Source organism: Neobacillus bataviensis LMG 21833 (assembly GCF_000307875.1).
In the GTDB taxonomy this organism is placed as follows: Bacteria; Bacillota; Bacilli; order Bacillales; family Cytobacillaceae; genus Neobacillus; species Neobacillus bataviensis.
The window spans coordinates 1-57671 of the sequence record NZ_AJLS01000121.1 but is presented as its reverse complement, the minus strand read 5'-3'; the positions used below and the strand labels follow the sequence as shown (position 1 = coordinate 57671).

Genomic DNA, 57671 nt, shown 5'->3' with positions numbered 1-57671 from the left:
AAATATTTAAATAAATAGTATTCACTCAATTTTAACAATTGATATAATTGGTAGAGGCGGGGGATATTACCTATCTATCATTGGTCTATCCCTCTAAAATCTAGAAATCGGAGATGACGATAAATGAACTTAGAAAAGCATTATTTATCTATTTTAGAATCACTCCATGATGCTGTTTTTGTTGTTTCGAAAGATAGTACGATTGTTTATGTTAACCAAGCTTATTCGCGTCACTTCGGAATACCTTCAAATAAAATCATTGGACGCAGGTTAACAGAAATGGAACCAAAAGCAAGAATTTTGGAAGTGCTTCTAAGTGGAAAAGAACTTGTCAATGATTACAGTTATGTACATTCTCTCAGGAAAGATGTCTGTGCAAATCTAACGCCGCTAATGGAAGATGGAGAATTAATTGGTGCTGTGGGTATTATGAAGGATATTAGTGAAGTAATGGCATTACAGGAAGAGTTAAAGCAATATAGAAGTTATTCCAGTAAGCTTGAACGTCAATTATATCAGCAAGAATTTTCTCTTTTAGACAGTAAAAATTTCAAAATGCTGTCTGTTGTGAATCTTGCTCGTAAAGTTGCGGCAACGGAAGCGTCTGTCATAATTTATGGGGAAACCGGTGTTGGGAAAGAACTTATGGCAAAGGCCATTCATGAGGCAAGTTCACGGATGGACAAGCCATTTGTCCCTATTAATATGGCGTCTATCCCTGAAAGCTTATTTGAGAGTGAACTATTTGGACATGAAGAAGGTTCTTTCACCGGTTCAAGGAAAGGTGGGAAAAAGGGAATTTTCGAATTAGCAAATGGAGGTACATTATTCCTGGATGAAATTGGTGAAATGCCTCTCAATCTTCAAGCCAAGATTCTTCGTGTCATACAGGAAAGAACTTTTCAAAGAGTAGGAGGAACAAAATCATATCCGTTAGAAGTACGAATCATAACCGCGACTCACCGAGATCTTTCAGAACAAATTAAACAAGGAAACTTTAGAGAAGATCTCTATTATCGCTTGAATGTCGTCTCGCTTCATATTCCGCCTCTCCGAGAGAGAAAAGAGGATCTTCCTTTTTTAATTAGCACACTTTTGTCGAACTTGAATTCCAAGTATAAAAAATATGGGGTGGTTACCCCGGAAGTGGTTGATATACTTACTCAGCATCAGTGGCCAGGAAACGTTCGAGAACTAGTCAATGCATTAGAACGAATGGTTGCAGTTAGCGACCAAACCTATTTTGTTACGGAAGATATACCAGAATATATCCGGCTAAAGGAGAATTCTTCGGAAAAAGCTATCCCAATCCAACTGGTCAATTCTGGAAATCAAGACCAGAACCTTGATGGTTTGATGGAAAAAACAGAAAGGAATTTAATTGCGGATGCTCTAAGAAAAAGTAAGAATCGAACAGAGGCAATATATAAGCTAGGTATTAGTCGAAAAACATTCTATGAAAAATTACGAAAACATGGCTTACTATAAACCAACATATGAATTCATTTGAAATAACATGTTTAAGTTTAGAAACAACGTGTTTAGGTTTGGAAACAACAATTTGTTTAGATTTGGAAACAACGAAGAATTTCTATCTCATAGAAAAAAGGGTCGTTTTCTATATTTTTGAATTTTGAACGTTGGCATTAATATTGCATGATAAAAAAGTGAAATCATTGGAACCAGATTTGATATTGACTTCCATGACTAATTCAAAAAGGAGTTGATAAAGACTTGAAATGTTTCGACTTAAGTCATAAGGTAGCGTTGACTGGTACTAAAAAAGGGGCTTAGGTATTTTGTACTAAATAAAGATTCACCTCTTAAGTACTGGATTACAAAATTTAGAAAATAATTTATAAAAACTATTGACAGAAAATTATTACTTTTACTATAATTCAGATAATTGGTTAGTCCGACAATCGGACCTAAACATTTGAACCGAAGATACTATAATATGAAATTGGCTTCATTGTAAGATCTGGTTTTATGAAAAAAGGTAGTTCTATTATTTTGTTATTGCAACTTTGTCTGACAATCAGATAAACGGTTTTAGTTGAAATGACCATTAAAATTTGGGGGGAATTAGAATGAATGGTGCAGAACTACTTGTTGAGGCTCTCTATAAAAAGGGAGTGCGGCAAATCTTTTCACTAAATGGTGGACACATTTGTTGGGTGTATAAAGCGTGCGTGGACTATGGTATACGAATTATCGATGTAAGGCATGAGGAAGCTGCAGCTCATATGGCATATGCGTGGGGTCGTGTGACGGGAGAACCGGCTGTGGTTCTGGCAACAGCTGGCCCGGGTGTAACCAATACAACAACGGGTATTGCCACGGCATTTCAAGCTGCAACTCCGGTGGTAGTCATTGGAGGACATGCCCCCCTTCCTCAAATGGGAATGGGAGCCATGCAAGAAATCGATCAAACTGGTATTATGAGGCCCATTACAAAATTCGCAGAAACCATTTTTGAGGCAAGAAAAATACCAATGTGGGTTAATAGGGCGTTTCAAACCGCTGTTAGCGGGAAACCTGGACCTGTTTTTATGGATATACCCACTGGAGTTTTTAAAGCCGAGGCCGACCCAATGTGGTTGGAAGAGGTTAGCGATACCTTTGCACCTGAACCGCCAGGACCCGATTTATCGGTTGTTCAAAATGTAGCATCAGCTTTTAGGACAGCTGAGAGGCCATTGATTATTGCCGGTGGCGGGACATTCTTTTCACGTGCCCATCAATCATTGATAGATTTTGCTGAGAGTCATAATATTCCAGTGTTGACAACCGCTTTGAATAAAGGTCTGTTTCCAGACACACATCCATTACATGTGGGAGCAGCACGTTCACTTGCTATGGCAACGGCTGATTTGGTCATTATACTAGGTGCACGACTTAACTTTATCTTAGGGTATGGTCATGCGCCCCGCTTCTCAAAGGATTCAGTATTTGTTCAAGTAGATATCGACCCAAGCGAAATTGGACGTACCCGTCCGATTCATATCCCTGTCATTAGTGACGTTCGCAAATTTATCGATACACTAGATACGGTATTGCAAGATCAACCAAATCTGTCCGAACACTATGATCCATGGGTAAGAAAATTACAGCAGAAAGATAGTAAGAATAGAGAACGATTAGATCTGCAAGTCTCGGAGATGACATCTTCGCCGATCCACCCGCTTCGACTTTGTTACGAAGTGAAAAAGCATTTAACGGAAGATTCAACGATTGTTCTTGACGGAGGAGATATCCTTTCTTTCGGAAGACTAGCATTCGGACGGGACTTACCCGGACATTATGTAGATCCAGGCGCATTAGGTACGATTGGTATTGGCATTTCTTCAGCCATCGCTGCCAAGCTTGCGCGTCCTTCGTCACCGGTCCTATTGGTAGTGGGAGATGGTTCTATAGGGTTTGGTCTATCGGAGCTAGATACGGCAGTAAGACATCAAATTCCTATCGTCATCATCGTGAGCAACAATGGAGGATGGAATATCGAAAGAAAGGCAATGGAAATAGATTTTGGACCGCAATATACCGTTGGAACCGTCTTAAATCATACACGCTATGATCAAATTATGGAGGCGTTCGGGGGATATGGTGAGCATGTAATAGAGTTATCCCAGTTGCCCGGTGCTCTACAGAGAGCGATGGCGGCCGGACGACCTGCTTTGATTAATGTACTAACATCCGCAGATGTAACCTCTCCTGATTTGGCCAGAGGTCTTGCACAGGTTCCTGAAGATCAACCTATAAATTATAAAGTCGTAAATTCATAAATTCATAATAGTATTGTGGGGCAATTCCTATCAGGGATTCATGTGGATTTTGAACAAAAATAAGAGCCGCTAGTATACTTGGGACGTTCCGGCCCAATCGTTAAATGCGAGAATACAATTCATACCAATAGGAGGAATAGTATGACGAAAATAAGCAGCCAACCTTCATCGAAAACAAGATGGTACCGTATAGGAACACTTTTATTCCTAATCTATATATTTGCCTTTATCGACCGGACGAATATTGGTATGGCAGCGCCGAGTATGACCAAAGAGTTGGGTCTTACGCCTGCTACTATGGGTGTCATTATGTCGGCGTTCTTTTGGGGCTATATCCTTACACAAGTTCCAGGAGGATGGGTCGCTCAGCGGTTTAGTGCGAAGTGGATTATTGTTATTTTATCGATTACCTTTGCCATTTTCAGCGCTTTGACCGGAGTCATGCGAACCGTTTCTAGTTTGGAGGTTATACGGTTTTTATTGGGGTTAGCGGAAGGTTTTATGTGGCCCTCGTTCATGGTTTTGGCAAGCAGGTGGTTTCCTATGCATGAACGTGCGCAAATCACTGGATTAATTTTTATAGGCGTTCCCTTATCTGGTGCTGTTTTGTCTCCACTAGCGGGATGGATGATTCAAACGTGGGATTGGCAAGTCATGTTCTATCTCCAAGCCGTGCCTCCTCTCATCTTAGCAGTACTTGCCATGTTCCTTTTATCCGACGACCCTATGAAGGATAAAAGACTCTCAAAGGATGAACGGGAGTATATAATGAACAACAGGAGTAATCCTTCAACTGATGATCATACCAAAAAACAACCGTTCCTGAAATCAATCCTATCTATCCGTTTGTGGGTTCTTGCCGTAATTTACCTCTTTTGGTTGTGTGGATTATACGCATATGGGTTGTGGCTTCCTACTGCAGTAAAGTCACTAGGCGATCTTTCGACAACAATGGTCGGGGTGTTAAGTGCCATACCGCCACTTCTTGGTGCATGTGCCATGACTCTGAATTCTCGACTATCGGATAAGAAAATGAAACGTGGAAAATACGTGATTTCGTGGGTTGCTCTAGGTGGAATAGCGCTTCTAGTAGGTAATTTTGTTCATGATCCGATTTGGAGTTACCTGCTGCTATGCGTAATCGCGATTGGCGTATATGGACCTTTTGGGGTGTGGTGGGCCTGGTGCTTAGAGCACGTCTCCTCTGAACACGTTGGTACGCATAATGCGGTCATTAATCTTTTTGGAAGTTTCGGTGGAATCATTGGCCCGCCAATGGTAGCCCTAGCTAGTGTCGGTGGAAATGTTGGTTCAGGGTTTTATATACTTGGCATTGCAATGCTTGTTAGCGCTTTATTAGCCTTACTATTAAATATTTCATCAAATAAGGCCCAAACCAAGGAATATGGTTTGGAGAAACCGCCTGCAGTTTAATGGCATGACATCTAAAATAGTGGAGTTAAACCAGTAGAGGCCTATGATTAGGATGGAGGTACAAGATGGAAGTTACGTTAGGAAAATTACTTTCTATGACAGCTGCAAAATATGCAAATAAAACAGCCATCATTTTTGGCGAGACAAGATATACCTACGCCGAGGTCGAAGAAAGAGCCAATCGTTTAGCAAATGCTTTGATCAAAATGGGGGTAAAGAAGGGGGACCGTTGTGCGATTATGTTTTATAATCGCGCAGAATGGCTTGAGGTATACTACGGTTTGGCTAAAGCCGGAATCATAGCGGTTCCACTGAATTTTCGTTTTACTTCCTCCGAAATGAAGTATGTACTTAATAACTCTAAAGCAAAGGTGCTTATTTATGAAGAGTCATTTTCGGAAATTGTCGATGAAATTAAAGAGGATACACCTTCGCTGTTGCACTATATAGGTTTGGGTGGAAAGAAATCGGTCATTCATTATGAAGAGTGTCTAAAGTTTTCATCAACAGAAAAGCCTGAAGTCGATGTTTACGAAAATGATCCTCTTCTAATAGGCTATACATCCGGCACAACGGGGTTTCCAAAGGGAGCTGTCATTTCACACCGGAAGCTGATGACGAATCATCTTGTTTTTTCTAAGGAACTAGGGGGAATCAATTGTACAGATAAAATGCTTCTAATAATGCCAATGTTTCACGCTAATTCCACTTGGTTTCTACAAATGGTGGCCTTGACAGGCGGGACGAGTGTAGCCTTCCCTTCTGTCGGTTTTAATCCTGAAAAATTGTTACGTGTTATTCAAACAGAGAAAATTACATTTACTTCGGTCGTTCCAACGATGCTGACTCAGATATTGAATTTGCCTGACTCGATTAAAAATAAGTATGATGTGTCTTCTCTTCGGCTCCTTTTGTGTAGTTCTGCTCCACTAATGTCAAAAACGAAAGAAGAGACTATGAAACTCTTTGATGGGATTGACTTATATGAATTTTACGGTGGTACCGAAGGCGGGATCATCACCCTATTGCGACCTCAAGATCAAGTGCGAAAAACCCGTTCGGTCGGTCAAGTCGTTATCGGCCAAGAAGTTCGCCTGTTGGATAAGAGTGGAAATGAAGTTCCCAAAGGTGAGATTGGGGAGCTTTATGTTAGAGGGATCTGTGTGGTGTTAGAAGAGTATTGGGAAAACCCGGATGCAACTAGGGAAGCTTATCGAGGAGAATGGTTTACTCTAGGGGATATGGCAAGAATGGATGAGGAAGGGTTTATCTACCTTGAAGACAGAAAAAAAGATATGATTATTAGCGGAGGGGAAAATGTTTATCCATCCGAGGTAGAGAATGTTATTGTAAGGTATCCAAAGGTGGCAGCTGTAGCAGTCATCGGGTTACCAGACGAAAAATGGGGCGAGAGAGTCCACGCCGTTATTGAGTTGAATCCTGGAGAAGTTGCTGTCGAGCAAGAAATTATTGATTTTTGCCGTGATCAATTGGCTGGTTATAAAAGACCTAAGTCGGTGGACTTCGTTGAAAAGCTACCCAAGAATGCCACTGGGAAAATTGTTCGTCGGACAATTAAGGATAGTATTCTAAGTGTGGCTCTTCATTAAAAGAGAAAAACGGTAGGGGCAACGGGGTTCTCTGTAACGAAAAGGTTGGATAAGGAAACGGCATTGTACCGTAAGCCCAAATGATAAAAAATAAGCGCACCTTTCGGGTACGCATTAAAAAAAGTCGTATATTTCGATTTTTTTAAATCGAATATACGACTTTTTTACTTTCTGCTACATGCTACCTGAATCGTTTAGGACCATGGTATAATTTTGTTGTGACATAAGAAAAGCACCTCCATAAATTGATACCTTGATCGTACTAGGAGATGCTGCCTGTTTGTATGTGTTGTTTGCATGGGGTCTTACATTTAACCCCGTTGGATTCTTACTTAGGAGTGGTGAAATGTTTAAGACGGTAAGAAACAAAAAAATATTCCAAGAAATTTTGGATCAAATTAAAGACTTATTATTAAAGAAACAATTAAAGGTTGGTCAGAAAATCCCCTCTGAAATTGAGTTATCTGAATCCTTTGGGATAAGTCGTTCTTCTCTCCGAGAGGCATTAAAGGTACTCAGTGTATTGGGAATTATTGAATCTAAAACAGGAGAAGGGACGATCATTAAACAGGCGGAACCGGAACATCTGAAAAATCTCATGTCATTGGTTGCCGTTTCCAATGGACTTGATACCTTGCAATTATATGAAGTCAGAATTATTCTCGAAATCCATGCCGCCAGTTTGGCTGCCATGAGAAGAACGGATCAAGACCTAGAAGCAATTAAAAGCAATTTGATTAAAATGGATAATTTTGTAGCTGTTGAGCAAGAAGCTGATTTTCTTTTTCATAAATCAATCGTTCAGGCATCGAAAAATGACATGTTAATCATGTTAATGGGTCTGATTTCTGATTTGATTTCTGAACAAATTAAAATATTGCAAATTAGTTTCGCTGCCTCTTATAAGACACAAAAAGTTCAAAGTCAACATTGGGATATATACAGGGCAATTGAATCCGGTAATCCAGTGGAAGCTCAGTCGGCCATGTTGGAACATTTGAGCCTAGGACAGATTCAGTTATTGGAAATTCAATCTGACATATTCAGTGGGATCAAGAGTTAGCACTCTTTAAAGTGAACACTATGATAAATTGATGAATTTTCAGTGTTCTGATAAATTTCAATTTTCGTATATATGTCATAAAGAATGTCTAAACCCTTGGTACATATGGGATTAGACGTTTTTTTATTATATCATAATTAATCATATTAGTATGTTTATATAAATACCTAACAAGTTTAGCCGTAATAATAACATATTCTTCAACAAAAAAAGGATTTTTCAGAGAGAATATGGAAATTAAACATATAGGATTGAGCGGGACGGAGCGGGGGATAAAATGAAACACAGAATATTATTAGTTGAAGACGATGTGGCAATCAGTGAGATGGTTAAAGGCCAATTTACCAAAGAAGGCTTCGAGGTCGTTCCGGCGTTTGACGGGGAAGAGGCGCTGGAGGTGTTTGCGAAAGAAACCTTTGATTTGATTCTCCTTGATTTAATGCTGCCGAAGCTGGATGGAATGGAATTTTTAAAAATAATCCGAGAGAAAAGTATGATACCTGTTCTGATTATGTCTGCAAAGGATGGGGACTTGGATAAAGCTTTAGGTTTGGGGTTTGGTGCTGATGACTATATTGCCAAGCCGTTTTCGATGATTGAACTAACAGCTAGAGTGAAGGCGGCCATCAGAAGGGCAACCCACTATTCACGAACAGAACAAAAGAAGGAGACGAAGGTGCTGACGGTTGGGGAGCTGACACTTGACCTCGATAATTTTTCCTTACAAAAATCCGGAAATGAAATCAAGCTAACTGCTAAGGAGTTTCATATTCTAAAACTATTTATCTCACATCCAAGCCGAGTCTACACCAAGGCGCAAATTTATAGTTTAGTATGGGAAGATGAATATTATGGCGATGAAAATGTGATAAATGTACATATGAGAAGGCTCAGGGAGAAAATCGAAGATGACCCGTCCAAACCGAAGTACATTAAAACATTATGGGGTATTGGCTATAAGCTTGGGGAGTTTTAACGATGTTCATTTTTTTACTTATGATCATAATCGGGCTGGCTGCCCTTAATTTTTTTCAATATAAATGGAGAAAAAATGAAAAGGGTAATTTCACATACATACATAAAAAACTAAAACGGATTATCGACAATCAAACGGATGAAAAGCTGTTAGTCCATACGGATGATGCTAATCTGAAGCAGATATTAATCGAAATCAACCGTCTCTTAGAACATAATCAAAAAATGATGGCGGGCTACAATAAAACGGAGATGTCGATGCGGAAAATGCTCTCTAATATTTCACATGATTTAAAAACGCCGTTGACCGTCGTGCTTGGATATATTGAGATAATGTTGAATGAGCCTAACAGAGCAACCGAAGAAACCGAGGAACTTTTACAAAAAGTGCACGGGAAAACGGTTGAAGTATTAGACCTAATTAAGAAGTTTTTTGATTTAGCGAAGCTGGAGTCTGGTGATAAAAACATTCCTCTTACAAGGATAAATATGAATGAAGTCTGCCAGAGAAATATATTACACTATTATGAGGTGTTGACCACGAAAGGCTTTGATGTCGTGATTGACCTGCCGGAAACCATTCTTTATGCCCTTGGTAATGAGGAGGAACTTGACCGAGTCTTGAATAATCTTATTTCTAATGCCATTCAATATGGTGGAGAAGGGAAAGCACTAGGTCTTACACTTAGAAACGATGAACAGTCAGTTTACTTGGACATCTGGGATAAAGGCAAGGGAATCAGTGAGCTCCACAAGGACTTAGTGTTTGAAAGAATGTACACATTGGAGGATTCGCGAAATAAATCCTATCAGGGCAGCGGGCTCGGACTCACCATTACAAAGCGACTGGTAGAAAAAATGGACGGACAAATTTTTCTAAACAGTAAACCATATGAAAAGACAACTTTTACAGTGCAATTAAAGCGAATTACATATTAAAACAGCTAAGGGAGCCTTTCGCAGGCTACCCTTTCTTCATCTTAAGATTTTCGTAAGATTTGAGTAATAAAAAAGAAAACACTAATGACTAGAATAAGAATTAGTTAAGACGAAGGGGAGCTGAACAAAATGAGCTACATTATTAAAACCAACCAATTGACAAAAACCTATGAGGGCAAGGAAGTTGTTTCAAATGTCAATATGAAGGTAAAAAAGGGCGAGATTTACGGATTTCTTGGACCAAACGGAGCGGGTAAAACAACGATCATGAAGATGCTGACAAATCTGGTGAAGCCAACGAGCGGTGAAATTGAGATCTTTGGTGAAAAGCTGACCAACACCTCTTATGAAGTGTTAAAGCGGATGGGAAGCATTATCGAATATCCTGTTTTCTACGACCGGCTGACGGCCCGCGAAAATCTGGAGCTGCACTGTGAGTATATGGGCTTTTATGACAAAAAGGCGATTGATGCAGCCCTTGATTTAGTAAAATTAAAAGATATTGAAAATAAATCAGTGAAAGATTTCTCACTTGGAATGAAGCAGCGACTCGGAATCGCCCGTGCAATTATTACCAAACCGGAGCTGTTAATCCTAGATGAACCGATTAATGGTCTCGATCCAGTGGGGATCAAAGAACTGCGTGACTTATTCCATATGCTCTGCCGTGAATATGGGATTACGATGCTAATCTCATCCCATATTCTTGGGGAAATGGAGCAAGTTGCTGATACAATTGGCGTGATCAGTGACGGCAAATTAATTAAAGAGGTTTCGATAGAAGAAATCCACGAACAAAATACTGAGTATATCGAACTCGTGGTTAACGATGTGAAAAAGGCATTTTATGTCCTTGATGAAATTCTTCACTTGACAAACTTTAAAGTAATCGGCGAGGCGCGTTTTAGAATCTATGATACAGGAGCGTCACAATCAGAAATATCCAAGGAGTTAATATTAAACGGAGTCATGGTCGAAGAAATCAATAAAAAGAATCATTCACTTGAGGATTACTTCTTAACATTAATCAATGGGGGCGGAATCAGTGCGTAAATTAATCAGTCTTGAAATTAAGAAATTCAAATTATATTCCTACTTAAAAGGGGTATTGATTACCAATTTCGTGATTATGGGCTTCTTATGTTTGATCTATTTCGGTGAAAAAAGTGATGGTAACATTGCCTTCGTAAGCTATGAATCCGCCTTTGCAGATTTCGGCAGCTTAATTCGAGCAGCGTTTACTATTTTTGCATCAGTCCTCATTGCAAGGCTTTTCATTGAAGAGTATAAAAGTAAATCCATCACATTAATGTTCATGTATCCAATTAAACGGAAGAAAATCATGATCGCAAAATTACTAATCGTCGCCGGTTTTACATTTTTAACAATTTTCTTTTCTAATATTTTAGTCGGTAGTGCCTTTTATTTAGCTGATTCCTTTCTACACTTTGTTCCTAAGGCCTTAACAGCTAAAGTGTTAACGGACGGATTGATCGCCATGACCCTTGGAGCCATTGCGTCGGCAGGTATGGCCTTGATTCCACTGTTTTTTGGGATGAGAAAAAAGTCAGTACCAACAACCATCGTATCAGCGATTATCTTGGTGTCACTTACTAGTTCAACAAGCAATGATGTAACAGTTTTCTCATTTATTGCTATTCCCATTTCACTCGCTGTTATTGGTTGCTTAATCGCTTACTTTTCCATTAGGAATATTGAAAAAGTTGATGTCAATTAAAAGGTAATTGGTCTAAATCAATTGAAAATCCTATATTTTATATGGAAGGATGCACATATTCCATTTGAAATAGGGGAGAACAATATGTTTGCTGTTCACTTTTTTGAAAAGAAGAATTTGTTATTAAGTCAGCTTCTGAACCGTGTTCCAACCGAAGGGGAAGATTTAAAAATTAAAGGTCGTAAAGCAAAAGTCACAAGTGTTACTAATGTTGATGAAAAAATTGTTCATGTACAAGTGGTTGTTGAAACCGTTACTAAAAGTAAGTTTGTGGTTGATAATGCAAAAAAGAAAAAGAAATAAAGGAAGCAGTGGATTTCAAGAACGAAGTCCACTGCTTTCTGCATTTAATATCCTTTTGAAAAATCTACAAGATTGATGGATGGAGTTTTTCCAGAAATATAATCCTTTAAGTTCGGAATGAAGATGTTTTCGACAACACGCTTATTATAGAACTCAGTAGAACCTGAAGTGTGCGGGGTAATAATCACGTTTTCCATTTCCCAGAACGGACTCTCCGTATATAACGGCTCTTTTTCAAATACATCCAGACCGGCACCGGCAATGGTTCCCTCCAGTAATGCCTCGACTAACTCCTTCTCCACAACGATTTCTCCACGTCCGATATTAATAAAAAAGGCACTTGTTTTCATTTGCTTGAACTGCTCAGTACCAAATAAATGATGGGTTTCCTTTGTATGTGGTAAGGTTACAACTACATAATCACATTTTGGCAGCAGCAGCTCTAATTGGTCTGGAGTATACATTTCATCCACATTGTCAACAGGCTTCCCAGAGTGCCTGACACCAAGAATATTCATCCCGAAGGCTTTGGCGATTTTCGCTGTTTCTTTACCAATCTCTCCAACGCCAATAATCCCAATGGTTTTCTCATGCAACTCCAACCCCATATGGGCATGATGCCACGTCTTCGCTTGCTGGTTTTTCACATATGTATGGATTTTTCGCGTTAAGCCAAGCATTAAGGCAAAAATGGTTTCGGAAATGGGGTAAGCATGGACACCATTTGCACTAGTTAAAGTAATATTTCTCGATTGTATTGTTTCAAGCGGCAAGGAATCAACACCGGCACTCCAGGTTTGCAGCCATTTTAGCTTTGACTCCTGGCCAAGGCAAAATTCTTCAAGCCCCTTTTTCCAGCCTGCAATAATTTCAGCATCCTTTGCGTGCTTCAGATAGATTTCTTTATCTTTACTTACAATTAGTTCCCAATCGGGGATAACGTTTTTAATTTGTTCGATGTGGCCGTGTTCCAAATTTTGTGTGATTACGATTTTCCTTTTCTTCATCTGAACCCTCCGTTTTAAATGGATAATCTAACTTAATAATACCGTATTAAAGGTAAAATATTCATCACTTTTAAGTGGATAAAGTGAAAGACAGGCCCTACTCTGTAGGCCTGTCCCTTTATCAAGAAACTGAATGTAATCTTACATACTTTCTTTTCTTCTACGCTTAAGTTCCATGACCACTAATCCCGCACCCATTAATCCGAGGCCTAATGCTATATAGTTAAACATGGACGTCGCTGTATCAGGCAATGTGTTTCCGCTCTTAGTGGTAGTAGTCTTAGTTGCACCGCTGTTAGTTGAGATTGGTGTTGGCTGGAAAGTTTTATTATTGTCTGGAACAGGCGTCGTCGGCGTATTTTTATCAGGTGCCGGATTATTACTGCCACTGTCTCCAGGAATTGGGTCAGGATTTCCTTTTACTGGGTCATCTTTTGAAATATTAGTAATCTCGATTATTTGAACTTTTACCCTTTGCTTATTATCCATTATTAATATACTGTATTTCCCATTTTCGGTTGCATCGAACTTGTTATCAATAATCGGGGTACCCGATGTTAAGAAGTCAGTAGCAACCTTTTCCCCTGGAAGCCATAACATTACGGTAACATTTGGTGTATTTGTTTTGACATTTATAGTAACTTTGTCATTTACTTGTTCGGTTGTAGAGGGTGTTAGTTCAACCGACAATGGTTCATCTTTTGGCAGTAATGAATCAACAATTCCTGTTGCTAATCCGGCAAGTGTTTGGTGACCCTTTACAGTTGGATGGATTGGATCAAATGGAAACTGATTCACATATTCACTTTGCTTGCCATTAAAAACTGAATAACTGTCAGCAACAAATATGCCTGGCGCTGCTTTAAATGGAGCAATTACATCTTTGTTAACGCCGGAAACGATATCTTCCCCGATAATATTAAGGAATTTATTAAATGGGATATCACTTTCACCAAATGGATTGTAGAGATTGTAAAGAATGATAGGTGCTGTTGGATTTAATGATCTTATTCTTTTGAAAATTTCTATCAGATTTTCTCCAAGTTGGGATGCTGCAATTAGTGCATTTGGCTTGAGGGTTTCAGGATCAACGGGTGTACCATTTTTTAAAATATCGGAAAGGCCTACTGCTTTCATTAAATCATTGTTCCCAATATTAAGCGTAAAAATAGTAGCAGTTTTAATAGATTCTTCATTCGCCGAATTTTTCACTTGTGCAAGTATATCAGCTGAAGTCCAGCCGCCATTGCTAATATTTGTGACATTAAATCCTCTATCCGCAATTAAAAAAGGAAAAGCGTTCTGTGACACTGGTTGTGTAGGTGAATAATCACCATCGAGATTCCAACCGTGAGTAATCGAATCCCCTAGTGCAACAAGGCTTGGCTTATCACTATCAGTAGCAAATGCCAAAGATGAGAAGCATGTACTTAAAATCAACAAAAGTGCAAATAAAACAGATAAACGTTTGAACTTCAAAATATTTCCCTCCTATTATGTAATTTTCCTACAAATTTTATTATAATACCTTATATTTCGAATATTCAATAAATATCATTCTACAAAATATGCAAAAAGTCCTAAGTGAAAAGACTTATGAAATTTGGTAAAAGGAAATTGGAAAAGTCCACTATTTAAAAATTCTAATTTATCTTTTTTGACTTTTATGATATTATTTAGTGATACGAAATAAGCTAATTACAAACGGATCTTCTGGGTGAAGATTCTTTTTTATTGTTTAATGAGGAGGGGATTATTTGAAAGAGCGTTTGTGGACAAAGTCGTTTATCATGCTCATGGTAGGGAACTTATTTGTGTTTATGTCATTTCAAATGCTTATTCCAACCCTGCCACCATATATAAAATCAATAGGGGCATCAGGTCTAGAAATAGGCTTAGTGACGGCATTGTTTTCGATTGGAGCTGTACTTAGCCGGCCATTTATCGGCTTTATGCTGGAATACAAGCCTAGAAAATCGCTTGTCATAACTGGAGCTGTAATGCTCTTACTGATCACAATCCTATATCCCATCTCACAAGTTGTGGTGATTTTTCTTTTATTCCGCTTCGTACATGGTTTAGTCTGGGGCTGGTCAACCACAGTTAATGGTACGGCTGCAGTTGACGTGATTCCTAATTCCCGGCTCGGGGAAGGAATGGGCTATTTCGGTCTTTCGATTACCATTGGCATGATTATTGCCCCAAGCCTAGGAATCTTTTTATATAAAATTACTTCTTTTACAAATCTCATTTATATCTCGGCAATATTAGGGGTGATTGCGGTTATTTTGCTGGCGCTTGTCCGTTATCAAACTCCTGAAGGTGTATTAAATACACGAAAAGAGGAACTAAAATTCTCTTATATAGGGTCATCTGTAGAAAAATCTAGCTGGTTCCCTGCGTTTATAACGATCATCATTAATCTTGGATATGGGGCTGTTGCGACGTTTATCGTCATCTTTGGGCAGGAGCGGGGAATTGAGCAAATCTTTTTATTCTATATGTTTAATGCGATTATGGCTACATTGGCAAGACCCATCGCAGGAAAATGGTTTGATGAGAAAGGGCCGATAGGACTTGTACTATTCTGTACATCCGCGACATTTATTGGAATATGGGTGCTCTCCTTTGCTCATTCGAGTCTTTTTATTTCCATTGCCGGTGTGTTATTTGGTATTGGCTTTGGCTGCTTAATCCCGACACTGCAATCCTGGGCTTTATTAATGACGCCAACTCATCGGCGCGGTGTAGCCAATGGAATGATCTTCTCATCTATCGATTTGGGGATTGGTTTAAGCGGACTCATTTTTGGGATTCTCGCCCAATTTGTAGATATTGCCTCCATCTTCCGGGTTGCTAGTCTATTTTTAATTGCCGCCATTGTATTAGTTTTATTAATTGAAAGAAAAAAGCGGATTGCTTCAAGGGAAAACATAGTTTCAAAGAAAAAGGTCGGGGCCTCATTTTGATCATGGGGGGCCGGCCTTTTTCACTGTACAATTTTTGAACATTATTATAAAAAACTGTCCAAACCATATACATTGAAAGAAAGATACTGCTTGAATTGCCTAAACCCTCTATTAGGCACTAAATTGGCATAATTCTTGCAAAGTAGTAATTAGGAAATGATGTGAGGAGGATAAAATAATGAAAATACAAGAATGTCTTGCTGTTGTAACTGGCGGTGCATCTGGACTTGGTGAGGCAACAGTTCGCAATATCGTTCAAAACGGGGGAAAAGCCGTCATCTTTGACCAATCAGAAGAAAATGGTGTTCGCCTTCAAAACGAATTAGGGAAGGCTGTTTTATTTATAAAAGCGGATGTAACGAAGGAAGAGGATATTCAAGAAGCGGTTAATAAAGCCGCTGAATTTATGGGTGGAATCAATACCGTTGTGAATTGTGCCGGGATTGGCATCGCTGAGAAAGTCCTTGGCCGAAATGGCGCTCATAATCTAGCACTTTTTTCAAAAGTTATAAATGTCAATTTAATCGGAACCTTCAACGTGATTCGTTTGACAGCTGAGAAAATGATGAGCAATGAGGTAAATAATCAAAACGAGAGAGGCGTTATGATCAATACTGCATCGGTTGCAGCCTACGACGGACAAATTGGCCAGGCTGCGTATAGCGCATCCAAAGGCGGAATTGTCGGAATGACTTTGCCGACTGCAAGAGAGCTTGCCCGCTATGGAATCCGTGTGATGACCATCGCACCGGGACTTTTCCACACACCAATGTTTGATACATTACCACAGGAAGCAAGGGATTCACTTGGAAAAATGGTACCGTTCCCACCGAGACTAGGGTTCCCAAGCGAGTATGCCCAACTTGTTCAAAGCATCATTGAAAATCCGATGTTGAATGGAGAAACAATCAGACTTGATGGTGCGATCCGCATGCAGCCGAAATAACATTCAGTTTTCTACTTTAAAAGGAACAAAGGAAGCCAAAATGTTTCCTTTGTTCCTTTTTAAATCACCCTCCTAAAAACAAATCAATAATATTTGAAGCCGTCGAAGACTTCTTATTATAAAACTCCGAATAGCCACATTTCTTACAAAAAACTACCGTAAATTTATTATGTTGAATATCTAACATTTTTGACAACCCCGTTCCAGTCATGGCTACATCTTTTGTGCCGGTTTCTCTGCTTCCACATTTAATACAGCCTTTTTCGCTCATCATGTCACCCCTCAAAAAATTTCTCATTAAATATCTACGATTAAAGAGTTTAAAAGTTTCTCAATTTAAACTTTATATTATTAAAATATTCAAAAATATCCTACATATTTGTTACAATAGAGGTATGTGAAAAGTAGGGAGTGAAGACATGCTCCACTTTAAAGATATTATTACCCCCGTTGATTTTAAAGTCACTGAAGAAACCACCCTTAAAGAAGCAATTACCCTTATGCACCAAAAGAAGTGGAGCCTTCTTCCTGTTACAGATGCAAGCGGTCAACCGGTTGGAGTTTTTACCCGCAGCAGCTTGCAGCAAATGGTGTTAGAAGAAACCCCACTACCAACATCAATTAAAAATTACATAAAAAGACAGGTTGAAAAGATAAGTGTCAATACCCCATATGAAAAAATTGAAGAGCTCGTCAAAGAAAGTAAAGTTGGAACTGGTGTGGTCGTCGATCAACAGAATCGTGTCGTCGGGATCCTGACGAAAACGGATATGGTGATGTCGTTGCTACATACATCACAAGAGCTGCAATTGATAAAAAAATTAAAGAGGACGCTAGAAACAGCGATTGACCATGCCTTCGATGGAATCGTCATGACCGATGAAAAGAAAGTCATCACGATGGTCAGTCCACCGCTCCTGGAATTATACAATCTCTCAGAAGATGCGGTGCTAAACAAGCAAGCCACGAGTGTATTGCCGCAGCTGGAATTAGAAAAGGTTTATGAATCAGAAACAGCGGAGGTTAGCGGCTTTTTAGAAATAAATGGAATTAAATATATCGTTCACCGCATCCCAATCCTTGAGGATGGAAAAGTCATTGGGGCACTCGGTAAGGTTGTATTTCGCCAATTAAATGAGGTAAGCGAATTATTTAATAAGCTGCAGAAGGCAGAAAATAAAGCAAACTTTTACCACCAGCAATACCAGAAATCGGAAACAGCCCGGTACACCTGGGAGCATATTTTTAGCACTGATCCTTTCATGGAAAAATTGAAGAAAAGCGGAGCAAAGGCAGCGAAGGGGAGGTCTACCGTCCTCATCCGCGGTGAAAGCGGTACCGGGAAAGAACTATTTGCTCACGCGATTCATCACAGTAGTGCTAGAAGCTCAGGTAAGTTTGTCGTCGTGAATTGTGCCGCGATTCCTGAGGATTTGCTAGAATCAGAATTTTTTGGCTATGAAGAAGGAGCGTTTACAGGTGCAAAGCAAAAAGGCAAACTTGGGAAATTTGATTTGGCTAACGGTGGAACACTTTTTCTCGATGAGATTGGCGACATGTCCCTGACTTTGCAGGCCAAGCTGCTTCGCGTACTTCAAGAGCGGGAATTCTACCGAGTTGGCGGCAATGCAAAGATAAAAGTGGATGTCCGGATCATTGCCGCAACGAATAGAAATTTAGAAGAAATGGTTAAGGAAAGCCTTTTTCGTGAGGATTTGTATTATCGCCTTAATGTTATTTCACTTCATATTCCACCGCTGCGCGATCGTCCTTGTGACATTGATCATTTAATCAGTCGGTTTATGATTGAATTCAATCAAATTTTAGGTACTAGTATTACGGGAATTGAGGATCAAGCCAAAGAAGTGATGTTCAACTATGAATGGCCGGGAAATGTTCGTGAACTACGGAATGTCATGGAGAGGGCGATGACATTCTCCGAAGATGGAAAAATAAAATACGAGGATCTGCCGGATTATTTAATTAAACTGATCCCTGTTAAAGAGTCTGCCCTACATGTGTCAATGGTTGAAAATGCCGAACTAGAGGCAATTAAAAAAGCGCTTGTACAAGTACATGGAAATAAAGTGCAAGCTGCTAGATTACTAGGTATCAGCCGATCTGGTTTATATGAAAAAATCAAGAAATATAAGCTGCCAACATAGTTGCAAAGGTGTCCAGTAATTGGACACTTAAATACCCTCTGTGTGCAGACGATAATTAAGTAATGCACTATATAGACACAATTATGCTACGTTCCCAACTCCCGCAATATTGGCATAATACTTGCATGTTACATGGTGAATCTTTTTTACAAAAAGGGAGGATCTAAACATGAATATCGGAAGTCTCTTGTCTCAAAGTTCTCGCAAGTTTCCAGAATTACTAGCAATCGAGTGTGATGGTAGAAGCTACACATACCGAGGTTTTAATGAAGAAGTAAACAGGCTTGCTCATGGTTTGCTGCAGAAAGGTGTGAACAAAGGTGACAAGCTTGCCTTAATGATGAAGAACTCAGACCACTTTGTCTTTACCTTTTTTGCCGCTGCTAAAATTGGTGCTGTTGCTGTTCCAGTGAACTTCCGATTAACCGCTACAGAGGTTCAATACATTTTAGAGCAGTCAGATGCAGCTATTGTAGTGTGCGATAAGGAATTTGAACAAATCATTGCTGAAGCGAAAAAAGGGACAGTTGTACGAATGGTAATTACAGTTGGCGAGCCGGAAACTGTGGGCTTCTATTCCTATGAAAAAATTTTAGCGGATTGCACTGATGAGCCGGATATAGAGGTTTCTGAAAAAGACGATGTCGAGATTCTGTACACTTCGGGCACAACAGGACGTCCAAAGGGAGCCCTTTTTGATCATAGTCAAATTTTTAAAGTCGGTATTTCCGTCGTTATCAATATGGAGATTAGCCAGCATGAGCGCATTCTTCATTTAGCTCCGCTGTTCCACTCGGCTCAATTGAACCTGTTTCTTATTTCCGGGGTTGCCCTTGGCGCCACCCATATTATCCATCGTGATTTTCATCCAGTTAAAACCCTGCAAGCGATTCAAGAGCATAAAATTACCCATCTGTTTGCCGTACCAGCCATGTATAACTTTCTGCTTCAAGTGCCGAATGCAGCCGAGTACGATTTAACTTCTATTAAGCGGGTTGGGTACGGGGCAGCGCCAATGGCTCCAGAGCTAGTGAAAAAAAGCATGCAGCTATTTAAAACAGATCAGTTTTATAATCTTTGCGGCTTAACGGAGGCAGGGCCAGGCGGAATTCTCCTTGATCCTGAAGGACATAAGTTCCATCTTGGCAAGGGTGGAAAACCAATTTTCATGACCGAAACACGGGTTGTAAATGAAGAGGGGAAGGATGTTCTACCCGGAGTGATTGGTGAATTTATTGTCCGCAGCCCGATGGTGATGAAGGAATATTATAAAAAGCCAGAGGAAACGAAAAGCACGTTGAAGGGTGGCTGGCTTTATACGGGCGACTTGGCAACGATTGACGGTGAAGGGTACATCACGTTAGTTGACCGGAAGAAAGACATGATTATCTCGGGTGGGGAAAATGTTTACTCTGTTGAGGTAGAGGGAGTTCTCTTCGAACATCCAGCTATCCTTGATGCCGCCATAATCGGGTTACCGGATGAGGTATGGGGCGAGGCGGTTTGTGCCATCATCGTACCAAAAGAAGGCACAGTGATTGATGAGCAGGAATTGCGCAGCTTCTGCCGGGAGAAGTTAGCTGGCTATAAAGTTCCAAGGAGGATTTTTATTGAGGAACAGCTGCCGCGGAATGCCTCTGGAAAAATACTAAAATATCAGTTACGGCAAAAAATGAATCAAATGAGCAGCGAAGAGAAGTTGAAGTAAGATTCTAGATTTATTCATAAATGAAAGCGTTTCAATTAAAAAAGTGAGGTTAAAACATGAAACATCCATACTTAAACGAAGACCATGAAATTTTTCGCCAATCGTTAAGAAAGTTTTTGGAAAAAGAAGCATATCCCTTTTATGAAAAATGGGAAGAAGACCGGATGGTTCCTCGTTCCTTTTGGTCGAAGATGGGAGAGCAAGGTTTTCTATGCCCTGATATCGATGAGAAATATGGCGGCAGTGAAGTTGATTGGGGCTTTTCCGTTGTCATTAACGAAGAGCTGGAACGAGTAGGCTCTGGGCTAATTGGCATTGGACTCCACAATGATATCGTTGTCCCGTACATCACCGCCTATGGAACCGAAGAACAGAAACAGCGCTGGCTGCCGAAGTGCGTTACCGGCGAAGTCATTACTGCCATAGCGATGACGGAACCGGGTACAGGCTCCGACCTTGCTAACATCAAAACAACCGCCAGGCTCGAGGGTGACCACTATATTGTCAATGGCCAAAAGACGTTTATCACAAATGGGATCCAATCCGACCTTGTCGTTGTTGCGGTTAAGACAGACACGCAAGCAGTGCCGAAACATAAAGGGGTCAGCCTGCTCGTCATCGAACGTGATACCCCTGGTTTCTCCAGAGGCAGAAAGCTGAACAAAGTCGGGCTTCACTGTCAGGATACAGCAGAATTGATTTTTGAAGACTGCCGGGTTCCAAAGGAGAATCTGCTTGGTCAGGAAGGCAAAGGATTTCTTTATTTAATGGAAAAACTCCAACAGGAACGGCTTCTTGTCGCGATTGGAGCGCAAACAGCATCGGAAGTCATGCTGAAAATGACTCTTGACTACGTAAAAAGTCGGGAAGCGTTTGGAAAGCCTATCGGCCAGTTTCAAAATACGCAGTTTAAAATTGTTGAAATGGCAACAGATATTGAAATGGGCAGAGCCTTCCTCGATCAATTAATTGGCGAACATATCGAAGGTAAAAATGTCGTAACGAAGGTATCGATGGCAAAGTGGAAACTGACTGAAATCGCGAAGAAGATTGCGGCTGAGTGCATGCAGCTCCATGGCGGCTACGGTTATATGGAAGAATATGAGATTGCGAGACGATCCCGTGATATTCCTGTCTCCAGCATTTACGCCGGCACAAATGAGATTATGAAAACAATTATTGCAAAAAATCTAGGATTATAGAAAGGAAGATGAATATGCGTGAAGTAGTGATTGTTGAGGGAGTTCGAACCCCGGTTGGAAGAAGAAATAGTGTTTTGAAAGATATCCGTCCGGATGATTTGGCAGGATTAACCTTAAAAGAACTGGTGAACCGTGCAGGTATCGACCCAGCCATTGTGGATGATGTCATTTTAGGTTGTGTGACACAAGCAGGGGAACAAGCAGGAGATATTGCTAGGGTTGCTGCTTTAATCGCAGGTTTTCCAATCGAGGTGCCAGGCACCACGATTGATCGTCAATGTGGTTCAAGCCAGCAAGCTGTTCATTTTGCCGCACAGGCGATCCTTGCCGGCGACATGGATGTTGTCATCGCCGGCGGTGTCGAAAGTATGTCCCGTGTACCGATGGGTTCTAATTATAAAGGTTCAGAGGAAATATTTAGTCCAAATTTAAAATCAAAATACGAAATGATCCATCAGGGCTTATCTGCTGAACGCATTGCCGAAAACTACGGCTTTACACGTGAACAGCTCGATCAATTTTCACTAGAGAGTCATCAAAAAGCATTAAAGGCACAGGACGAAGGCTATTTTACTAGAGAAATTTTTCCACTTGAAGTAACACTCTCTGATGGAACAACTGCTGTCATCAAAGATGATTCAGGCCCAAGAAAGGGATCCTCACTTGAGGCGTTGGCCGGTTTGAAGCCCCCTTTCAAGGAAGATGGTGTCATTCATGCTGGAAACTCCAGCCAAATTAGTGACGGGGCAGCCGCCTTATTACTCATGTCCCGTGAAAAGGCCGAAGAACTTGGACTGAAACCTCGCTTCCGTGTTCATACACGCGTGGTTGTTGGCTCAGATCCGACCTTGATGCTGACAGGGCCGATTCCCGCCACGCAAAAGGCCTTAGCAAAATCTGGGCTTTCGATTGATGAAATCGATGTATTTGAAGTAAACGAAGCTTTCGCACCAGTGCCGCTAGCATGGTTGAAGGATACAGGTGCTGACCCTGCAAAGCTAAATCCAAATGGTGGTGCAATTGCTCTTGGCCATCCACTAGGAGGGAGCGGCGCTCGTTTGATGGTAACAATGATGCATGAACTTGAGCGCACTGGCGGCCGCTATGGATTGCAAACGATGTGCGAAGGCCATGGCATGGCAAACGCAACAATTATTGAGCGGTTAGATTAATCAACACGACAAAAATTGATTCGCGAGTAAAGTGCTGGAATTCGCGAGTAAAGTAGTAAAATTCGCGAGTAAAATGGTCAAATTCGCCAGTAAGACACAAAAATTCGCGAGTAAACCGGAATTTTGGCTAAGAACTGATGTTATAAATTGGTACTGAATTCCTGCTCTAATCAGGTTTTATCCATATAAGGGGATAAGTTCCTAATGTTCCACCTTTTATTAAAAATACTCTTCAGAATTAATACAGGCAATCAGCGTACCCGCTGATTGCCTGTAAACCCAAATTGGAGGCGGTACGAAATGACCACGACAATCGGAAAAATCTTTGAATTAACCGTAAAAAAGTTTCCAAATAAGGATGCCCTTTATGATGTTCGCAAAAATGTCCGTTACACCTACAAAGAGTGGAACGATCAAGTCAATCGTCTTGCAAATGCTTTATTAAAAGAAGGGGTGAAAAAGGGCGACCGTGTTTCCACGTTTATGTTTAATACCGAGGAATTAGGAACTGCTTTTTTTGCCTGTGCCAAAATTGGTGCTATTTTTAATCCAATTAATTTCCGTCTTACACCCGAGGAAGTGGCCTATATTTTAGCGGATGCAACCCCAAAGGTTGTTCTTTTTGAAAAGTCTTTAGAGCCTGTCGTGTCTGCAATCGCCAATCGCTTTGATAAAATCTCCTTCTGGTTCATTGATGAAGAAAAACCGGAATATGCAGCAAGCTATCAAGAAAAACTTGGCTCCGCATCAACTGAAGAAGTTCAAATAGACGTCAATGAAAATGATGTATATGCCTTTATTTATACAAGCGGGACAACGGGAAGACCTAAAGGAGTCATGCACACACACCGCAATATGGTGGATCAAAGCTTGCTTTGCGTCGCTGCCCAAAAGATTGAAGCGGAGGATGTCGGCCTCGTAACCGCTCCGATGTTCCATTGCGCCGAACTGCATTGCGCTTTTCTGCCGAGGGTACAAATAGGGGCAAAGAATGTAATTCTGCATCAATTTAATCCAAAAGCAATTCTATCATTAATTGAAAATGAAAAAATATCAAGGTTCTTTGCAGCACCGACGATGTGGAATATGCTCCTCCAAGAAGATTTAAATCAATATGATTTATCGAGCCTCAAGCAAGGTTTATACGGTGCAGCTCCAATGGCCCCATCTCTTGTGCATGCTCTCCATGACAGTTTAGGCATTTCTTTAATTCAAGCCTACGGGATGACAGAAATGGGGCCTGCCATTACCTTCTTATCCGAATATGATCAATTGAGGAAAGCGGGATCTGCCGGTCAAGCAGCACTTAATCACGACATCAGGATTGTTCGCACGACAGAAGGTGGACCATCCGATCCTGATGATTTGATGCCGGCTGGAGAAACGGGAGAAATCATTGTGAAGGGGCCATGTATGATGGTTGGCTATTTCAATCGTGAAGAAGCGACGGAAAACGCGTTGTATAAAGGCTGGTATCATTCGGGAGACATTGGCTATCTTGATGAGGATGGTTTCCTTTTTGTAAATGACCGTGTTGATGACATGATTATCAGCGGTGGGGAAAATATTTACCCTCGTGAGGTTGAAGATGCGCTTCATGCGCACCCGGGAGTATTAGATGTCGCGATTGTCGGTCAGCCTGATGACCGCTGGGGTGAAACCGTTTCCGCCTTTGTTGTCAAAAAGGATCCAAATGTAACAGAACAAGAATTAGATGAATTCTGCAAGAATAGTGATAGTCTTGCCAACTATAAACGGCCTCGTAAATATATTTTCTGCGATGCACTACCGCGTAATGCCAGCGGGAAAATCCAAAAATTTGTTCTCCGTAAACAGCTGGAGGAACTATTTACACCAAAGAAATCATAGGAAAGGATTCTGATCATGTTACAAGGAATAAAGGTCATAGATTTTACAAACTATCTGCCGGGGCCTTTTGCCACGTTACGGTTAGCGGAATTAGGGGCAGAAATTATCAAGGTGGAACCGCCTGGGGGAGACCCTGCTCGGAATACCGGAATTTCCAAACAAGGCGAAGGGATTGTTTTTCTCGCAAACAACCGTCAGAAAAAAAGTATTACCTTAAATCTGAAGGAAAAAGAAGACTTAGAAACAGCTTTAAAATTGATTGCCACTGCCGATGTCGTGATTGAAAGTTTCAGACCTGGAGTGATGGAGAAACTTTGCCTTGGATATCAGGCTGTCCGAAATGTGAAGCCTGATATCGTCTACTGTTCTATTTCGGGATATGGACAGAACGGAACCCATAGCAAGCTTGGCAATCATGACATCAATTACATGGCGTTAAGCGGAGTCTTGGCACAGCTCAAAGATAAAGCAGGAAAACCTGTTCATCCTTCGATTCCGCTTGCAGATTATTTGGGTGGGTTTGCCGCAAATGAGCGAATTCTGGCAGGACTCGTTTCAAAGTCATTAACTGGAAAGGGAAGCTATCATTCTATTTCGATTACTGACCAATTAGTATCATTACTCGGTAACCATATTATGGTTGAAAAAGAAACAGGCGAGGGGACAGGCATTAATGTACTTAACGGAAGCATTATTTCCTATGCAATCTATGAAACAATGGATGGAAGGTATATGAGCTTGGGGGCACTCGAGCAGAAGTTTTGGCGGAATTTTTGTCTAGCACATTGGCAAGAGGGCTGGGTTGAGGCACATTTTTCAAAAACAGAGAAAACAAACCCGGTCTTTGAAGAAGTGACAGCCCTTTTTAAAAGTAAAACCTTCGATGAGTGGATTGAGTTTGCCCAAAAGGTTGATTGCTGTATGGCGCCAGTCCTTGAGGTTGGAGAACTAAGCGCGCACCCATATTTTAAAGAGAAAGAGCTACTATTTGCTTCTTCTTGGGGCGATTATCAAGTTAAAATGCACAGCGACGTTGAACAGGGAACGATTGCCCCACCGCCTAAAAAAGGTGAGCATCAAGATGGAATATTGAAAAACATCCTTATTTGAAGGGGGAGTTTAGACTGTCCGAGGAAATCTCGGCAGTCTAGTTTTTTGAACAGTAATTTCAGTTGTTAAATTATAATTTTATTTGTTCGAAGCTAAAGTCAGCAAATGTTTCAGAGCGAATGGCTTTTTCATGAAAGTTTAAAAAGGCAGTAACCTGATTTGGAATAACAATGCATGTCATCCCGGCCTCAATTGCTGCTAAGGCTCCGTTAAGCGAGTCCTCAATCGCCAAGGCCTCTTGTGGTTCAACTCGTAATTCTTCTAAAGCCTTTAGATAAAGTTCAGGGTCAGGTTTAACCTTATCTACATCCTCACTTGTCTTTATGACGGAGAAATATTCCCAAAGATCAAATTGTTTAAGGAATCCTTCTACCCACTCCCTAGATGAACTAGAAGCAAGTCCAATCTTATAGCCAAGCCCTTTAGCTTCATCCAATTTTTCCTTTACACCCTCACGAACTTCTAAAATACCCTTTTTTTCTAAAAATCGTTCTTTTGCTAATGTATTTATTTCATTAAGATTAATTTTCATCCCAATTTGGCTTTCAATGTATTGAAAGAACTCATCATCCGTTGTGCCGATACTTTTTGCAAACTCCTCAAGCGGCAAATCCAGTTTGAACTTCTCTTCCAGTAGTTCCTGAAATACGTGAAACCAAATCGTTTCCGTATCAATAATCGTTCCATCAAAATCAAATATCACTGCTTTAATTGTCATATTTTCCTCCCTTCGATATCTCTTTATTATATAAATTCCATCCCGGCGGTACAAATGAATAAATTTTATTAATAAAACGGATTTTTCCAGTCCCGACTTACACATATGAAGGACTAATCGCTGGAATTCCATTAAAGATTAGTCCTTCATAGCCCTGATAAAGGATTTTCCGTCGTACTTTCCTCCAAGAGTGAAATACAAAAAGCGATTTGGGAAAATGTTATCTAGAATAAGTGATCTTTTTATTTCGGAAATCTTATTTTCCTTCTTGACTTAAAGCTAGCTCTAAGTTGTAGCATGTGAATAGGAGGTGTAATTAAATGTTTACTATTTCAGAGGTTGCCAGAGAAACAGGATTTACTGCCCATACATTACGATACTATGAAAAAATCGGCCTATTGTCGTCACCAATTAGACATGGTGGAAAACGGCTATATACAGCGGGCGATATTCGCTTACTGCAGTTTATGAAGGTGCTTAAAAATACGGGAATGTCCTTAGAAGAGATCCAAGAGTTTTTGTTGGATGGGTGTCTGTTGGAAAGTGAGGATTCCGAGCAAGAAAGAACCCTGAAGGTACAAAAACGGATGAATATTTTACAAAAGCATTTACTCACTTTGGAGCAGCAAAGGAAAGAAATCGAGATGGTCATCCAGCTAACGGAAGAAAAGCTGGAAACTTATCAAGAAATGTTAGATGGAGGGCGAAAAAATGAACGGTAAAGTGTTTGGGATGTTACTGGGTTTCGCTATTGTTACTGGTGCCACATTTAACCTTGCAAAATACGCTGTTCATTATTTCTCAGCTGCTAGTGCTGCAGGCTGGCGATTTGGTATTGCCGCTATTGTGATGCTCTATATCCTTTTGATACAAAAGAAAGTAAAATGGGCGGTGATTCGGAGAAACGGACCCATTTACATTTTGTTAGGGGTAATTGGAATTTTCGGCTTTAATGCCTTTTTCTTTTTTGGAATGAAACATACCTCTCCATTAAATGGGGCATTAATAATGGCTACAAATCCTTTGGTTACAAGCGTTTTGGCTTATTGTATCCTAAAAACACCGATAACCAAAAGACAAACTGCCGGAATTATTTTTGCCCTTTTTGGAGTAATATTGGTTTTAACACGTGGATCATGGGAGGTCATCAGTACGCTCTCCCTTTCTAAGGGTGACGTGCTGATTTTAGTAGGGAATGTCTGCTGGGCGTTATATGGGGTATTAGGGCGAAAGTATTTAAAAACCAGTTCTTCTTTGGAGACCACCACTTATACAATGATGATCGGTGCCGTATGCCTTGCTCTATTAGCAATCAATTCACCAAGTCCACCGCTATCAAACGTTCCGATATCTGCTTGGGGAGCCATTTTATTTATGGCCATTTTTACAAGCGTGTTAGGTTATCTTTGGTGGAATAAAGCAATGGAGATCATTGGGGTGGGAAAGACTTCTATCTTTTTTAACCTCGTTCCGGTGGTAACCATGGTTCTCTCCATCATGACAGGGACGGCTGTTTCAATTTTTCAAGTGCTTGGAACAATTATGGTTATTTCGGGAGTGCTAACATCCTCTGGTTTTCTTAAGCTTGGAAAGAAACTGGAGTTAAATAAATCGGCAAGTAAAAACGCTTGAGGCTCTTTTTGGCCTCAAGCGTTTAAAAAGTTTACTCGCTGATTTTTTTAACTACAAACCCATTTTTCTTAAAAGTGGCAAGAATTCCACTTTCACCTTCTAAATGCCCGACCCCGACAGCCACAAAATAAATATCTCCACTTCCAATATACGATTCGAATTTTTCTACCCAAATTTTATTTCGATCTTCAACAAGAATTTTATTTTGCTTGTAATCAAAATCATCATCTGGCTGATCTACTTGCTCATCAAATTTTCCTTGAATATAGTCTGAATACAGCTGCCATAGCTGCCTTTGGGATTCTTGTAATGTAGGAATTTGTTTAATCACTTGATCAGCGTCTTTTTCAGTATATACTTTTCTCATGGCTTCAATTTGATATTTTGGCGTTTCCAGGTATTTATTTGGTACATAATGGGTATCCGCCAGCTCCGTTATCTTTTTATCAACACCATAATCGGCAGATAACTCGTCAATCCCTGCACTTAAAAATAAACTCATCACAAACCAAAGCTGATATTTTTGAAGCGATTGATAATCAAGGTTATACTCCTCTGCCCGCTGTTTTAAAATACCTTCCGCACCCTTAGATAAAAAATCATTTAAGCTTTCATCTTCTTTTAAAAAATACATCTCTTTATTTACGGATTGTTGATAATCACCATCCATTATTCCTGTGGCATCCGTTTCAGTAACGAGGTATTTTGATTCTTTGAGGGCTTGTCCAATTTTTTTAGGAAAAGGATACATCTCTTCTTTCCCGATATGAATAGTACCAAGAAGATACATGAAGTTATTGTCTTTTTCAATTTTATAAATCGGCCATTTTACATCGATCTGTGCTTCTTTTCTGGCTTGGTTAGCAGTGATGGAACATCCGCTCAGAACGGCACAAATTAGTACGGTAAATAAACGGTTCAACGATAGACGCCTGCCTTTAAAATCTATTTATGGGTTAAACATGATTAGTTTACCACAAATATACATTAATAAAGGCTAAATCGGAGAAGGAAAAGCTGTATAATAAGATTAGATAAAATGACTTTTTGGAAAATGAAAGGAGAAACCATTTTGTTTGAAAAAGCACTCCCCTTACTAGAATCCCATTTTGGCTATAGCACTTTCCGTAACGGCCAAGAGCAGGCAATCCGTTCCGTATTAGCCCAGGAAAATACCATTTGTGTTATGCCGACAGGCGGCGGTAAGTCCATTTGTTATCAAATTCCCGCTCTCGTTCTTCCGGGAACCACGATTGTTATTTCCCCATTGATTTCTTTAATGAAGGATCAGGTAGATGCCCTCATTCAAGTTGGAATTCCAGCCACCTTTATTAATAGCTCGTTAAGTTATAGCGAAGCAAATAAGCGAATCTATGAAGCGAAGCAAGGGAAATACAAGCTTTTATACATAGCTCCTGAAAGATTAGAATCCTATGAATTTGTGGAAGATTTAAGAAGTATGGAGATTCCCTTAGTTGCCGTTGACGAAGCGCACTGTATCTCACAGTGGGGTCATGATTTCCGTCCTAGCTACCGTCATATTCAACAAATGGTCAATAATCTTCCACAGCGGCCGAATGTGCTAGCACTAACAGCAACAGCAACTCCAAAAGTCCGTGAGGATATTTGCCATCTATTAAACATTGATGAAAGAAATACGATCATCACCGGATTTGAACGGGAAAATCTGTCTTTTGCGGTTATTAAAGGGCAGGACAGGCAAAAGTTTCTCAAGGATTATCTTAAGAAGAATGAACAGGAGGCGGGCATCATTTATGCGGCAACACGTAAAAATGTCGACCAGCTTTATGAAAAGCTTCGGAAGGAAAATATCAATGTTGCCCGTTATCATGCCGGGATGGGTGATGCAGACCGCGCGCGTGAGCAAGAGCGATTTTTAGAAGATAAAGCGTCCGTCATGGTTGCCACCTCTGCCTTTGGGATGGGAATTGATAAAAGTAATATCCGGTACGTGGTTCACTACCAAATGCCGAAAAATATGGAGAGCTATTATCAGGAGGCAGGCCGTGCCGGACGTGATGGATTAGAAAGTGAATGTATCATGTTGTATTCCCCGCAGGATGTACAGGTACAGCGCTTTTTGATTGACCAGTCTAGCGACCGCAGTCGTATCACTCAAGAATTAGAAAAGCTGCAGCAAATGGCTGATTATTGTCATACAGAAAACTGCCTGCAAGAGTTTATTTTAAAATACTTTGGCGAAACAGAAACTGATGATTGTGGCAGGTGCGGTAATTGCTTGGATTCTAGGACAAGCATCGATGTGACAAAGGAAGCACAAATGGTGATGTCCTGTGTAATTCGGATGGGGCAGCGCTTTGGTAAAAATATTACCGCACAAGTATTAACAGGTTCGAAAAATAAAAAGGTGACCGAAATGGGCTTTGATCGGCTTACGACCTATGGAATCATGAAGGATCAAGGGGCGAAAGAGGTCAGTGATTTTATTGAATTTTTGATTTCACAGGAGTTAATTGCGATTGAACAGGGGCAATTTCCGACGATCTATGTAGCTCCGAAAGGTAAGGATGTTCTTTTAGGTCATGAGCCGGTTTATCGTAAAGAGGCCGCTAAAGTGAAACAAGTATCGAAGAATGGCCCACTGTTTGAGGAGTTAAGGGATGTTCGCAGGAGGATTGCCGAAACGGAGAAAGTGCCGCCATTTGTGATTTTCTCTGATGCTGCCATTAAGGACATGTGTGCCAAGCTGCCAAAAACAAACGAAGAATTTTTACAGGTGAGCGGGGTCGGGGAACATAAGTTGAAAAAATATGGACTTGAATTCATTCAAGCTATCCGTACTTTTTTAGAAGTTAATCCGGAGTATCAGAGTGAAATCCAGGCAGAACAGGCAGCGCCGAAAAAGGCTGCTAAAAAAGCGGTTGGCGATTCCCATTTGGAGACATTGGCATTAAATCAAAAGCATTTATCGATTGAGGAAATTGCTGAACAGCGAGAGCTTGCTGTAAGCACTGTTGAAAGCCATTTGCTTCAATGCGCACAGCAAGGATTGGACGTTGACTTTACAAGGCATGTTCCAGGTGAATATATCCCTTTATTAGAAAAGGCCGTGGAAGAAGCCGGACGTGAACGATTAAAACCGATAAAAGAACTGCTTCCAGAAGAAGTCAGCTATTTCATGATTAAAGTTTATGTGTATTACTTAAGTAAAAAGCGATAACATTATGCCCGTCAGAGCGGAAAAATAAAAGGAACGGTAACAATAAGTACGGCTGGTATACTAGACGATGTGGATCGTTATATGAATGATGGCTGTTATTGGGGCGCTTGCCTCTAAATGACAGCTTTTTTGAGTGAAATAAGGTAGTTATTATTTTCTGAATGTTCATAATAGTTGTCGATATCCCTCTTATCTTGTTGATATTTCCCAGGTAATTTGTCGACATAAAAACAAAGCTTATCAGCTTTCCAGCTACCCAATTCTTTAAATAAACCTATATTGATTAACATAGACTGTTGTAACAGTTGAAATTAGCACATTTGTCCCGGAATCAGCTATAATAAAAAGGTTTTGTTAAGACTGATTTTTAAGGAGTTCAAAATGCTGAAAATGAGAAGTATTACACCACAATATGACCCGTGGGAAGCTTATTTAGATATCGAGGAATATGGAAAACCAAAGCTAACCAACATTGAATTCACGACGACAACGCTTTGTAATATGCGCTGTGAACATTGTGCGGTAGGATATACGCTGCAGACAAAGGATCCAGATGCACTTCCGCTTGAATTATTATTACGTAGACTTGAGGAAATCCCGGCACTCCGTTCTTTAAGTATTACTGGCGGGGAACCAATGCTATCATTATCCTCTGTGAAAAATTATGTCGTGCCGATTTTAAAATATGCCCATGACCGTGGGGTTCGGACGCAGATAAACTCAAATTTAACTCTTGATTTAGCCCGGTATGAATTAATCATTCCATACTTAGATGTATTACATATCTCACATAACTGGGGAACGGTTGATGATTTTGTTGAAGGCGGATTTGCAAGAATGGAGCGTCAGCCGGATTACGAGCAACGGGAAAAATATTTTACAAGAATGATAGAAAATAGCCGCGCGCTTGTTAAAGCTGGTGTAATGGTTTCTGCAGAAACGATGTTAAACAAGCGGACGATGCCGCATTTGGAAAAAATTCACAGGCAAATCGTAGACGAAATGCATTGTCATCGTCACGAGATCCATCCAATGTACCCTAGTGATTTTGCTAGTAATCTGGAAACCTTGTCGTTGGAGGAAATAAGGGGGGCTATCCACCACCTGCTAGATATTCGGGATGAAAAGGTGTGGATGCTGTTTGGGACACTGCCGTTCTATGCATGCAGCAGTAACCAAGAGGATTTAGATCTTTTAAAAAGATTGTATAGCAGTAAGAATGTCACAGTAAGAAATGATCCAGATGGACGATCCCGTTTAAACGTGAATATATTTAACGGTGACATAATTGTCACTGATTTTGGTGACACACCATCATTAGGCAATATCCAAACTACAAATCTGTTAGACGCATACGAAACTTGGCAATCATCAGCATTGGCAAAGGAATTAAGCTGCCATTGCCCAGCTGTTTCCTGCCTCGGCCCTAATATACTAGTAAAAAATAGCTATTATCAAGATTGTGATTTTAGCGTTAGGAAAAATATAATACAAAAATAATAGAGCAGGGATAACCTCCTTTTTATTTTATTCATATTTATAGAGATAAGAAGAATTTAATCCTTCAAAAGAAAACAGCATCGGAATTTTCCGATGCTGTTATGCTATGTGCTTCACGAGCTTTGGATGCCGGTGCATGGAAACAAAAAGAATAATTCCGCTGATGATTAATAGCGCACTTGTGCTGATAAAGACAGCGGAAAATCCAAACGAACCAGAGACAAATCCACCTAACATTGGGCCGAATATATTCCCGAGGAATCGTAAACTTGTATTGTAGCCAAGCACCTCGCCTTGCATGGCAATCGGTGCTTCCTGGCGGATATAAGCGATCCGAACTGGAATAATCCCGCCAATCGTGACACCAAGGGTAAAGCGAATGATGACTAGCTGCCAAAAATTCGTGACCGCAGCCCCCGGCAGATAGAAAATTCCCGCCAAGAAAAGTAGAATGACTAATACTTTTATATAGCCAACCTTATCAGCAATTTTTCCCCATCGCCGCGACATCATGAGATTGCCAAGGCCTGCAGCGGAAAAAGCAATTCCTGAATAAAAGGCGACATTTGCTGATCCGTGCAAATTACTAACAAATAGGGACAAAATCGGTTGGATGCTAAAGTGTGCAATCTGGACAAGAGCCGAGATGAGCAGTACGGTTAGTAAAACTGGATTGCGGGTAATATGCTTAAATACTTCCTTGCTTGAATAGTGGGTTTTGGCACCCTTTTTGGCTTCAAGCAAAAATTCTTTTGTGGCCATGACAAGCAGGGCAGAGATGAATATGGAAATGGAGGTCCACTTAAAAGTAGTGGAATAGCCAAGGGAATCTGCCAATATTCCGCCTAACATCGGCCCAAATAACGAACCAGTGATGCTGCCAGTTTGCAATGTACCTAGGACACGCCCGGCAATCTGTTTCGGTGTTTGCGTTGAAATGAAAGCTTGTGACATCGGGATAAATCCTGAAAAGAATCCCATGAAAAATCGCAGCATAAATAGCTGCCAAACAGAATGGACATAGCCCATTAGAAAAATCGACAATGCCATCCCTAATCCGGAAAAGATCAGAATTTTTTTCCTGCCATACCGGTCACCAATTCTCCCCCATATCGGTGAGAAAAGGAAGGCGGAAACAAATGTAATCGCAAACGTTAATCCCGACCAATGCTGGACATATTTTTCGGAAAAATCCCCAAAGGACTCAATGTACAATGAAATAAACGGCATAACCATCGTCATGCTTCCGGCGACAAAGAAGTTGGCAAACCACATGATTAGTAAATTACGTTTTGCATGTTCCTGCTGATTCATCTTTAAATAACACTCCTTTCTAAAATATATTTCGGAATGCTAAATATTATCATACCGAAATTTCAAACAATTATAAAGGAATAGCTACCAATATGAACCTCGCTTTATTTTCCACTTAATGCGAGTATTTTGGATATTTTTTAATTGAAAATATTCAAAATACTATTGACAACTTGTTAATAGGAGTTTAAATTAAGTTTAATACTTTAAATGAATATTACGTTCTCTTATCAAGAGTGGCAGAGGGACTGGCCCGATGACGCCCAGCAACCGTTCCGGAAAGGAATTGGTGCTAAATCCTGCAAACAAATTTTTTGTTTGAAAGATAAGAGAGGAGTAGTCCTTCTATTTGTGATGAAACCTCTCTTTTCTGGAGAGGTTTTTTATTTTACATAAAAGCAAACTTTTCCTATAGGAGTAACGGAGAATAAGTAGAAACAATGAGGAGGATTTTAAAAATGAAAAGAAATATTTTCAAAAGTACACTCGTATCAGCATTGGCGGCAACACTACTACTCACAGGATGTGCATCTGGAGGAGAAACAAAGCAGGCCAGCGGCAACAATAAGGTTTCGCTTGAGGGAGTACCGGAGGCATTTTCTAAAGGTGATCAGTTAAAAATTAAGGTCATTCGCAAAATTGGCGGTGACGATCATACTGCCCAATTCTTAGCAGGTGCGAAGGAAGAGGGAGAAGCATTAGGTTTAAAAGTGGACGTGTTTACGGCAAATGGAGACACAGCAAAATTCCATGATGCCATCAATCAGGCACTAGACCAAGATTATGACGGATTTATTATTTCTCATGGTGATGACGATGCGACAATAAACGATGTGAAGAAGATTGTTGAAAAAGGAAAAAGCGTTGTTGCGTTTGATTCAAATCCAAACATAGCGAATGTCGAGGGTGTGACCCTTACTTCCCAGGATGATGAGGCATTAGCAACATTAGCGCTGGATCAGCTTGTAAAGGAAACGAATGGTAAAGCAAATATTGCTTACCTATGGGTTGACGGTTTCCCGCCAATGGTTAGACGTAACAAAGTATATCAAGATGTACTTGCGAAAAACCCTGGTATCAAAGAAGTGGAGCGTTTTGGGGTAGCTGCTGCTGATACAAGTGTCCAAACGCAAAATGCAGTGGCCGCGATGTTGAATAAATATCCGAAAGGTAAATTGGATGCGATTTTTGCTACTTGGGATGCCTTTGCAATTGGTGCAGCACGAGCGCTTAAAGAAGCAGGGCGTGATGAGGTAAAAATCTATGGGATTGACGTATCGAATGCCGACCTCCAAGAAATTCAAAGAAAAGGCAGTGCATGGAAATATACAGCTGCTGTAGACCCTAAATTAATCGGTGCTGTTGATATGAGATTACTTGCAAAAAAATTAGCCGGTGAAGAAACGCCGAAAACATTTGATTTAGAAGCATCGCTTGTGTCACAAGAAAATCTTCAGAAGTCCAAGGATCCTGTAAACATGGTTAATCTTTCAAAAATCATTCCGGGTTGGGGCGAGTCCACAGCATTTGAAGAGGATTGGATGAAAACATTAAAGAAGCATTATAAGAAGTAATCGTGAGCTGCACTCTCTTTTTCGATAGATTAAGAGGGTGCCGTTTTAATAAGGGGGTGGCATTTTTATGAGCACAACATTAGAAATGAAAAACATTTCGATTGAATTTCCGGGTGTAAAGGCATTGAATCAAGTCAATTTTTTAACGGAAACGGGAACTATTCAGGCATTGATTGGGGCGAATGGTGCAGGTAAATCAACGTTAATGAAGGTTTTATCAGGGGCTTATGACCATTACACCGGGGAGATATCGCTAGATGGGAAACATCTCAATATCCGTTCGCCGAAATGTGCCCAGGATGCCGGAATTCAAATCGTATACCAGGAAGTTGATACTGCCCTCATACCGTATTTAACTGTCGCGGAAAATATCATGCTGCTGGACACTGTCCATAACATGGAGAAAAGGCAGTGGATGAACTGGAAGAAGCTTCATCAAAAAGCAGCTAAAATATTAATGGGGATGAACATCACACTTTCGACAAAGAAGCTAGTGAGTGAGCTGACACTTGCTGAAAAACAAATGATCTTAATTGCCAGAGCCATCTCGAATCAATGTAAGTTTTTAATTTTGGATGAACCGACAGCACCACTCAGCCATATGGAAACAAACGAACTTTTTCGGATTGTTCGAGAGTTAAAAAAGCAAGATGTAGGAATCATTTTTATCTCCCACCGCTTACCAGAAATTTTTGAAGTTTGTGATGTGATATCCATCATGAGAAACGGTGAATTTGTAGTAAAAGAAAAGATTTCCGCTATTACCCAGAATAAGGTTGTCGAGCATATGCTTGGGCAAAAGCTGGACGAACAGTTCCCGGAGAAGAATACGGAAATCGGAGATACGGTTTTTGAAGTAAAGGGACTTACAGATAGGGAAAAAATTAAAGATTTACATATGCATGTTAAATCGGGAGAAATTGTTGGTATTGCAGGGCTTGTAGGGGCAGGAAAGACAGAATTGTGCAAAGCGTTATTCGGCTCGGAGAAACTAACAGGCGGAGAAATCATCATAAATGGGAACAAATTATCCTTAAAAAGCCCATATGATGCAGTAAAAAACGGGCTTGCCCTAGTGCCGGAGGAACGGAGAAAAGAAGGAATTCTCGTTCTTGAATCCGTTGAAGCTAATTTATCCGCTGCGAATCTAGGAAGTTTTTCAAAGATATTTGGTTTTGTTGATCGAAAAAAGGAAAAAGATTCGGCAAAACAGCTAATCAGGCTTCTTGGTATTAAAACACCATCTGAAGAAACTAAGGTGCAAAATCTCTCAGGTGGAAATCAGCAAAAGGTGGCAATCGGAAAGTGGCTAGTTGCGGAAGCAGATGTTTATATTTTTGATGAACCAACAAAAGGTGTCGACGTCGGAGCCAAGAAGGATATCTTTGAATTAATCACCGAGTTGGCACGAAGGGGAAAGGCCATCATCTATGCTTCATCTGAACTATCCGAAATGATTGGAATCACCGATCGAATCTATGTATTATATGATGGCAGGTCAGTAAAGGAATTGCTAACAAAGGCAACGAACGAAGAGGAAGTATTAATTTATTCAACAGGGGGCATGTAGAATGGAAGCAAAAATTTCAGCTAAGAATCAGGGAGCCCCAGTGAAAAAGGGATTTGAGCTGTTTCATTTTTTATATAAATATGGGACGATTATCACGATTCTAGCACTTATTTTTATTTTTTCGATAGCAAATCCTACCTTTATTCAAGGAAGTAATATCATCAATATCTTGCGTTCGATTTCGATTGTAACGATTATTGCTATCGGAATTACGATCTCGTTGTCCGTAGATGGTTTCGATCTCTCGGTCGGTTCGGTGGCATCGTTATCAAACGCCATCGTCATTTCGATGTTTGTTTGGTTTTCGCAAAATCTAGTGGTGGCCATCCTTTCTGCGATTCTCGCATCATTATTGGTTGGGGCAATAAACTCATTCATGATCGTGAAGCTGAGGATTCCGGATATGCTAATGACGTTAGCAACGATGTTTATCATTCAAGGGACGGCACTTACCTATACAAAAGGGGCCACGGTTTCGCAAAACATGGTGATGCCGGATGGTTCAATGGCAACAGGTCTTATCAGTCCTTTTTTTGCGAAAATTGGAGCGGTTCCGTGGATTATTATTATCATGGCTGTGGCTGTCATCATTGTTCATATCTTTTTGACCTACACGAAGCATGGACGTTATATGTATGTGATTGGCGGAAATAAAGAGGCCGCTCGGCTTTCCGGGATACCCGTCAATAAATATAAGGTAGCTGCATATTTGCTGTCGTCCTGTTTTGCTGCGATTGGCGGAATTGTGCTTGCATCCCGCGTCATGACATCAGAAATCAACTCTGGTGCACCTTACTTGATGGATTCCGTTGCTGCCGCATTTATCGGCTTTTCTGTCCTTGGGGCTGGGAAGGCTAATGCGTTTGGTACATTTATTGGAGCAGTTTTAATCGGGATACTCCAAAATGGACTTGTGATGATGTCGGTTCCGTATTATGCGATGGATATTGTTAAAGGGGCAGTATTGGCCTTTGCATTGGCGATTACCTACTATAAGCAAAAATAACCTATTCACATTGTGGATAGGTTTATTTTTGCTTTAATCCTTTGACTTTCGCAAATAATTGATAAAAATATCCATTTTTATATTGACAATAATTATATTAACAATGATAATATAAACATAAATAATATGAGGTGAAGATGAAATGAACATACAAGACGTTATTCTTGGCTTTTTATATGAGAAGCCCATGAGTGGATATGACATCAAGCAAATGATGGAGAATTCCGTTTCTTACTTTTTTGATGCATCATTTGGCGCAATATATCCAGCACTTAGGAAAATGGAAAAGGAAGGATTCGTGGAAAAGCAGGTCATCCAACAAGATGGGAAGCCAAACAAGAATTTATTTGTCATTACGGAAAGCGGCAGAGAACAATTTCAACAATACCTTAATAGTCCCATAAATCCAACGATTACAAGGTCAGATGTCCTCATCCGCATCTTTTTTGGCCGATTTACCACAAAGAAGAAAATCAAACAGTGGTTAGAGGAAGAACGCGATAAGAGCCAGGCAATGTATAACAATTTAACAAGAATTGCTGAGATGTTTGGTTCAGATATGGAACAGCACAAAAGGTTTACCTTAGAGTTTGGAATCCGTCAAGCTATGATGATTATGGGAATGGTGGACGAAGAATTAAAAAAATTAAGCGAACAAGGGGAGTCATAAAATGAAGGGAACGGGTGGAATGAAAGTAGTTTTACTCATGTGTTTAGGGGTATTTGTTTGTATGCTTGATTCAACGATTATGAATATAACGCTGCCGGCGATTCAGGATAGTCTGCATACCACATTGGAAACGAGCTCGTGGATGTTGAATGTGTATACCATGACCATTGCCGTCCTAGCGATTCCGATGGCACGGTTTGCCGAAATGTTCGGCAGAAACAAATTTTATATTGCCGGGCTGTTTGTTTTCGGTCTTGGTTCTGCCTTCTGCGGACTGGCAGGCAGCGGGGATTTTCTAATCGCTGCGCGTTTTATTCAAAGCTTCGGAGCTGCCATCCTAATTCCCTGCAGCATGGTGATCGGGATTGCCGCCATGCCAATTGAAAAAAGAGTCCTCCCGTTAACCTTATTGGGGGCAACCCAAGGTTTAGCAACCGCATTAGGACCGACGGTAGGAGGAATCGTTACTGAAAAACTTAGCTGGCATTGGGTTTTCTACGTTAATGTTCCAATTTGTTTACTGGCAATTGTCGCAGCCTTCTTTATATTAACGCTAAAGAAAGAAGGTCGTATAAAATCAAAAATAGATTGGTTTGGATTGCTCTTCTCTATATCAGCCATTTTTCCACTCAATCTTGTATTGGTTAAGGGGAATACATGGGGATGGGATAGCGCCCAGGCAATCATCTGCTATCTTGCTACCGCCTTTTCCATCGCACTTTTCATAATGGTCGAGAAAAAATCGAAGGCGCCAATGGTTAATTTAAATCTCTTTAAAGACCGATTATTTACAGGCTCAGTTTTAACAGTGACAACTGGTTTTATCTTCCTTATCGGTGTAATGGTCCTACTACCTCAATTTTTAACAAACTTCCAGCATAAGACGGAGCTTCAAGCCGCCCTACTTGTCACACCCGTATCTGCAGCCATCTTTGTATTCTCCAACTTCGCCGGTTTGCTTTCAAAAAAAATTGGATATACCATTCCAGTCATCATTGGATTTGGAATAATGGGAATCGCGTACTATCTTCTACACAATTTAAATATCCACAGCACATCAAAGGAGATTATCTTGCTTTGCAGTTTGCTTGGCCTAGGTTTTAGCTTTGTAATTTCCTCTGCCACGATTGCCAGTACGTCCTCATTTGAAGGGGAGATGCTTACAGCTTCTCAAAGTGTATTTTCAATGCTAAGGCAAGTAGGGGTAGTATTAGCGGTCGCCATCTTTGTTGCCGGGCTGACGAATAATATTCAAGATAAAAAGCAAGATGTTACACATTTTGCTGCACAAAGGCTTGAAAATCTCGCTGTCCTAGAGTCCGCAAAAGAGAAAATATTAAGGGAAACGAAGAAATCAATTTACGCGGAGAACAAAGATTTGAGAACAAAGCCTACCCTAATTACAAACACAGAGCGCCAACAAATCATTGACAAGAATGTCCAAAGCGCTTTGGCCTCTATTCCTGAAGAACAAAGATCCCAGGTTAAAGAGCAGATTTACCAAAAGGTCGAAAAACAGGTGGATGATGATATTGATAAGAATAAAAAGTTGGTAAAAAATTATGGAAATCAAGTAACAGACTATGCTTTAAAAACAATCTCCTCCAGTTTTGCCGAGCTTTATAAATCCAGTATTCCGTTTGTATTACTAAGCTGCCTAACGGGGATTGTATTTTGGGAAAGAAAAAAGAAGTCAGCAGCATCTTTTCTAAATACGACTGCAACGAGTGAATAAGAAATAACTAATAATGAAAATTTGGCGTCAATGAACGGGAAACATGTCTGCGTGTGTAAGCGCAGACTGTTTTCATATCGGGATTCATTTTCCTGAAATTTTGATGTAACCGTATTCTTCTTGTTTGTGTTTCATTAATAATTGCTTCACGGGCTTGTTTTGATTTAAACTAAGTAACAAATGTAAAAACATGTGGAGAAAAATCGATGACAAAACAAGTTGAAACAACATCTGAAGTGATAGAGGTTTGCTTACTTGCGGGTAAAATTATGCTTCAAAGCGGCGGGGAAACATACCGTGTGGAAGATACAATGATGCGGATTGCCGCAGCATTCGGTATTGAAAATACCCACAGCTATGTAACTCCTACAGGGATTATTTTTTCGGCAGAAAGTTCGGGGCCAACAAGAACCAAGCTTATTCGAATATCGGAGCGTTCCACAGACCTGAAAAAGGTCGCCATGGTGAATAGTATCTCTAGAAGTATAAGCAGCGGGGAAGTTAATCTGAAAGGGGCCTGGCAGCAGTTAAAAGAAATTGATTCATTAGTCGTTACTTTTCCCCTAAGGATTCAAGTGGCTGCCGCCTCATTAGCAAGCGGCTGTTTCATGATTATGTTTAAAGGGGTATGGAATGATTTTATTCCGGCAATGATTGCGGGAGGAGTAGGGTATTATAGCTTCGTTCATTTCCACCGCTTTGTCCCGGTCAAGTTTTTCTCGGAATTTTTGGCATCCTTTGTCATTGGCTTGCTTTCTTTCTTATTTGTATGGATGGGTGTTGGTCAGCAGTTGGATAAAATTATAATAGGCTCGGTTATGACCCTCGTACCAGGTCTTTTGCTGACAAATGCTATCAGGGATTTAATGGCGGGGCATTTGGTTTCAGGGTTGTCCAAAGGAGCGGAAGCATTTCTGACGGCCTTCGCTATCGGGACGGGAATTGCCGTTGTATTATCATTTTTATGACGTTAGGGTGGATGTAAGGTGGCTATATTGGGTCAGTTAATAACAAGCTTTATTGCAACAGGTGCGTTTGGAATCATTTTTAATGCCCCGAAGGAAACATTGGTGAAATGCGGCTTGATAGGGATGGGCGGTTGGCTGGTCTATTATCTTCTTGAACGCTATTTTGATGATGCTATTTTGGCATCGCTGGCAGCCACCATTTTTGTTGCAGTCATCAGCCAGGAGTTGGCAAAGTTTTATAAAACACCCGTCATCATTTTTAGCGTTGCGGGAATTATTCCACTGGTGCCCGGCGGTTTAGCCTATAATGCGATGCGTAACTTTGTTGAAAATGATTATAATACTGCCATCGGCTTAGCAGCAAAAGTATTTATGATTGCCGGTTCTATTGCCTTTGGGCTTGTCTTTTCAGAAGTCATCAATCAAGTGATTCGAAAAATTAATCAAAATAGGGCAAGGACTAAAATTCCTTCTAGATAACTCTAGAAGGAATTTTTTAAGTTAAAGTTAAGGAATTGCAGTTAGGATATATATGGTAATGTTTTTTCCTTTATCGGATCCGTTCTATTTGATATGGTTATATAATAGTATATTAAAAATCTAACGGATTAGCCCTGAAAATATAACAAGGAACGGTATGCTAATTTATGAGAAAAGTGTTATTTAGTTTGATCTTAGTATCCATTATGTTGATTGGTGTAAAAATGATGCAAAAGGATGAATTTAATTGGCAGGATGTCGAACAAATAAAGGAAACAATTCGGTCAGAGTCAACTAAAGTGGTGTCAAAATTACAAGCCGCAAGTAATGGGTTTATTGATGATGTAATAGAACCGATTAGAAATATAGAAAATGCACCAGAAACAGTTAATCCGGAACAAATGCTGCTGGATGTACCATTTTTGAATCAAATGGACCAACCCAAGTTGCGAAATGGCTGTGAGGTAACAAGCTTGGCGATGATTCTAATTTATCATGGAGTAAATGTAACAAAAAACGAGTTGGCTGAAAATATAAAAACAGTCCCCTTTACCGATAGTAACGGAAAAAAGGGAAATCCTCATGTCGGATTTGTTGGAGATATGGCCAATGGCCCGGGATTAGGAGTTTACAATGAGCCGGTACTAGAATTGGCAAAAAAATATGTGGGTGACAAAGCAGTTAATTTAACGAATCATTCTTTTGATGACTTATTAAAAAAAGTGGAGCAAGGGCTGCCGGTTTGGGTTATTACAACTACTAGCTTTGCTCCGGTCTCAGTATTCCAAACTTGGGATACACCTCAGGGGAAAATCGATATTACCTATAGTGAGCATAGTGCCGCGATTACCGGCTACGATGAAAATTATATTTATGTAAATGATCCATATGGGGAGAAGAACAAGAAAGTAAACCGTGAGAATTTTATTAAAGCATGGGAGCAAATGGGGAAGCAAGCGATCGTTATCGAAAAATAAAAAACAGGATGAATGGGCGAAGGCAGAGGAATGAAATATTCCTCTGCCTTCTTAGCTTTTTGATTCAAGTAGAATCCATATCGTAACTTGTGAATGGGTGTGTTTATGATTCAGTCATCCATCGCAAGGTAAAAATTTACTTTATTGTAATTGTTCATAAAAACAAGTTTGCCGCGGTTATTCTTCCACCTGATGGTTTTATACCTAAACGACGTAAGCCCTACCTCTCTTACATCCTAACGGCTCCGAAGCCGATCCAGTGTGAATAAGTTTTTATTTTAAAACATAAGCAGAATGCCAGAAAAAAATTCCTACATTGCGTTATCTTATCTATTACAAGTTACTATATTGTGAAGCACAAATACTAATATTACATGACTATGCTTGTTTTGTCAACAGTTTAATTGAACTTTCCGTTTACAACAGTTACGAATTTCTAAAAAAGGAAAAAGAGAATCCATAATAGAAGTAGTACGTATAATCGATTGAAAGGGGAGTTAGCGGATGGATGGGTTTGATTATAAACGTTACGACGGTCTGGGTCTTGCGGAATTAATCAAAAAGAAGGAACTGCAACCAAAGGAAGTCCTGACAGAAGCGATTCATACAATTGAGCAGCATAACCCAAAGTTGAATGCTGTTATTAACAAATTTTATGAAAAGGTAGAAAAAGAAGCAGAAACTGTTGATGTAAATGGGACGTTTGCAGGAGTACCCATGCTTTTAAAGGACATTGCGCAGGAGATAGAGGGGGAAAAAATCACTTCTGGCTCTAAGGCATTTCAAGGATACAGGGCAGAAGCTGATTCCGAATACGTGAAACAGGTGCGCTTGACTGGAGCTTTGTTTGTAGCCCAAACCAATGTTCCAGAGTTTGCTTTAATGGGAATTACCGAACCGGCTTTCTATGGCCCAACTAGAAATCCATGGAACCTGAATCATACCCCAGGTGGTTCAAGTGGTGGCGCGGCTGCCGCGGTTGCGAGCGGGATGGTGCCGATTGCCGGGGCAAATGATGGTGGAGGTTCGATTCGTATTCCCGGTGCCTATTGCGGACTTTCTGGTTTAAAACCAACACGAGGCCGGACACCAGTTGGTCCAAAATACGGAAGGCTTTGGCAAGGGGCCTCTGTAGATCATATTTTATCACGATCGGTACGAGATAGCGCGGCAATGCTGGACGAAATAAGTGTTTTTGAAAAAGCCGCAGCCTTTCATGTACCACCTTTTCATGGTTCATACCTCCAACAAAGCCAGACACCGTCAGGTAAAAAGTATACTATTGCCTTCTCCGTTCAATCACCGCTCGGAACGGAGGTCCACCAAGAATGTAAGAAAGCAGTAATGAAAACAGCAAAGCTGCTGGAATCGCTGGGTCATAACGTTGTGGAAATAGAAGCTCCGGTAGATGGCAGAAAAATTCTTAAAAGCTATCTGACGATGTATTTTGGAGAAGTGGCTGCTGCGATTACCGAACTCGAAACGGTTCTTGGAAGAAAAGCAGTCATGAGTGATGTTGAACCGACAACGTGGATATTAGGTTTAGTAGGAAAGGCAACATCAGCAGAAGCCTTTGTGTTAAGTGTAAGGGAATGGGATAAAGCAGCAATTGCGATGGAGCAATTTCATGAAACATATGATTTTTATCTGACACCAACAACTGCTTTTCCTCCTGCAAAAATTGGCGAACTTGAACCTAGCAAATCTGAAAAACTAGCCATGCAAGTGACAGGAAAACTGGGGCTTGGCGGTCTTTTGAAAAAGGTAGGGACTGTTGAACAGGTGGCAGAAAATAATTTAAAAAGAACGCCATTTACGCAGCTTGCCAATTTAACTGGTCAGCCTGCCATAACGATACCTATTCATCTAACTCCGGAGGGACTTCCTGTTGGCGTTCAATTCATGTCAGCAAGAGGAAGAGAGGATCTATTGTTTGCACTGGCAGGCCTAATTGAACAAACTGATTTCTGGATTCCGGTACAAAACAACCAGTTTTTTAAATAAAACAATGGGGAGGACTTACAACAATATGTAGTCCTCCTTTTGTAGGTTAATAGCGAAATATGTCGAAATTCATAGTTTTTCTGTTTTTTATGTCATTTTTCGCACGAAAAATGGTAAGATAGTAGTAGAGAATATAACATTTATGATTTTTCAGATAATTCGTTTGCAAACAAGGCCAAGGGAGCTATTTACATGAAGGAAGGTACCAACAGTCCTAAATTAATCTATGAAGAAAAAAAGGCAATCAAGCTATTTTTGTGGTTGTTTAATGTCATTTTTTTCTTGTTTGATATTTTCTATTTTTATATTTACCCATTTTACACACATGAAAATTATACTTTGGTTCAGCGAGATGGATTAGGAGTTTGGCTGTATTGTCTTATCATTGCATTACTTCTAATTGCACTATATTTTCTAAAAAAAGGGAATCCTTATATTATTAAATATATTTATATATTAAGCTATTTTTGTATTGACATAGTAGATAATCTTTTAAGATATGCAGGAACGACTAAAACCTTTGCTTCAGGAAATATAGTCGAAATATTATTTATCCTCTTTTGCCCGATTTTTGTTAATAAAAAATACTTTTGGGTTGTCGCAGTAGGACTAATAAGTAAGAATGTAATAATAGGTGTAGTTTTGCAAACTTTTTATCCCCTTTTTCCAGCTATGGTCTTTTTTGTTCTGTCGCTAATTGCTTATATTTTATTAACGCGTTTTAATTCATATATTAATTCGTTAAGTCGTGTTTATGAAGAACTTCACAAGAAAGAAAAGTTAGCGGTTGTTGGTCAAATGGCTACAGCAATTGGGCACGAAATTCGGAATCCACTTTCTTCATTAAAAGGTTTTACGCAACTGCAGCAGGAAAGGAATCCGGTGGGGAATGAATTTTATCCAATCATGATTCAGGAAATTGATCGAATTAATTCTATTGTCGATGATCTAATGTATCTAGGAAAACCAAAAGAAATAACATTTGAAAATGCCCGCATTGAAGAAATAATAACCTATACACTATCGATTACAAATCATCAGGCAGAAGGAAATGGTATTACGGTTGAGACTGCCATAGCAGAACCTTTACCACCTCTTGAATGTGATGCACAGCAACTTAAACAAGTCTTTCTTAATTTAATCAAAAATGCTATTGAGTCGATGCCTGGAGGTGGAAGAATACAGATTCTTATTAAGAGTGTTGAAAAACACAAAATATATATATCCATTCAGGATGAAGGTTGCGGGATTGCTAATGAAAATCTTCCAAATTTAGGGGAACCGTTTTTTACAACAAAAAAAGATGGAACTGGTCTAGGGTTATTGGTTACCACCCAGATCATCAAGGATCATAATGGAGAGCTGAATATTGAAAGTGAGATTGGAAAAGGAACAAAAGTTGATGTAGTGTTGCCAATGTCACAGGGGGGAATTGGCAAAAAATAGTTCTTTAATTATACAAAAATCGGCAAAATAAAGTGTTTCAACAACTTTTCCAATGAGATATAATGTAGAGGTATATTGGATTTTGATAGATTTTGTTAACGATTAATATAAATTTAAATATTTATTAATTATATCATGAGTGTGTTCGATACGCTTGGAGGTTTATATGATACCGCAAGAAGAAAAACAAACAGTGAAATGGTTTCTTTTATTTTTCTATATAATTTTACTAGGCTATGATTTTTTTTATTATTACATTTTACCTATTTTTATTAGACATGAAAAAGGTGGTTTTCCTAGTAACTTTTGGTGGATCAACTATTTTGTGTTAGCGGTATTGATTCCGGTCATGATTTATTTAAGTAAGTTAAATAGACAATTTTGGATTAAATATGTTTTTTTTATTAGCTATTTATTAACTGCTTTTACTGTTGACATTTTATCCTATTATGGTAGAGGGGATTCCTACACTAGTGGAAATGTAGTAGAGATATTTTTGATTTTAACATTACCACTATTCTTGAATTCAAGGTACTTTTGGTTAGTGAGTATAGGAGTAATAGCAAAATATATTTTAACTAGTTTTATATTTAATACTACCTATCTCATCCTGCCAATTATATTATTTGTAATTTTATCAATTATGTCATTCTTTTTATTGGTTCGGTTTCAGGGGTATGTCAAAGCAATTAGCACTTCTTATGATAATCAGTTACAAGGAATTGTAAAAGGAGTAATTGCTACTTTAGAGCTGAAAGACCCTTATACAAGGGGACATAGTGAACGTGTTGCAAACTACGCTCTATTATTGGCTAAACAATTGGGTGGGTTTTCGAAGGAAGAACAAAAATCATATTACTATGCATGTTTATTGCACGATATTGGGAAGGTACATATTCCAGATTCAATATTAGTGAAACCAGAGAAGTTAACTAAGGAAGAATTTGAAATTATAAAAACTCATCCAGTTGTTGGTGCAGATGCCGTCAAGGATGTTGAAGGAATAAATGAAAGTATTTCTGTCATCCGTTCTCATCATGAGCGCTGGGACGGTAAGGGGTACCCAGATCAATTAATGGGTGAGGATATTCCTTTACTGGCTAGAGTTACTTCTATCGCAGATGCTTTTGATGCCATGACATCGTCTCGATCTTATCGTGCAGCAATGCCTGTTGAAGAAGCCTATAAACGTATTATTGATGGGATAGGGTCTCAATTTGATCCAACGCTTGTGGAGGAATTTAAAAAGGTATTCCCAGCTTGGGTCGAATTTCATAAAACATATCCATGGACTAAACAATGGAATTTACCTAAGGAGGTGGAGTTATGAAAATCCGTAAGCTTAAGAAAGTAAAAACGACTTGCTGGTGGTGTGCTTTTGTAGGAATAAAGGCTTAAGAGTGGAGGATGCTAGCTATGGCTACGCATCCTTCTTTATTGTAAAATCACAAGCTAAAGGGTGTTGAAATGAACCTTACATTTGATTCACGTCTATTGTTAGTTCCAATTAATTTCCGCAAGGATAAAAAAAATTATATTATCGAGGATGCAGCATCTGGTGAATTTTATGAAATGCCAGGGATTTGTATTGAAGCAATAAATTTAATGATTCAAGGTGAGCATTTAGGTGAAATTGAGAGAAAACTGAAGATGACATATCCTAATGAAGAAGTTGATCTTCTCGATTTTGCTCAACAGTTATTAGAATTGCAATTGATTGAGGAAATTGATGGTGTAAAGGTTGCTAGACAGGTATACCAAAAGGAACCATTAGGTTTTTTATCGATTTCGCCAAAGATCGGAAAATTCTTTTTTAATAAATTTTCTTATCCTATATATTTAATCTTATTCATTGTAAATCTTATCCTTTTCATTGTTAACCCCTCCTTATTTCCTCATTATGAAGATATATTTGTTTTTGATATTATGGTGTTAAATGTGGTTGTATGGTTGACGCTTGCCTTTATTCTGGTGCTTATCCATGAGTTTGGACATACTTTGGCGATGAGAGCCTATAATCTTCCAACCAAACTCGAGATTGGTCATCGTTTATTTTTTGTTGTCTTTGAAACGAATATGTCATCAATCTGGAAACTAGCATCCAAGGATCGGAATGTATTATTTTTAGCGGGTCTTTGTTTTGATATGGTAGCCCTTTTTATTGCTCTAATTTGTCAATTGATTTTTTCAAATAGTCTTACTCTTGGACTGTCGACACTTGCTATCTTTGATATATTTATGAGAATCGTATTTCAATGCTTCGTTTATATGAAAACAGATCTATATTTTGTCTTCGAAAATATAACCGGATGTTACAATTTAATGGAAAATGCTAATAAGACAATTCGTAAATGGTTACCTATTCTAAAATTTAACTCAAAAGATGAGGTTGAATTTGAAAGCGAACGAAAAACGATTTTCTTATACTCCATTTTCTGCATTGTTGGAGTAGGATTAACGCTTTTCTTATATGGAAAGTATTACATTCCAGAGATGATCCATGCAGCAAAAATACTACTTCCCGGATATTTACAATCACCAACAAGCCTTGTTTTCTGGGATGCAGTGGTTTTTACGCTGCAGGTCGGCATCTTCTTACTATTGCTTTTGAATTCATGGCGAAAAAAATACCTCAAGCATTAGTTTGTGTCAGAAATTTGTCTAAAATAATTTTTCTAAGGGTTTTTTCCCCCGAGGATAGGGGAGTTCCCCTATATAGATAACACAACCATTTTTCTTACAATAAGAGTAAGAAAACGGATGTGTTATTTTTTTTTAGGGAGGATCAAGAAAATGGAGTCAACTATTTCTACGACTAAAAAACCGAAAAGCTCTGTCAATGATGCATTTGCATCCCATTTTGCAAAATCAATGTTTCTATCAGTTGTCGGACTACTGATCTTAACTTTTATCGGAACAAGAATGTTCACCCATGTCGACTTGAATTTATATGGATATATGGTTGGAACGATTGTTTTTATCGGCGGGTTCTTCTACCGCTTTATTGCCTGGGGCGAAAGACCGCCGACCAAACTTTTTATTAAAAAGGGTTTAAAGCTGCTTTTTAGAAAAAGTACACCGAAAACGGCAGTGAATCATTTAGCGATTTACGATTTCATTCGTAACCGTGGAATTTACCGTTGGGTGCAGCATATCTTAATCGGTTGGGGCTGCGTTCTTGCATGCTTAGTCACATTCCCGCTCGTGTTCAGCTGGATGTATTTTACAATGGAAGACAATGGCTACTATACAATCGTGTTATTTGGAATGAATGTTATGCATGTAAAAGCAGAAGGGATCATTGCTTGGTTATCCTATAATGCATTAAACATTGCCGCGATCATGGTTACAGCAGGTGTATGCATGGCACTATACCGCCGCTTGAAAAATATGCAGGCTAGAGCAGAACAAAAATTCATATATGACTTTTTACCGCTTTATCTATTACTTTTCATTTCAATTACAGGACTATTATTAACGTTCCAAAACGTTGTCTTACATGGCTGGATGCAGCCGCAAATGTCACTAATCCACCAATTTTCCGTCATCGTGACGTTAATCTATTTACCATTCGGAAAGCTTGCACACATTCCTTTCCGTCCAATGAGCGTTTTCGCAAGAAATTACCGTGAACATTATGGAGAACAGCACATGAAAGAATGTAAGGTATGCGGCGAGGATTTCGTATCTGTGGAGCAATCAAATGATGTCATTCAAGTTTTAGGTGTCAATGAGATCGATTTTAATATGCAAGATGGTTTTAATCTTGCTGAATTATGCCTGCCGTGCCGCAGGAAATACCGGATTTCAAGATTCTCAGGATTCGCGACGCATCAAGTGAAAGTCAAGGAGGCAAACCAGAATGCAAAAGGATAATTTTAGAAATGAACGAGATAAATATTTTAAAGAAGTAGAAAACTTAAACCATCCCAATGAAACATTAGTCAAGACACACTGCAGCTATTGTGCGATGCAATGTGGAATGAACTTAAGGGTAAATACAAAGACAAACAAGATCATTGGGGTTGAGCCTCGATATGATTGGCCGGTAACTTTAGGAAAGATGTGCCCGAAAGGAGTTACTGCTTACCAGCAGGTAAACAATCATGATCGTTTGCTAAAACCATTAATTCGTGATGATCAATCGTTAAAAGGTACGAAAGATGGCTTCCGTGAAGCCAGTTGGGATGAGGCATATGATCTTATCGTAAAAAAATTCACCGAGCTTCAAGAGAATTATGGAAAAGACTCACTCTCAGTTTATAGCGGCGTTTCAATGACAAACGAAAAGTGTTATTTAACTGGGAAATTTGCTCGTGTTGGACTCCAAACCCGCTACATTGATTATAATGGCCGATTCTGTATGGCTAGTGCCGCAGGTGGTTTAAATCGCTCATTGGGTATAGATAGAGGTTCAACAATTCCTTGGACGGATGTACATGAAACTGATTGTATTTTTCTTGCTGGCAGTAATACCGCAGAATGCCATCCAACCATGATGTTCCGGGTTTGGGCAATTCAAGAACGCGGCGGCTATGTGATTGTTGCTGACCCAAGGGAAACGCCAGTTGCCAGAAAAGCAGATCTTCACCTTGATTTAAGACCTGGTACAGACCTTGCGCTTGCTAATGGGATATTAAATTTACTTATTCAAAACGGCTATACGGACGAAGAATTTATAAAAAATCATACAAATGGCTTTGAAGAAACAAAAGAACTTGTTAAACAATTCACACCAGAATATACAAGTGCGATTACAGGTGTGGCACCTGAGAAAATTATTCGTGCGGCAGAATTGTACGGTAAAGCTCCAAATGCGATTGTCATGTTTGCCAGAGGGATTGAGCAGCAAATTAAAGGGGTAGATAACGTTTCTGCCTATACGAATATGGCACTTGTGACAGGGAAAATAGGTCGTGCTAAATCGGGTGTTGCGACAATTACAGGACAAGGAAATGGTCAAGGGGGACGTGAACATGGGCAAAAAGCCGATGCACTACCTGGATATCGTAAAATAGCGAATCCTGATCACGTTAAATATGTTTCAAAGGTGTGGGGTATCGAACCGGAAGAAATGCCACAAGAGGGTGTTTCCGCATTTGAAATGTTTGGATTAATGGAACAAAAGACGATTCGTGCATTATACCTATTGTGTTCAAATCCTGCCGTTTCTGCTCCAGATCAAAATTATGTTCGTGAGCAGTTGAAAAACCTAGACTTCATGGTTTGTGTTGACTTTTTTCTTTCAGAATCTGCTGAATTTGCTGATGTCATACTGCCTACAACAACATGGGCAGAGGATGAAGGGACAACAACAAATGTTGAAGGTCGGATTATAAAGATTAATCAAGCACAAATGCCTCTTGGTGAATCAAAGCCAGACTGGCAGATTCAAATAGAAATTGCAGAGCGAATGGGTCGGGGCAAATATTTTTCTCACTTAAAAACTTCTGAAGACGTATTTAATGAACTTCGTGTCGCATCTAAAGGTGGAACGGCTGATTACTACGGCGTAACATGGGAAAAGATCGACAAGCAAGACGGAGTGTTCTGGCCATGTAAGGATGAAGATGATCCCGGAACACCGCGTTTATTTTTAGATAAAAAGTTCAATCATCCAGATGGAAAGGCAAAAATCTTTGCATTGCCATACAGACCGTCTGCGGAAGAACCGGATGGAGAATACCCATTGCGTTTAACAACAGGACGCGTTGTCTACCATTATTTATCAGGGAATCAGACGAGAAGAATACAATTCCTTCGTGATATGTGTCCGGAACCATTTGTAGAAGTGCATCCGGAAACAGCAGCAAAATACAATATTGAACACGAAGAACTCGTTCGCCTCTATACTCGTAGAGGAGAAACAACTTATAAAGTGAAAATCACAGAGGCCATTCGGGAGGATACCGTGTTTGTTCCTTATCACTGGGGCCATGAAAAATCTATTAATCTATTGACAATTGGTGCTCTTGATCCATATTCACGGATGCCGGAATTCAAGGCTTGTGCCGCGCAGATTGAAAAACTAGAAATGAAGAAGGTGCAGTAAATGAAAAAGAGGCTTTATTTAGAACTTGAAAACTGTATAGGGTGCCGCTCTTGTTTAGCGGCTTGTACACAGTGCGGAGGGCACGAGGAACGTAACCGTAACTATGTTTACGACGTTAACCCGCTTGTTAACCGTCAAACGATGCCTCTTATGTGCCTTCACTGCGTGAATCCTGCATGTGCACGAAGCTGTCCGGCTCAGGCCATCCAAATTCACGAAACAGGTGCTGTTCTATCAGCGCTTGTGGAAAAGTGTATCGGCTGTCAAAACTGTACGATTGCCTGCCCGTACGGTATACCGAAGTTTGATACAGAGCAAAATCTAATGTATAAGTGTGATCTTTGTATCGACCGTACAAAGGATGGTATTCCGCCAATGTGTGCGAGTGTTTGTCCATCCAATACATTACAATGGTTAACCGATGAAGAAATTGAAGCGAAACAAAAGCAATTTAATCTTGATAATGGTAAATGGGTAACAAGCATGCCTTATTTAGAAGGCGAAACTAACGTTAAAGTGAATCTCCCTGGAATCCTGCAGGGCGTCACGAAATTGTTTTAGGAGGGATTAACATGACAGATAAAAATAATAAAATCCCGTTTAATGAAGATAACTATACACATAACATCAATCGCAATAATGAAAGAAAGCTAGATCGCCGAGGATTCATGAAAACCTTGGTTGGCGCTGCAGGTGTCTTTGCAGTTTCCTCGCTTCCATGGGGAGTATTGGCTGTGAAAGAATTAAATGGCCTTGAAGATAAGAAATATCCGAAACAAAAAATCACGGATGTTAGTGCCTTACCTATTGGTGATGCGGTTGACTTTGCCTTCCCTGGAGAGCATGACAGTGCGATTTTAATTCGCCTTTCTGAAAAAAAATACGTGGCCTACCAAAATGCATGTACCCATCTTCGCTGCCCGGTTTTTTGGAAAAAGGATGAGGGTGAAATGCTTTGCCCGTGCCATCACGGCAAGTTTGATGTAGAAACAGGTGCACCAACTGCAGGCCCTCCTAGACGGCCGCTTCCTGAAATTCATGTGAAGGTAGAAAACGGTGCGGTATATGCCGTGGGGGTGAAGCGTTATGAAGCGTAGTTACCTGCCAGTTGCTCTTTTACTTGCGGTTCTAATGTTAAACATTATTTTTACGCAATATATGGTTCATCAATACTTTTATGAACATTTTACAAACACAATTATAGCAGCGGTCATCAACGTTATTTTATTTCCGATCGCCTTCCTTATTTATAAAAAAGGTGTGAATGTCCATGACCAGTGAAACCTATATTGATTTTTGTTTTGTAAGACCAGAATCAGGCGGTTTTGAAGCGGAAATTGATGAATTATTAAAACAGATCTTTACAAAAAAACGTTTGAACTGGTTCATAGAAGAAAAAAAGACTATCGATGGTGCCGAGATGGTTGTGGCAGAAATCAAGGGAATGAGTGACTGGGGTTCAGAAGAAGAAGCCATCCAGTTCATTGAAGAGAATGCAGTAGAGAAGTTTTGGGAGTATCTGCAGGGCTATAAAATGTTCATCTATCCTGCCAAGAGAGGATGTAACAGCTGTGGAACTCATTAATATAGAAGATGTAAAGCATTTTGCCAATGTACCGGTTGAAATTATCATTCAAGATGTTGAGGGCGGCGACCAAGCCCCGGCTGTGAAAAAAACAGTGAAGAAAGTTCAATATTGTCCGGATGAAACGCATATCCGATTTTACTTTGACGATTTTAATTTTCTCGCTGTGCCCCGAGCAAGTCGTGTAACTAAGACTGAAGAACAATGGTCAGCATCTGATCCGGAAAGTGGATTGACATATACTGTTAAAAAGGTTCAGGTCTTTTAATTAAGAACCTGCCTTTTTTTTAATAAAAGGTGGTGCAAAATGGAAAATTTACATGCGAAGCAGCAGATCAGCTCTTATATTATTCAATCTCAAGAGGAAGAAATTAAACGAATTGCCTTGGAGCTTCACGAAGGTGTCGGACAAAATCTGTACAGTATTTTAACCGGGTTGCAGGTCGTTGAATCTGCCGCAAAAGAACCGCATATGAAAAATTATGTTCGTGAAATGGGGTCGCTGATAGAAAAGACGATTCAGGAAATAAGGCTGCTGTCTGTTGAATTGCATCCACCTGCCTTAACTACCCTTGGATTACTTCCTGCTGTAAGAAGCTATATTAAGTTATATACCTCAACATTTGGCATTCTAGTTGATTTAGAATCGACGGGTGTAGAAAAATTAATGCCTGAGCAGAACAGAATCGCCGTCTTTCGTGTCTGTCAGGAAGCACTTGCGAATATTGCAAAATATGCGGATACATCAGATGTGAAAATAAATTTTGTCTGGAACAAAGAGGAATTAATTATAACCATTCATGACTTCGGAAAAGGCTTTCAACTAGAGGAACATATTGATAACCATCATTCATACGGTCTTGCAGCAATGAAGGAAAGAATGCTTCTAACTGGCGGGAAGACGACGATATCATCTAAAATAGGGGAAGGAACATCTATTGAACTATCTCTACCGTTATAGGAATCAAAAGGAGAGTTAAAAATTGATAAAAATCCTGTTGGTTGATGATCATGCTGTTGTTAGAAGCGGCTTAAGAATGCTGCTGAATACAAATCCCGAGATGGAAGTTGTCGGGGAAGCCTCGGAAGGTAATGAAGGAATTAAAAAGGCTTTAAAGCTGGAACCTGATGTTGTGGTCATGGATTTAAGTATGCCGCATGGAAAAGATGGATTGTCAGCGACCACAGAACTAAAAAAGTTAAAACCTGAGATCAATATATTAATTCTTACGATGCATGATGACGATGAATACCTATTCCGTGCCATTCAAGGCGGGGCATCTGGCTGTATTTTAAAAAGTGCGCCGCACGATGAATTAATGTCAGCAATCGAATCAGTTGCGGCTGGCGATGCTTATCTTCATCCATCAGCACAGAAACGATTAATGGAAGAGTATTTGGGAAGCCTTAAACTGGATGGCAGTGATACGTATAATCTCTTATCTGATCGTGAAAAGGAAGTTTTGACATTGATCGCTAAAGGCTATTCTAATAAGGAAATAGCGGAGCAGTTAGTGATTAGTGTGAAAACGGTTGAAACCCATAAAGGAAATTTGATGGAAAAACTGCAGATGAAAACCCGGCCCGAGTTGGTGGAATATGCCGTTAAAAAGGGGTTATTAGGTTATGGAATTTAAGGAGCATTACCTTAGATGATAGCGATTAAGGAAATTCAAACAGTTACGGAAATGTGCAGTATAGTAATGGCAGCTGCAAACAGTGAATTTGTCGCTCTTGCGATCCAAAATGAATCTGGACCTGATGTAAGGTGGCATTATGCCGCAGGTAATTTGAATGATAAATACAAAAGAATAACCGTCCGTTTCGGGAAAGGGATTGCAGGAAAAGTGATTTCAAGTGGCAGCCCAATGATGATGACAAACTTTCCTCACGATATTTTGGGGAAAGTGACGGATTTTCCAATTGCCCTTGCTGAAAAACTTGTGTCCTCTTATGCGGTTCCTATATTTTTTAATGCAGTTCCGAAAGGGGTATTGCTCGTGGGGAAAAGGGAGAAATATTCCTTTACCGAAGAGGAGCAGGAAGCAGTAAAGGATTCTGCACTATCCTTAGAACAAATTCTAAAAGAGCATTTACTGTAATGCGGGGGACGGAAATGGATATAGATATTCAGCAAACCAAAAATGAACTGATGGATTATAAATTTGCCCTTGATGCATCTTCGATTGTTGCCATCACGAATTCGCAGGGCACCATTACATATGTGAACGATCAATTTTGCCATATCTCCAAATATTCGCGGGAAGAACTTTTGGGACAGGATCATCGGATCATAAGTTCGGGTTTCCATTCTGGGGACTTTTTCAAAGAAATGTGGAGAACAATTGGTTCGGGGAAAGTTTGGAAAGGCGAAATTTGTAATCTTGCCAAAGATGGAACCTATTACTGGGTTGATACCACAATTGTTCCATTTTTAAACGAAAAGGAGAAGCCTTACCAGTATCTGGCGATTCGCTATGAGATTTCGGAAAGGAAGCGTGTAGAGCAGGAATTACAAAAAATGATGGCAACCATCATTGACGTTCAAGAAGAGGAACGAAAGCGCTTATCACGAAATTTACATGATGGAATCGGTCAAAATCTATATAGTCACCTCATTACCATCAACCGGTTGCTTTCTGAATTGGAGCATCCCTTACTGACGCAAATGCAAAAGGAAGCGACGGAATTGATTGAAGAAATCCGTGAAATTTCTTGGGAGCTGCGGCCGTCTGTGTTAGATGACCTTGGATTGGTACCGGCTATCCGCTCTTATTTATCGCGATTTTCAGATCACTACCATATCGATGTTTATTTGGATTGTGTCTTAAACCGCCGCCTTGATATCAGTATAGAGCTCACAATATACCGGATTATTCAGGAGGCATTAACGAATATCCGAAAGTATGCAGAGGTTTCCGAAGCTACTGTAATCGTCAGAGAGATGGATGATGTAGTACGGGTGATGATTGAAGACAAAGGTAAGGGGTTTGACATGAAACAGCGATCACCGGGAGTAGGTCTTTTCAGTATGGACGAACGGGCGCGATCAGTCGGAGGAGAACTTTTGATTACCGCTTCACCAGGAAAAGGCACAAAAATAATCCTAGAAATACCAATAACATTTGCAAGTTAAAAAAGGTGTCAGGCACCCAAATGGTGCCTGACACCTTTTTCCATGTCTAGCTCCAGCGCCCAGCGGCTAGTGTCCTTCGCTCTCCGCCCTACGATAAGTCAACATCA

The 57671-nt window shown here is 39.9% G+C and carries 51 protein-coding genes and 1 riboswitch; of the genes, 45 read left to right on the top strand and 6 right to left on the bottom strand.

Annotation, left to right across the window (positions count from 1 at the left end; genetic code table 11):
• Positions 1-123 precede the first annotated feature (123 nt).
• From BABA_RS16805 to BABA_RS16760, 10 genes are all read left to right on the top strand, one after another.
• Complete coding sequence (locus BABA_RS16805) at positions 124-1488, top strand: sigma-54 interaction domain-containing protein (RefSeq protein WP_007086413.1); 1365 nt, start codon at positions 124-126, stop codon at positions 1486-1488.
• A 602-nt stretch (positions 1489-2090) separates the two neighbouring features.
• Positions 2091-3785, top strand: coding sequence for a thiamine pyrophosphate-binding protein (locus BABA_RS16800; RefSeq protein ID WP_007086412.1), 1695 nt, complete (start codon positions 2091-2093; stop codon positions 3783-3785).
• 141 nt (positions 3786-3926) lie between these two features.
• The gene (locus BABA_RS16795; protein WP_007086411.1) at positions 3927-5219 is read left to right on the top strand and encodes an MFS transporter; all 1293 of its coding nucleotides are present in this window, start codon (positions 3927-3929) and stop codon (positions 5217-5219) included.
• Between the two features lie 65 nt (positions 5220-5284).
• A complete protein-coding gene (locus tag BABA_RS16790; protein ID WP_007086410.1) occupies positions 5285-6829 on the top strand; it encodes a long-chain-fatty-acid--CoA ligase in 1545 nt (514 codons plus the stop codon).
• A 346-nt stretch (positions 6830-7175) separates the two neighbouring features.
• Entirely contained in the window at positions 7176-7892 is a 717-nt protein-coding gene (locus BABA_RS16785; RefSeq protein ID WP_040346717.1) for a FadR/GntR family transcriptional regulator, read from the top strand.
• A gap of 277 nt (positions 7893-8169) precedes the next feature.
• Positions 8170-8868 (top strand): response regulator transcription factor, encoded by a 699-nt coding sequence (locus tag BABA_RS16780; RefSeq protein WP_007086408.1) that lies wholly within the window; start codon positions 8170-8172, stop codon positions 8866-8868.
• A 2-nt stretch (positions 8869-8870) separates the two neighbouring features.
• Positions 8871-9806, top strand: a complete 936-nt coding sequence (locus BABA_RS16775) for a sensor histidine kinase (protein ID WP_007086407.1) — start codon at positions 8871-8873, stop codon at positions 9804-9806.
• 129 nt (positions 9807-9935) lie between these two features.
• Positions 9936-10859, top strand: a complete 924-nt coding sequence (locus tag BABA_RS16770) for an ABC transporter ATP-binding protein (RefSeq protein ID WP_007086406.1) — start codon at positions 9936-9938, stop codon at positions 10857-10859.
• Positions 10852-11544 (top strand): ABC transporter permease, encoded by a 693-nt coding sequence (locus tag BABA_RS16765; protein WP_007086405.1) that lies wholly within the window; start codon positions 10852-10854, stop codon positions 11542-11544. The genes BABA_RS16770 and BABA_RS16765 overlap by 8 nt, the downstream gene beginning before the upstream one ends.
• An 84-nt stretch (positions 11545-11628) precedes the next feature.
• The gene (locus BABA_RS16760) at positions 11629-11847 is read left to right on the top strand and encodes a hypothetical protein (protein WP_007086404.1); all 219 of its coding nucleotides are present in this window, start codon (positions 11629-11631) and stop codon (positions 11845-11847) included.
• Between the two features lie 44 nt (positions 11848-11891).
• Here the strand turns inward: BABA_RS16760 and BABA_RS16755 are convergent, their stop codons facing one another.
• Together BABA_RS16755 and BABA_RS16750 are read right to left on the bottom strand one after the other, a co-directional pair.
• The gene (locus tag BABA_RS16755; RefSeq protein WP_007086403.1) at positions 11892-12854 is read right to left on the bottom strand and encodes a D-2-hydroxyacid dehydrogenase; all 963 of its coding nucleotides are present in this window, start codon (positions 12852-12854) and stop codon (positions 11892-11894) included.
• A gap of 141 nt (positions 12855-12995) precedes the next feature.
• Positions 12996-14333 carry an SGNH/GDSL hydrolase family protein gene (locus BABA_RS16750; RefSeq protein ID WP_007086402.1) on the bottom strand — a complete coding sequence of 446 codons (1338 nt, stop codon included), beginning with the start codon at positions 14331-14333 and terminating at the stop codon, positions 12996-12998.
• Positions 14334-14611: 278 nt separating this feature from the next.
• Here BABA_RS16750 and BABA_RS16745 point away from each other — a divergent pair, with 278 nt between their 5' ends.
• A complete protein-coding gene (locus tag BABA_RS16745) occupies positions 14612-15823 on the top strand; it encodes an MFS transporter (RefSeq protein WP_007086401.1) in 1212 nt (403 codons plus the stop codon).
• Between the two features lie 178 nt (positions 15824-16001).
• Positions 16002-16769: a 3-hydroxyacyl-CoA dehydrogenase gene (locus BABA_RS16740; protein ID WP_007086400.1), complete on the top strand. Its 768-nt coding sequence runs from the start codon at positions 16002-16004 to the stop codon at positions 16767-16769.
• Between the two features lie 64 nt (positions 16770-16833).
• On the opposite strand, the gene BABA_RS16735 is transcribed toward BABA_RS16740, so the two are convergent.
• Positions 16834-17040 (bottom strand): zinc ribbon domain-containing protein, encoded by a 207-nt coding sequence (locus tag BABA_RS16735; RefSeq protein ID WP_007086399.1) that lies wholly within the window; start codon positions 17038-17040, stop codon positions 16834-16836.
• A gap of 148 nt (positions 17041-17188) precedes the next feature.
• Between BABA_RS16735 and BABA_RS16730 the strand changes: the two genes are divergently transcribed.
• From BABA_RS16730 to BABA_RS16705, 6 genes are all read left to right on the top strand, one after another.
• Positions 17189-18934, top strand: a complete 1746-nt coding sequence (locus tag BABA_RS16730) for a sigma-54-dependent Fis family transcriptional regulator (protein ID WP_007086398.1) — start codon at positions 17189-17191, stop codon at positions 18932-18934.
• A 169-nt stretch (positions 18935-19103) separates the two neighbouring features.
• On the top strand, positions 19104-20642 hold the full coding sequence (locus BABA_RS16725; RefSeq protein WP_007086397.1) for an acyl-CoA synthetase: 1539 nt from the start codon (positions 19104-19106) through the stop codon (positions 20640-20642).
• Between the two features lie 56 nt (positions 20643-20698).
• Positions 20699-21844 carry an acyl-CoA dehydrogenase family protein gene (locus BABA_RS16720; protein ID WP_007086396.1) on the top strand — a complete coding sequence of 382 codons (1146 nt, stop codon included), beginning with the start codon at positions 20699-20701 and terminating at the stop codon, positions 21842-21844.
• Positions 21845-21858: 14 nt separating this feature from the next.
• Complete coding sequence (locus BABA_RS16715; protein WP_007086395.1) at positions 21859-23016, top strand: thiolase family protein; 1158 nt, start codon at positions 21859-21861, stop codon at positions 23014-23016.
• Positions 23017-23316: 300 nt separating this feature from the next.
• On the top strand, positions 23317-24885 hold the full coding sequence (locus tag BABA_RS16710) for a fatty acid--CoA ligase (RefSeq protein ID WP_007086394.1): 1569 nt from the start codon (positions 23317-23319) through the stop codon (positions 24883-24885).
• Positions 24886-24900: 15 nt separating this feature from the next.
• Complete coding sequence (locus BABA_RS16705) at positions 24901-25995, top strand: CaiB/BaiF CoA transferase family protein (RefSeq protein WP_007086393.1); 1095 nt, start codon at positions 24901-24903, stop codon at positions 25993-25995.
• A gap of 70 nt (positions 25996-26065) precedes the next feature.
• On the opposite strand, the gene BABA_RS16700 is transcribed toward BABA_RS16705, so the two are convergent.
• A complete protein-coding gene (locus BABA_RS16700) occupies positions 26066-26713 on the bottom strand; it encodes an HAD family hydrolase (protein ID WP_007086392.1) in 648 nt (215 codons plus the stop codon).
• A gap of 320 nt (positions 26714-27033) precedes the next feature.
• On the opposite strand from BABA_RS16700, the gene BABA_RS16695 reads away from it, so the two are divergent.
• Together BABA_RS16695 and BABA_RS16690 are read left to right on the top strand one after the other, a co-directional pair.
• Positions 27034-27435: a MerR family transcriptional regulator gene (locus BABA_RS16695; RefSeq protein WP_007086391.1), complete on the top strand. Its 402-nt coding sequence runs from the start codon at positions 27034-27036 to the stop codon at positions 27433-27435.
• A complete protein-coding gene (locus BABA_RS16690) occupies positions 27425-28345 on the top strand; it encodes a DMT family transporter (protein WP_007086390.1) in 921 nt (306 codons plus the stop codon). Before BABA_RS16695 ends, BABA_RS16690 begins: the two co-directional genes overlap by 11 nt.
• A 31-nt stretch (positions 28346-28376) precedes the next feature.
• On the opposite strand, the gene BABA_RS16685 is transcribed toward BABA_RS16690, so the two are convergent.
• Positions 28377-29267, bottom strand: a complete 891-nt coding sequence (locus BABA_RS16685; RefSeq protein ID WP_007086389.1) for a TraB/GumN family protein — start codon at positions 29265-29267, stop codon at positions 28377-28379.
• A 150-nt stretch (positions 29268-29417) separates the two neighbouring features.
• Here BABA_RS16685 and recQ point away from each other — a divergent pair, with 150 nt between their 5' ends.
• Both recQ and yfkAB read left to right on the top strand, forming a co-directional pair.
• Positions 29418-31547, top strand: a complete 2130-nt coding sequence (recQ, locus tag BABA_RS16680) for a DNA helicase RecQ (protein WP_007086388.1) — start codon at positions 29418-29420, stop codon at positions 31545-31547.
• A gap of 381 nt (positions 31548-31928) precedes the next feature.
• Positions 31929-33047: a radical SAM/CxCxxxxC motif protein YfkAB gene (gene yfkAB / locus BABA_RS16675; RefSeq protein ID WP_007086387.1), complete on the top strand. Its 1119-nt coding sequence runs from the start codon at positions 31929-31931 to the stop codon at positions 33045-33047.
• 99 nt (positions 33048-33146) lie between these two features.
• Here yfkAB and BABA_RS16670 read toward each other — a convergent pair whose 3' ends face one another.
• Positions 33147-34361 (bottom strand): MFS transporter, encoded by a 1215-nt coding sequence (locus BABA_RS16670; RefSeq protein ID WP_007086386.1) that lies wholly within the window; start codon positions 34359-34361, stop codon positions 33147-33149.
• 224 nt (positions 34362-34585) lie between these two features.
• Positions 34586-34693: riboswitch (SAM riboswitch) on the top strand.
• A gap of 126 nt (positions 34694-34819) precedes the next feature.
• Here BABA_RS16670 and BABA_RS16660 point away from each other — a divergent pair.
• From BABA_RS16660 to BABA_RS16550, 23 genes are all read left to right on the top strand, one after another.
• The gene (locus BABA_RS16660) at positions 34820-35935 is read left to right on the top strand and encodes a sugar ABC transporter substrate-binding protein (protein WP_007086385.1); all 1116 of its coding nucleotides are present in this window, start codon (positions 34820-34822) and stop codon (positions 35933-35935) included.
• 67 nt (positions 35936-36002) lie between these two features.
• Entirely contained in the window at positions 36003-37505 is a 1503-nt protein-coding gene (locus BABA_RS16655; protein WP_007086384.1) for a sugar ABC transporter ATP-binding protein, read from the top strand.
• Between the two features lies 1 nt (position 37506).
• Positions 37507-38511, top strand: a complete 1005-nt coding sequence (locus BABA_RS16650; protein WP_007086383.1) for an ABC transporter permease — start codon at positions 37507-37509, stop codon at positions 38509-38511.
• Between the two features lie 142 nt (positions 38512-38653).
• Entirely contained in the window at positions 38654-39181 is a 528-nt protein-coding gene (locus tag BABA_RS16645) for a PadR family transcriptional regulator (RefSeq protein WP_007086382.1), read from the top strand.
• Between the two features lies 1 nt (position 39182).
• Positions 39183-40916, top strand: coding sequence for an MFS transporter (locus tag BABA_RS16640; protein ID WP_007086381.1), 1734 nt, complete (start codon positions 39183-39185; stop codon positions 40914-40916).
• Positions 40917-41122: 206 nt separating this feature from the next.
• Positions 41123-41884, top strand: a complete 762-nt coding sequence (locus BABA_RS16635; RefSeq protein WP_007086380.1) for a threonine/serine exporter family protein — start codon at positions 41123-41125, stop codon at positions 41882-41884.
• Between the two features lie 18 nt (positions 41885-41902).
• On the top strand, positions 41903-42364 hold the full coding sequence (locus BABA_RS16630) for a threonine/serine exporter family protein (protein WP_040346707.1): 462 nt from the start codon (positions 41903-41905) through the stop codon (positions 42362-42364).
• A 167-nt stretch (positions 42365-42531) separates the two neighbouring features.
• On the top strand, positions 42532-43341 hold the full coding sequence (locus tag BABA_RS16625; RefSeq protein ID WP_007086378.1) for a C39 family peptidase: 810 nt from the start codon (positions 42532-42534) through the stop codon (positions 43339-43341).
• 504 nt (positions 43342-43845) lie between these two features.
• Positions 43846-45345 (top strand): amidase family protein, encoded by a 1500-nt coding sequence (locus BABA_RS16620; protein ID WP_007086377.1) that lies wholly within the window; start codon positions 43846-43848, stop codon positions 45343-45345.
• Between the two features lie 192 nt (positions 45346-45537).
• Positions 45538-46791, top strand: a complete 1254-nt coding sequence (locus BABA_RS16615; protein WP_007086376.1) for an ATP-binding protein — start codon at positions 45538-45540, stop codon at positions 46789-46791.
• Positions 46792-46957: 166 nt separating this feature from the next.
• Positions 46958-48121: an HD-GYP domain-containing protein gene (locus BABA_RS16610; protein ID WP_007086375.1), complete on the top strand. Its 1164-nt coding sequence runs from the start codon at positions 46958-46960 to the stop codon at positions 48119-48121.
• A gap of 137 nt (positions 48122-48258) precedes the next feature.
• Positions 48259-49434 carry a hypothetical protein gene (locus tag BABA_RS16605; protein ID WP_007086374.1) on the top strand — a complete coding sequence of 392 codons (1176 nt, stop codon included), beginning with the start codon at positions 48259-48261 and terminating at the stop codon, positions 49432-49434.
• 150 nt (positions 49435-49584) lie between these two features.
• Positions 49585-50667 (top strand): hypothetical protein, encoded by a 1083-nt coding sequence (locus BABA_RS16600; RefSeq protein WP_007086373.1) that lies wholly within the window; start codon positions 49585-49587, stop codon positions 50665-50667.
• Positions 50654-52843 (top strand): molybdopterin oxidoreductase family protein, encoded by a 2190-nt coding sequence (locus BABA_RS16595; protein WP_007086372.1) that lies wholly within the window; start codon positions 50654-50656, stop codon positions 52841-52843. Before BABA_RS16600 ends, BABA_RS16595 begins: the two co-directional genes overlap by 14 nt.
• Positions 52844-53404, top strand: a complete 561-nt coding sequence (locus BABA_RS16590; protein ID WP_007086371.1) for a 4Fe-4S dicluster domain-containing protein — start codon at positions 52844-52846, stop codon at positions 53402-53404.
• An 11-nt stretch (positions 53405-53415) separates the two neighbouring features.
• Positions 53416-53940 carry a QcrA and Rieske domain-containing protein gene (locus BABA_RS16585; protein ID WP_007086370.1) on the top strand — a complete coding sequence of 175 codons (525 nt, stop codon included), beginning with the start codon at positions 53416-53418 and terminating at the stop codon, positions 53938-53940.
• Complete coding sequence (locus tag BABA_RS16580; protein ID WP_007086369.1) at positions 53930-54124, top strand: hypothetical protein; 195 nt, start codon at positions 53930-53932, stop codon at positions 54122-54124. The genes BABA_RS16585 and BABA_RS16580 overlap by 11 nt, the downstream gene beginning before the upstream one ends.
• Positions 54114-54428 (top strand): hypothetical protein, encoded by a 315-nt coding sequence (locus BABA_RS16575; protein ID WP_007086368.1) that lies wholly within the window; start codon positions 54114-54116, stop codon positions 54426-54428. The genes BABA_RS16580 and BABA_RS16575 overlap by 11 nt, the downstream gene beginning before the upstream one ends.
• Positions 54415-54696 (top strand): hypothetical protein, encoded by a 282-nt coding sequence (locus BABA_RS16570; protein ID WP_007086367.1) that lies wholly within the window; start codon positions 54415-54417, stop codon positions 54694-54696. The genes BABA_RS16575 and BABA_RS16570 overlap by 14 nt, the downstream gene beginning before the upstream one ends.
• Before the next feature lie 39 nt (positions 54697-54735).
• A complete protein-coding gene (locus BABA_RS16565) occupies positions 54736-55389 on the top strand; it encodes a sensor histidine kinase (protein ID WP_007086366.1) in 654 nt (217 codons plus the stop codon).
• A 22-nt stretch (positions 55390-55411) separates the two neighbouring features.
• Entirely contained in the window at positions 55412-56065 is a 654-nt protein-coding gene (locus BABA_RS16560) for a response regulator (RefSeq protein WP_007086365.1), read from the top strand.
• Between the two features lie 15 nt (positions 56066-56080).
• Positions 56081-56530, top strand: coding sequence for a GAF domain-containing protein (locus tag BABA_RS16555; protein ID WP_007086364.1), 450 nt, complete (start codon positions 56081-56083; stop codon positions 56528-56530).
• 14 nt (positions 56531-56544) lie between these two features.
• Complete coding sequence (locus tag BABA_RS16550) at positions 56545-57564, top strand: PAS domain-containing sensor histidine kinase (RefSeq protein ID WP_235749720.1); 1020 nt, start codon at positions 56545-56547, stop codon at positions 57562-57564.
• Positions 57565-57671 lie beyond the last annotated feature (107 nt).

What these genes read in the sequence shown, in the direction of transcription:
- BABA_RS16805 (WP_007086413.1), top strand. Translation starts at nt 124, where the DNA reads ATGAACTTAGAAAAGCATTATTTATCTATTTTAGAATCACTCCATGAT.
- BABA_RS16800 (WP_007086412.1), top strand. Translation starts at nt 2,091, where the DNA reads ATGAATGGTGCAGAACTACTTGTTGAGGCTCTCTATAAAAAGGGAGTG.
- BABA_RS16795 (WP_007086411.1), top strand. Translation starts at nt 3,927, where the DNA reads ATGACGAAAATAAGCAGCCAACCTTCATCGAAAACAAGATGGTACCGT.
- BABA_RS16790 (WP_007086410.1), top strand. Translation starts at nt 5,285, where the DNA reads ATGGAAGTTACGTTAGGAAAATTACTTTCTATGACAGCTGCAAAATAT.
- BABA_RS16785 (WP_040346717.1), top strand. Translation starts at nt 7,176, where the DNA reads ATGTTTAAGACGGTAAGAAACAAAAAAATATTCCAAGAAATTTTGGAT.
- BABA_RS16780 (WP_007086408.1), top strand. Translation starts at nt 8,170, where the DNA reads ATGAAACACAGAATATTATTAGTTGAAGACGATGTGGCAATCAGTGAG.
- BABA_RS16775 (WP_007086407.1), top strand. Translation starts at nt 8,871, where the DNA reads ATGTTCATTTTTTTACTTATGATCATAATCGGGCTGGCTGCCCTTAAT.
- BABA_RS16770 (WP_007086406.1), top strand. Translation starts at nt 9,936, where the DNA reads ATGAGCTACATTATTAAAACCAACCAATTGACAAAAACCTATGAGGGC.
- BABA_RS16760 (WP_007086404.1), top strand. Translation starts at nt 11,629, where the DNA reads ATGTTTGCTGTTCACTTTTTTGAAAAGAAGAATTTGTTATTAAGTCAG.
- BABA_RS16755 (WP_007086403.1), bottom strand. Translation starts at nt 12,854, where the DNA reads ATGAAGAAAAGGAAAATCGTAATCACACAAAATTTGGAACACGGCCAC.
- BABA_RS16740 (WP_007086400.1), top strand. Translation starts at nt 16,002, where the DNA reads ATGAAAATACAAGAATGTCTTGCTGTTGTAACTGGCGGTGCATCTGGA.
- BABA_RS16735 (WP_007086399.1), bottom strand. Translation starts at nt 17,040, where the DNA reads ATGAGCGAAAAAGGCTGTATTAAATGTGGAAGCAGAGAAACCGGCACA.
- BABA_RS16730 (WP_007086398.1), top strand. Translation starts at nt 17,189, where the DNA reads ATGCTCCACTTTAAAGATATTATTACCCCCGTTGATTTTAAAGTCACT.
- BABA_RS16725 (WP_007086397.1), top strand. Translation starts at nt 19,104, where the DNA reads ATGAATATCGGAAGTCTCTTGTCTCAAAGTTCTCGCAAGTTTCCAGAA.
- BABA_RS16720 (WP_007086396.1), top strand. Translation starts at nt 20,699, where the DNA reads ATGAAACATCCATACTTAAACGAAGACCATGAAATTTTTCGCCAATCG.
- BABA_RS16715 (WP_007086395.1), top strand. Translation starts at nt 21,859, where the DNA reads ATGCGTGAAGTAGTGATTGTTGAGGGAGTTCGAACCCCGGTTGGAAGA.
- BABA_RS16710 (WP_007086394.1), top strand. Translation starts at nt 23,317, where the DNA reads ATGACCACGACAATCGGAAAAATCTTTGAATTAACCGTAAAAAAGTTT.
- BABA_RS16705 (WP_007086393.1), top strand. Translation starts at nt 24,901, where the DNA reads ATGTTACAAGGAATAAAGGTCATAGATTTTACAAACTATCTGCCGGGG.
- BABA_RS16700 (WP_007086392.1), bottom strand. Translation starts at nt 26,713, where the DNA reads ATGACAATTAAAGCAGTGATATTTGATTTTGATGGAACGATTATTGAT.
- BABA_RS16695 (WP_007086391.1), top strand. Translation starts at nt 27,034, where the DNA reads ATGTTTACTATTTCAGAGGTTGCCAGAGAAACAGGATTTACTGCCCAT.
- BABA_RS16690 (WP_007086390.1), top strand. Translation starts at nt 27,425, where the DNA reads ATGAACGGTAAAGTGTTTGGGATGTTACTGGGTTTCGCTATTGTTACT.
- yfkAB (WP_007086387.1), top strand. Translation starts at nt 31,929, where the DNA reads ATGCTGAAAATGAGAAGTATTACACCACAATATGACCCGTGGGAAGCT.
- BABA_RS16670 (WP_007086386.1), bottom strand. Translation starts at nt 34,361, where the DNA reads ATGAATCAGCAGGAACATGCAAAACGTAATTTACTAATCATGTGGTTT.
- BABA_RS16660 (WP_007086385.1), top strand. Translation starts at nt 34,820, where the DNA reads ATGAAAAGAAATATTTTCAAAAGTACACTCGTATCAGCATTGGCGGCA.
- BABA_RS16655 (WP_007086384.1), top strand. Translation starts at nt 36,003, where the DNA reads ATGAGCACAACATTAGAAATGAAAAACATTTCGATTGAATTTCCGGGT.
- BABA_RS16650 (WP_007086383.1), top strand. Translation starts at nt 37,507, where the DNA reads ATGGAAGCAAAAATTTCAGCTAAGAATCAGGGAGCCCCAGTGAAAAAG.
- BABA_RS16645 (WP_007086382.1), top strand. Translation starts at nt 38,654, where the DNA reads ATGAACATACAAGACGTTATTCTTGGCTTTTTATATGAGAAGCCCATG.
- BABA_RS16640 (WP_007086381.1), top strand. Translation starts at nt 39,183, where the DNA reads ATGAAGGGAACGGGTGGAATGAAAGTAGTTTTACTCATGTGTTTAGGG.
- BABA_RS16635 (WP_007086380.1), top strand. Translation starts at nt 41,123, where the DNA reads ATGACAAAACAAGTTGAAACAACATCTGAAGTGATAGAGGTTTGCTTA.
- BABA_RS16625 (WP_007086378.1), top strand. Translation starts at nt 42,532, where the DNA reads ATGAGAAAAGTGTTATTTAGTTTGATCTTAGTATCCATTATGTTGATT.
- BABA_RS16620 (WP_007086377.1), top strand. Translation starts at nt 43,846, where the DNA reads ATGGATGGGTTTGATTATAAACGTTACGACGGTCTGGGTCTTGCGGAA.
- BABA_RS16615 (WP_007086376.1), top strand. Translation starts at nt 45,538, where the DNA reads ATGAAGGAAGGTACCAACAGTCCTAAATTAATCTATGAAGAAAAAAAG.
- BABA_RS16610 (WP_007086375.1), top strand. Translation starts at nt 46,958, where the DNA reads ATGATACCGCAAGAAGAAAAACAAACAGTGAAATGGTTTCTTTTATTT.
- BABA_RS16605 (WP_007086374.1), top strand. Translation starts at nt 48,259, where the DNA reads ATGAACCTTACATTTGATTCACGTCTATTGTTAGTTCCAATTAATTTC.
- BABA_RS16600 (WP_007086373.1), top strand. Translation starts at nt 49,585, where the DNA reads ATGGAGTCAACTATTTCTACGACTAAAAAACCGAAAAGCTCTGTCAAT.
- BABA_RS16595 (WP_007086372.1), top strand. Translation starts at nt 50,654, where the DNA reads ATGCAAAAGGATAATTTTAGAAATGAACGAGATAAATATTTTAAAGAA.
- BABA_RS16590 (WP_007086371.1), top strand. Translation starts at nt 52,844, where the DNA reads ATGAAAAAGAGGCTTTATTTAGAACTTGAAAACTGTATAGGGTGCCGC.
- BABA_RS16585 (WP_007086370.1), top strand. Translation starts at nt 53,416, where the DNA reads ATGACAGATAAAAATAATAAAATCCCGTTTAATGAAGATAACTATACA.
- BABA_RS16580 (WP_007086369.1), top strand. Translation starts at nt 53,930, where the DNA reads ATGAAGCGTAGTTACCTGCCAGTTGCTCTTTTACTTGCGGTTCTAATG.
- BABA_RS16575 (WP_007086368.1), top strand. Translation starts at nt 54,114, where the DNA reads ATGACCAGTGAAACCTATATTGATTTTTGTTTTGTAAGACCAGAATCA.
- BABA_RS16565 (WP_007086366.1), top strand. Translation starts at nt 54,736, where the DNA reads ATGGAAAATTTACATGCGAAGCAGCAGATCAGCTCTTATATTATTCAA.
- BABA_RS16555 (WP_007086364.1), top strand. Translation starts at nt 56,081, where the DNA reads ATGATAGCGATTAAGGAAATTCAAACAGTTACGGAAATGTGCAGTATA.
- BABA_RS16550 (WP_235749720.1), top strand. Translation starts at nt 56,545, where the DNA reads ATGGATATAGATATTCAGCAAACCAAAAATGAACTGATGGATTATAAA.